Annotated in this window: 53 protein-coding genes (1 of these 53 running past the window's edge); 20 read left to right on the plus strand and 33 right to left on the minus strand. The window is 70.9% G+C overall.

Features of this window, described 5'->3' with window-relative positions; all coding sequences use genetic code 11:
• Positions 1–388: 388 nt before the first annotated feature.
• Positions 389–1,363 carry a tetratricopeptide repeat protein gene (locus IE242_RS01205; RefSeq protein ID WP_189854373.1) on the minus strand — a complete coding sequence of 325 codons (975 nt, stop codon included), beginning with the start codon at positions 1,361–1,363 and terminating at the stop codon, positions 389–391.
• Between the two features lie 270 nt (positions 1,364–1,633).
• On the opposite strand from IE242_RS01205, the gene IE242_RS01210 reads away from it, so the two are divergent.
• Positions 1,634–2,275, plus strand: a complete 642-nt coding sequence (locus IE242_RS01210; protein ID WP_189854375.1) for a TetR/AcrR family transcriptional regulator — start codon at positions 1,634–1,636, stop codon at positions 2,273–2,275.
• Here the strand turns inward: IE242_RS01210 and icmA are convergent.
• The 3 genes from icmA to IE242_RS01225 form a co-directional block, all read right to left on the minus strand.
• The gene (gene icmA, locus IE242_RS01215; protein ID WP_189854377.1) at positions 2,251–3,951 is read right to left on the minus strand and encodes a coenzyme B12-dependent isobutyryl-CoA mutase large subunit; all 1,701 of its coding nucleotides are present in this window, start codon (positions 3,949–3,951) and stop codon (positions 2,251–2,253) included. The genes IE242_RS01210 and icmA overlap by 25 nt on opposite strands.
• A 73-nt stretch (positions 3,952–4,024) precedes the next feature.
• Positions 4,025–4,363 carry a DUF3817 domain-containing protein gene (locus tag IE242_RS01220; protein WP_189854379.1) on the minus strand — a complete coding sequence of 113 codons (339 nt, stop codon included), beginning with the start codon at positions 4,361–4,363 and terminating at the stop codon, positions 4,025–4,027.
• A 66-nt stretch (positions 4,364–4,429) separates the two neighbouring features.
• The gene (locus IE242_RS01225) at positions 4,430–4,939 is read right to left on the minus strand and encodes a MarR family winged helix-turn-helix transcriptional regulator (protein ID WP_189854381.1); all 510 of its coding nucleotides are present in this window, start codon (positions 4,937–4,939) and stop codon (positions 4,430–4,432) included.
• Positions 4,940–5,187: 248 nt separating this feature from the next.
• On the opposite strand from IE242_RS01225, the gene IE242_RS01230 reads away from it, so the two are divergent.
• The gene (locus IE242_RS01230; protein WP_189854383.1) at positions 5,188–6,201 is read left to right on the plus strand and encodes a glycoside hydrolase family 6 protein; all 1,014 of its coding nucleotides are present in this window, start codon (positions 5,188–5,190) and stop codon (positions 6,199–6,201) included.
• 5 nt (positions 6,202–6,206) lie between these two features.
• Here the strand turns inward: IE242_RS01230 and glxA are convergent, their stop codons facing one another.
• The 4 genes from glxA to IE242_RS01250 all read right to left on the minus strand — a co-directional run bounded on the left by glxA (position 6,207) and on the right by IE242_RS01250 (position 11,209).
• On the minus strand, positions 6,207–8,177 hold the full coding sequence (glxA, locus tag IE242_RS01235) for a radical copper oxidase GlxA (protein WP_189854385.1): 1,971 nt from the start codon (positions 8,175–8,177) through the stop codon (positions 6,207–6,209).
• A 3-nt stretch (positions 8,178–8,180) separates the two neighbouring features.
• The gene (locus tag IE242_RS01240) at positions 8,181–10,133 is read right to left on the minus strand and encodes a glycosyltransferase family 2 protein (RefSeq protein WP_189854388.1); all 1,953 of its coding nucleotides are present in this window, start codon (positions 10,131–10,133) and stop codon (positions 8,181–8,183) included.
• Between the two features lie 441 nt (positions 10,134–10,574).
• On the minus strand, positions 10,575–10,868 hold the full coding sequence (locus IE242_RS01245) for an MTH1187 family thiamine-binding protein (protein ID WP_189854390.1): 294 nt from the start codon (positions 10,866–10,868) through the stop codon (positions 10,575–10,577).
• Positions 10,865–11,209, minus strand: a complete 345-nt coding sequence (locus tag IE242_RS01250) for a DUF3817 domain-containing protein (protein WP_189854391.1) — start codon at positions 11,207–11,209, stop codon at positions 10,865–10,867. The genes IE242_RS01245 and IE242_RS01250 overlap by 4 nt, the downstream gene beginning before the upstream one ends.
• A gap of 183 nt (positions 11,210–11,392) precedes the next feature.
• On the opposite strand from IE242_RS01250, the gene IE242_RS01255 reads away from it, so the two are divergent.
• The 4 genes from IE242_RS01255 (at position 11,393) to IE242_RS01270 (ending at position 14,040) form a co-directional block, all read left to right on the plus strand.
• Positions 11,393–12,025 carry an AIM24 family protein gene (locus IE242_RS01255; protein ID WP_189856274.1) on the plus strand — a complete coding sequence of 211 codons (633 nt, stop codon included), beginning with the start codon at positions 11,393–11,395 and terminating at the stop codon, positions 12,023–12,025.
• Between the two features lies 1 nt (position 12,026).
• The gene (locus IE242_RS01260; RefSeq protein ID WP_189854393.1) at positions 12,027–12,677 is read left to right on the plus strand and encodes an AIM24 family protein; all 651 of its coding nucleotides are present in this window, start codon (positions 12,027–12,029) and stop codon (positions 12,675–12,677) included.
• On the plus strand, positions 12,674–13,471 hold the full coding sequence (locus tag IE242_RS01265; RefSeq protein ID WP_189854395.1) for an AIM24 family protein: 798 nt from the start codon (positions 12,674–12,676) through the stop codon (positions 13,469–13,471). Before IE242_RS01260 ends, IE242_RS01265 begins: the two co-directional genes overlap by 4 nt.
• Before the next feature lie 92 nt (positions 13,472–13,563).
• Entirely contained in the window at positions 13,564–14,040 is a 477-nt protein-coding gene (locus tag IE242_RS01270; RefSeq protein ID WP_189854397.1) for a MarR family winged helix-turn-helix transcriptional regulator, read from the plus strand.
• A gap of 17 nt (positions 14,041–14,057) precedes the next feature.
• Here IE242_RS01270 and IE242_RS01275 read toward each other — a convergent pair whose 3' ends face one another.
• Entirely contained in the window at positions 14,058–15,482 is a 1,425-nt protein-coding gene (locus IE242_RS01275) for a sensor histidine kinase (protein WP_189854399.1), read from the minus strand.
• Complete coding sequence (locus IE242_RS01280) at positions 15,479–16,141, minus strand: response regulator transcription factor (RefSeq protein ID WP_189854401.1); 663 nt, start codon at positions 16,139–16,141, stop codon at positions 15,479–15,481. Before IE242_RS01280 ends, IE242_RS01275 begins: the two co-directional genes overlap by 4 nt.
• Before the next feature lie 146 nt (positions 16,142–16,287).
• Here IE242_RS01280 and IE242_RS01285 point away from each other — a divergent pair, with 146 nt between their 5' ends.
• The gene (locus IE242_RS01285; protein ID WP_189854404.1) at positions 16,288–16,962 is read left to right on the plus strand and encodes a PepSY domain-containing protein; all 675 of its coding nucleotides are present in this window, start codon (positions 16,288–16,290) and stop codon (positions 16,960–16,962) included.
• A 20-nt stretch (positions 16,963–16,982) separates the two neighbouring features.
• Here the strand turns inward: IE242_RS01285 and meaB are convergent, their stop codons facing one another.
• Together meaB and IE242_RS01295 are read right to left on the minus strand one after the other, a co-directional pair.
• Positions 16,983–17,939, minus strand: coding sequence for a methylmalonyl Co-A mutase-associated GTPase MeaB (gene meaB, locus IE242_RS01290; protein WP_189854406.1), 957 nt, complete (start codon positions 17,937–17,939; stop codon positions 16,983–16,985).
• 69 nt (positions 17,940–18,008) lie between these two features.
• Entirely contained in the window at positions 18,009–19,211 is a 1,203-nt protein-coding gene (locus IE242_RS01295) for an acetyl-CoA C-acetyltransferase (protein ID WP_189854408.1), read from the minus strand.
• A gap of 146 nt (positions 19,212–19,357) precedes the next feature.
• Between IE242_RS01295 and mce the strand changes: the two genes are divergently transcribed.
• The 7 genes from mce to IE242_RS01330 all read left to right on the plus strand — a co-directional run bounded on the left by mce (position 19,358) and on the right by IE242_RS01330 (position 29,569).
• Positions 19,358–19,798 (plus strand): methylmalonyl-CoA epimerase, encoded by a 441-nt coding sequence (gene mce / locus IE242_RS01300; protein ID WP_189854411.1) that lies wholly within the window; start codon positions 19,358–19,360, stop codon positions 19,796–19,798.
• A 240-nt stretch (positions 19,799–20,038) separates the two neighbouring features.
• Positions 20,039–23,917: a polarized growth protein Scy gene (gene scy, locus IE242_RS01305; protein WP_189854413.1), complete on the plus strand. Its 3,879-nt coding sequence runs from the start codon at positions 20,039–20,041 to the stop codon at positions 23,915–23,917.
• A gap of 349 nt (positions 23,918–24,266) precedes the next feature.
• Positions 24,267–25,205: a coiled-coil domain-containing protein gene (locus tag IE242_RS01310; RefSeq protein WP_189854415.1), complete on the plus strand. Its 939-nt coding sequence runs from the start codon at positions 24,267–24,269 to the stop codon at positions 25,203–25,205.
• 168 nt (positions 25,206–25,373) lie between these two features.
• Positions 25,374–26,339: an ATP-binding cassette domain-containing protein gene (locus IE242_RS01315; protein WP_189854417.1), complete on the plus strand. Its 966-nt coding sequence runs from the start codon at positions 25,374–25,376 to the stop codon at positions 26,337–26,339.
• 2 nt (positions 26,340–26,341) lie between these two features.
• The gene (locus IE242_RS01320; RefSeq protein WP_189854419.1) at positions 26,342–27,112 is read left to right on the plus strand and encodes an ABC transporter permease; all 771 of its coding nucleotides are present in this window, start codon (positions 26,342–26,344) and stop codon (positions 27,110–27,112) included.
• 298 nt (positions 27,113–27,410) lie between these two features.
• Positions 27,411–28,721, plus strand: coding sequence for an ABC transporter ATP-binding protein (locus IE242_RS01325; RefSeq protein WP_189854421.1), 1,311 nt, complete (start codon positions 27,411–27,413; stop codon positions 28,719–28,721).
• On the plus strand, positions 28,718–29,569 hold the full coding sequence (locus IE242_RS01330) for an ABC transporter permease (RefSeq protein WP_189854423.1): 852 nt from the start codon (positions 28,718–28,720) through the stop codon (positions 29,567–29,569). Before IE242_RS01325 ends, IE242_RS01330 begins: the two co-directional genes overlap by 4 nt.
• A gap of 25 nt (positions 29,570–29,594) precedes the next feature.
• On the opposite strand, the gene IE242_RS01335 is transcribed toward IE242_RS01330, so the two are convergent.
• On the minus strand, positions 29,595–29,927 hold the full coding sequence (locus tag IE242_RS01335; protein WP_189854425.1) for an Rv1322 family protein: 333 nt from the start codon (positions 29,925–29,927) through the stop codon (positions 29,595–29,597).
• 218 nt (positions 29,928–30,145) lie between these two features.
• On the opposite strand from IE242_RS01335, the gene IE242_RS01340 reads away from it, so the two are divergent.
• Positions 30,146–31,174: an LLM class flavin-dependent oxidoreductase gene (locus tag IE242_RS01340; RefSeq protein ID WP_189854427.1), complete on the plus strand. Its 1,029-nt coding sequence runs from the start codon at positions 30,146–30,148 to the stop codon at positions 31,172–31,174.
• A 202-nt stretch (positions 31,175–31,376) separates the two neighbouring features.
• Here IE242_RS01340 and IE242_RS01345 read toward each other — a convergent pair whose 3' ends face one another.
• Positions 31,377–31,769: an SCO5389 family protein gene (locus IE242_RS01345; RefSeq protein WP_189854429.1), complete on the minus strand. Its 393-nt coding sequence runs from the start codon at positions 31,767–31,769 to the stop codon at positions 31,377–31,379.
• Positions 31,770–32,079: 310 nt separating this feature from the next.
• Between IE242_RS01345 and nucS the strand changes: the two genes are divergently transcribed.
• Positions 32,080–32,751, plus strand: a complete 672-nt coding sequence (gene nucS / locus IE242_RS01350) for an endonuclease NucS (RefSeq protein ID WP_189854431.1) — start codon at positions 32,080–32,082, stop codon at positions 32,749–32,751.
• A 374-nt stretch (positions 32,752–33,125) separates the two neighbouring features.
• Here the strand turns inward: nucS and IE242_RS01355 are convergent, their stop codons facing one another.
• The 3 genes from IE242_RS01355 to IE242_RS01365 all read right to left on the minus strand — a co-directional run bounded on the left by IE242_RS01355 (position 33,126) and on the right by IE242_RS01365 (position 37,565).
• Complete coding sequence (locus IE242_RS01355) at positions 33,126–35,759, minus strand: ATP-binding protein (protein WP_189854433.1); 2,634 nt, start codon at positions 35,757–35,759, stop codon at positions 33,126–33,128.
• Between the two features lie 406 nt (positions 35,760–36,165).
• Positions 36,166–36,489, minus strand: a complete 324-nt coding sequence (locus tag IE242_RS01360; protein WP_030928603.1) for an STAS domain-containing protein — start codon at positions 36,487–36,489, stop codon at positions 36,166–36,168.
• Between the two features lie 227 nt (positions 36,490–36,716).
• Positions 36,717–37,565: a 3-hydroxyacyl-CoA dehydrogenase family protein gene (locus IE242_RS01365; RefSeq protein WP_189854435.1), complete on the minus strand. Its 849-nt coding sequence runs from the start codon at positions 37,563–37,565 to the stop codon at positions 36,717–36,719.
• Positions 37,566–37,893: 328 nt separating this feature from the next.
• Between IE242_RS01365 and IE242_RS01370 the strand changes: the two genes are divergently transcribed.
• Positions 37,894–38,466 (plus strand): cob(I)yrinic acid a,c-diamide adenosyltransferase, encoded by a 573-nt coding sequence (locus IE242_RS01370; RefSeq protein ID WP_189854438.1) that lies wholly within the window; start codon positions 37,894–37,896, stop codon positions 38,464–38,466.
• A 6-nt stretch (positions 38,467–38,472) separates the two neighbouring features.
• On the opposite strand, the gene IE242_RS01375 is transcribed toward IE242_RS01370, so the two are convergent.
• Positions 38,473–38,667: a DUF5708 family protein gene (locus IE242_RS01375; protein WP_189854440.1), complete on the minus strand. Its 195-nt coding sequence runs from the start codon at positions 38,665–38,667 to the stop codon at positions 38,473–38,475.
• Complete coding sequence (locus IE242_RS01380) at positions 38,664–39,245, minus strand: hypothetical protein (protein ID WP_189854442.1); 582 nt, start codon at positions 39,243–39,245, stop codon at positions 38,664–38,666. The genes IE242_RS01375 and IE242_RS01380 overlap by 4 nt, the downstream gene beginning before the upstream one ends.
• Before the next feature lie 152 nt (positions 39,246–39,397).
• Here IE242_RS01380 and IE242_RS01385 point away from each other — a divergent pair, with 152 nt between their 5' ends.
• The 3 genes from IE242_RS01385 to IE242_RS01395 all read left to right on the plus strand — a co-directional run bounded on the left by IE242_RS01385 (position 39,398) and on the right by IE242_RS01395 (position 43,223).
• Positions 39,398–40,603 (plus strand): sensor histidine kinase, encoded by a 1,206-nt coding sequence (locus IE242_RS01385; protein WP_189854444.1) that lies wholly within the window; start codon positions 39,398–39,400, stop codon positions 40,601–40,603.
• Positions 40,600–41,241, plus strand: a complete 642-nt coding sequence (locus IE242_RS01390) for a response regulator (RefSeq protein WP_189854446.1) — start codon at positions 40,600–40,602, stop codon at positions 41,239–41,241. The genes IE242_RS01385 and IE242_RS01390 overlap by 4 nt, the downstream gene beginning before the upstream one ends.
• A 152-nt stretch (positions 41,242–41,393) precedes the next feature.
• Entirely contained in the window at positions 41,394–43,223 is a 1,830-nt protein-coding gene (locus IE242_RS01395) for a glycoside hydrolase family 18 chitinase (protein ID WP_189854448.1), read from the plus strand.
• Positions 43,224–43,312: 89 nt separating this feature from the next.
• Here IE242_RS01395 and IE242_RS01400 read toward each other — a convergent pair whose 3' ends face one another.
• From IE242_RS01400 to IE242_RS01465, 14 genes are all read right to left on the minus strand, one after another.
• The gene (locus IE242_RS01400; protein ID WP_189854450.1) at positions 43,313–43,765 is read right to left on the minus strand and encodes a DUF2550 domain-containing protein; all 453 of its coding nucleotides are present in this window, start codon (positions 43,763–43,765) and stop codon (positions 43,313–43,315) included.
• Positions 43,766–43,926: 161 nt separating this feature from the next.
• Positions 43,927–44,301 (minus strand): F0F1 ATP synthase subunit epsilon, encoded by a 375-nt coding sequence (locus tag IE242_RS01405; RefSeq protein ID WP_189854452.1) that lies wholly within the window; start codon positions 44,299–44,301, stop codon positions 43,927–43,929.
• 232 nt (positions 44,302–44,533) lie between these two features.
• Positions 44,534–45,970 (minus strand): F0F1 ATP synthase subunit beta, encoded by a 1,437-nt coding sequence (gene atpD, locus IE242_RS01410; RefSeq protein ID WP_189854454.1) that lies wholly within the window; start codon positions 45,968–45,970, stop codon positions 44,534–44,536.
• Positions 45,970–46,887 carry a F0F1 ATP synthase subunit gamma gene (locus IE242_RS01415; protein WP_189854456.1) on the minus strand — a complete coding sequence of 306 codons (918 nt, stop codon included), beginning with the start codon at positions 46,885–46,887 and terminating at the stop codon, positions 45,970–45,972. The genes atpD and IE242_RS01415 overlap by 1 nt, the downstream gene beginning before the upstream one ends.
• 21 nt (positions 46,888–46,908) lie before the next feature.
• Positions 46,909–48,498: a F0F1 ATP synthase subunit alpha gene (gene atpA, locus IE242_RS01420; RefSeq protein ID WP_189854458.1), complete on the minus strand. Its 1,590-nt coding sequence runs from the start codon at positions 48,496–48,498 to the stop codon at positions 46,909–46,911.
• Positions 48,499–48,624: 126 nt separating this feature from the next.
• Positions 48,625–49,440, minus strand: a complete 816-nt coding sequence (locus IE242_RS01425) for a F0F1 ATP synthase subunit delta (RefSeq protein ID WP_189854460.1) — start codon at positions 49,438–49,440, stop codon at positions 48,625–48,627.
• Positions 49,437–49,985 (minus strand): F0F1 ATP synthase subunit B, encoded by a 549-nt coding sequence (locus tag IE242_RS01430; RefSeq protein ID WP_189854462.1) that lies wholly within the window; start codon positions 49,983–49,985, stop codon positions 49,437–49,439. Before IE242_RS01430 ends, IE242_RS01425 begins: the two co-directional genes overlap by 4 nt.
• A 40-nt stretch (positions 49,986–50,025) precedes the next feature.
• Complete coding sequence (gene atpE / locus IE242_RS01435; protein WP_143636214.1) at positions 50,026–50,259, minus strand: ATP synthase F0 subunit C; 234 nt, start codon at positions 50,257–50,259, stop codon at positions 50,026–50,028.
• A 75-nt stretch (positions 50,260–50,334) separates the two neighbouring features.
• A complete protein-coding gene (atpB, locus tag IE242_RS01440) occupies positions 50,335–51,153 on the minus strand; it encodes a F0F1 ATP synthase subunit A (RefSeq protein WP_506417241.1) in 819 nt (272 codons plus the stop codon).
• A 225-nt stretch (positions 51,154–51,378) separates the two neighbouring features.
• Positions 51,379–51,816 carry a Cg1360 family ATP-synthase-associated protein gene (locus IE242_RS01445; RefSeq protein ID WP_189854464.1) on the minus strand — a complete coding sequence of 146 codons (438 nt, stop codon included), beginning with the start codon at positions 51,814–51,816 and terminating at the stop codon, positions 51,379–51,381.
• Between the two features lie 299 nt (positions 51,817–52,115).
• Positions 52,116–53,483, minus strand: coding sequence for an MraY family glycosyltransferase (locus tag IE242_RS01450; protein WP_189854467.1), 1,368 nt, complete (start codon positions 53,481–53,483; stop codon positions 52,116–52,118).
• 129 nt (positions 53,484–53,612) lie between these two features.
• Positions 53,613–54,851 carry a serine hydroxymethyltransferase gene (gene glyA, locus IE242_RS01455; RefSeq protein ID WP_189854469.1) on the minus strand — a complete coding sequence of 413 codons (1,239 nt, stop codon included), beginning with the start codon at positions 54,849–54,851 and terminating at the stop codon, positions 53,613–53,615.
• 120 nt (positions 54,852–54,971) lie between these two features.
• Complete coding sequence (locus tag IE242_RS01460; RefSeq protein WP_189854471.1) at positions 54,972–55,643, minus strand: arsenate reductase/protein-tyrosine-phosphatase family protein; 672 nt, start codon at positions 55,641–55,643, stop codon at positions 54,972–54,974.
• Positions 55,640–56,276: the 3' portion of an L-threonylcarbamoyladenylate synthase gene (locus IE242_RS01465; RefSeq protein WP_189854473.1), read on the minus strand. The gene runs 11 nt beyond the window's last position; only the last 637 of its 648 coding nucleotides appear in the window; its start codon lies beyond the right edge, outside the window; the stop codon is at positions 55,640–55,642. The genes IE242_RS01460 and IE242_RS01465 overlap by 4 nt, the downstream gene beginning before the upstream one ends.

The raw sequence follows: 56,276 nt of genomic DNA on the forward strand, positions 1-56,276 counted from the left end.
CGCCGCCGGCGCCGCCTCTGCTCGGTGGGGAACCAGAAAACCCGTTGACCCGACTGGCTGAAGGGATACGGGAGGACTGACCGAGCGTGGCCGATCGTGGTGCATCTTCGCCGCCCCCGCAAGGGGGTTCGTTACTCGCTAGTAACGGCGAGATAACCGGAAGATGACCCTCCAGCACCGGCCGACGACCGTCGGTCGCACCAAGCGGGAAGCCAAAACGGTGCTTTACTGCACGAAACCTGACGGAACCACGGTTCCGACTTACTCCAAGTAACAGCGGCCGCGATTACCAAGATTTGGTAAAGCGCGGCCGCTTCGTCACTTTGTCGCCTTTTCTTTCACTCCGGCCCCCTGGACGCGACGCCCCGGAACCAGACCGCGGGACGGCTCAGAACAGCGCCCGCGCCAGCGCCCGCCGCGCCGCCGCCACCCGCGGATCCTCGGCGCCCACCACCTCGAACAGCTTCAGAAGCCGCAGCCGTACGGTGTCCCGGTCGTCCCCGGCGGTGCGCTGCACCGTCTCGATCAGCCGCCCGAACGCGTCCTCCACGTGCCCGCCCACGAGGTCGAGATCGGCGGCCGCGATCTGCGCCTCGACGTCGGTGGGGTTCTCGGCGGCGGCCTTGCGCACCTGCTGCGGGTCCGCGCTCTGCACCCGCTGGAGCAGCTCGGCCTGGGCGAGCCCCAGCTGCGCCTCCGTGTTGCCCGGGTCCTCGCTCAGCACGTTCCGGTACGCCTGGATCGCGCCGCCCATGTCACCCGCGTCCAGCGCCTGGACCGCGGCCTCCAGCAGGGCGTCGTACGGGCCGGCCGGGACCTGCGGGGCCACCGGCGCCTCGCCCGGCTGCGCGTCCGGGTCCACCGTCAGGCCGGTGAGGCCGAAGCGCTGCTCGGCGACCTGGATCAGCTGGTCGAGGGTGCCGCGGATCTGCGTCTCCGGGGCGGCGCCCTGGAAGAGGGGCAGCGCCTGGCCGGCGACGACGGCGAACACCGCGGGGATGCCCTGGACGCCGAACTGCTGCATCAGCATCTGGTTGGCGTCGACGTCGATCTTGGCGAGGACGAAGCGGCCGTTGTACTCGACGGCGAGCCGCTCCAGGACCGGGCTGAGCTGCTTGCAGGGCTGACACCACTCGGCCCAGAAGTCGATGACGACGGGCACCTCGGTGGAGCGTTGCAGGACGTCCCGCTCGAACGCGGCCTCGTCTACGTCGATCACCAGGTCGGCCGGGGAGACCGCCCCGCCCCCACCCTGCCGGGCCGCTTCGGCGCGTGCCTGCTCCGCCTTCTCCTTGGCCTCCTGGGCCGCCTTCACCGCGGCGAGGTCGACGACTCCGCTCATGGACATGTTCCGTGGCTGCATGCGCCTATCCTCCCCCCTCGACGCGCGCTTGTGAAAAGCGTGACGGAAGCCCGTCGATCCGTGTGGCGAAAGCCCGCCCAGAGCCCGTCGATCCGCGTCATGTGCGGCGCCGGATCCCCACCCGGCGCCCGTGGTTGTCGCTCAAGCTTTCGCTTTCGCTACGGGTCGTAGCGTAACTGTCCGGACGAGCCGCGGGGAAGCGCCCCCAGGTGATCTCCCTCACTGATATAGGTGAACGACAGTTCATGTATTGACGGTTATGGTCGTCGGATGCAGAGCCGCACACCCGCCCCCCGCGCCACAGGCCGTCCGCGCAGCGCCGCCGCGGACGCGGCGATCCTGGCGGCGACGCGCGCGGCGCTGGTCGAACTGGGCTGGTCGCGGCTGACGCTCAGCGACGTGGCGTTCCGGGCGGGCGTGGCCAAGACGACGCTGTACCGCCGCTGGGCGGGCAAGAACGAACTGGTCGTGGACGCGGTGGCGGAGCTCTTCGACGAGCTCGAGCTCCCCGACCGGGGCAGCCTGGCCGCCGACGTCGAGGGCGTGGTGCTCCAGTTCGCGGCGATCCTGGATCGCCCGGAGGCCAGGAGCGGGCTGATGGGGGCGGTCGCCGAGGCCGCCCGCGACGACGTTCTGCGCGAGCGCATCCGCGCCTCGATCGTCGAGCGGCAGAAGCGCCTGGTGGTCGAGGGGCGCGCCCGCGCGCAGGAGCGCGGCGAGCTGCCGTACGAGGAGGACCCCCGGACGGCGGCGCGCACCGTGGACCTGATCTTCGATCTGGTGGCGGGCGCGGTGGTGCACCGCGCCCTGGTGAGCTCGGAGCCGGTCGACGCCGACTGGGCCGTCTCCCTCACCCAGGTCCTGCTGTTGGGAATCGCGGGGGCCGCTCAGAACCCCGCGGGCTCCGTGTAGACCCCCCACTCCTCTCGCAGCGCCTCGCAGATCTCCCCCAGCGTGGCCTCCGCCCGTACGGCGTCCAGCATCGGCTCGATCGTGTTCGAACCGTCCCGCGCGGCCGCGAGCATCGCCTCCAGGGCGGTCCGCACGGCCGCGTCGTCCCGCCGCGCCTTCCGCTCGGCCAGCACCCGCACCTGCTCCCGCTCCACCTCGTGGCTGACCCGCAGGATCTCCAGATCCCCGGTGACCGACCCGTGGTGGACGTTCACCCCGACGACCCTCTTGTCGCCCTTCTCCAGGGACTGCTGATAGCGGAAAGCCGACTCGGCTATCTCGCCGGTGAACCAGCCGTCCTCTATCCCGCGCAGGATGCCGGAGGTGATGGGCCCGATGGGGTGCCGCCCGTCCGGGTGCGCCCGCAGCCCTCGCTCCTTGATCTGCTCGAAGATCTTCTCCGCGTCCGCCTCGATCCGGTCCGTCAGCTGCTCGACGAACCACGAACCGCCCAGCGGATCGGCCACATTGGCGACCCCGGTCTCCTCCATCAGCACCTGCTGGGTGCGGAGCGCGATCTCCGCGGCCTGCTCGCTCGGCAGCGCGAGGGTCTCGTCCAGGGCATTGGTGTGCAGGGAGTTCGTGCCGCCCAGTACGGCCGCGAGGGCCTCCACCGCCGTACGCACCACGTTGTTGTACGGCTGCTGCGCGGTCAGCGAGACACCCGCGGTCTGCGTGTGGAAACGCAGCCACTGCGCCTTGTCCGTGCGCGCCCCGTACACGTCCCGCATCCACCGCGCCCAGATCCTGCGCGCCGCCCGGAACTTGGCGATCTCCTCGAAGAAGTCCACGTGCGCGTCGAAGAAGAAGGACAGGCCGGGCGCGAAGACGTCCACGTCCAAGCCGCGGCTCAGCCCCAGCTCCACGTACCCGAACCCGTCCGCCAGCGTGTACGCCAGCTCCTGCGCGGCCGTCGCCCCGGCCTCGCGGATGTGGTAGCCGGAGACGGAGAGGGGCTTGTAGGCGGGGATGCCGGCGGCGCAGTGCTCCATCAGGTCGCCGATGAGGCGCAGGTGCGGCTCTGGCTGGAAGAGCCACTCCTTCTGGGCGATGTACTCCTTGAAAATGTCCGTCTGGAGGGTGCCGTTGAGGACGGACGGGTCCACGCCCTGCCGCTCGGCCGCCACCAGGTACATGCAGAAGACGGGGACGGCCGGCCCGCTGATCGTCATGGAGGTCGTGACGTCGCCCAGCGGGATGTCCTTGAACAGGACCTCCATGTCGGCCGCCGAGTCGATCGCCACCCCGCAGTGCCCGACCTCGCCGAGGGAGCGCGGGTCGTCGGAGTCGCGGCCCATGAGCGTCGGCATGTCGAACGCCACGGACAGGCCGCCGCCGCCCGCCTCGAGGATCATCTTGTACCGCTCGTTGGTCTGCTCGGCGTTGCCGAACCCGGCGAACTGGCGGATGGTCCAGGTCCGGCCCCGGTAGCCCGTCGGATACAGGCCGCGGGTGAAGGGGTACTCCCCCGGCCAGCCGATCCGCTCGAAGCCCTCGTAGGCGTCCCCGGGGCGGGGACCGTACACCGGCTCCACGGGGTCACCGGAGAGCGTCGTGAAGTCGGCCTCCCGCTTGCGGGAGGCGTCGTAGCGGGCCTGCCAGCGTCGGCGGCCCTCCTCGATGGCGTCAGCGTCCATACCTTCAAATTTACTAGGACGTCCTAGTAAAAGTCGATGGGCAACCGCCGCGAAGAACTCACGGCGGTGGCGGTTACGCCTTGGCGGCCACGGGCGAGCCGTCCGCGACCTCGACTTCGAGCTCGCGGCTGATCCTGCGCTCGACAAAGAACGCGGCCGTGGGGATCGTGCCCGCCAGCAGTACCCAGAGCTGCTTGGCGACCGGCCACTTCGCCTTGGAGCCCAGGTCGAAGGCGAAGACGAGATAGACGACGTACAGCCAGCCGTGCGCGATGCTGACGACACGGGTGAAGTCCGTGGCCGCGTCGATGTCCAGCAGGTACTTGCCGATCATGCCGAGGGTCAGCAGCACCAGCAGCACACCGGTGACGTACGCCATGACGCGGTAGCGGGTCAGCACGCTCTTCTTCATGGGTACGAGCGTAACCGCCGATATCACGCGATCTTCGCGCACCCCCGGCCCCGTCAACCGGACGCCCTACTCCTCCGCGAAGTCCCCCGCCGCCACCCGCAGCGGCCGGAGCATCGCGAAGATCTCCCGGCACTCCTCCGCGTCGTACGCGCCGAGCCCGAAGTCCATCGCCATCAGCTCCCGGGTGGCCGCCTCGCACACCTCGCGGCCCTTGTCGGTGATGGAGGCGAGCGTGCCGCGGCCGTCGTTGGGGTTGGGCCGCTTGTCGACGAGCCCGGACCTGACCAGGCGGTCCACGGTGTTCGTGACCGACGTGGGGTGCACCATGAGCCGCTCGCCGATCTTGGACATCGGCAGCTCGCCCGCCTTGGAGAAGGTGAGCAGCACCAGCGCCTCGTAACGCGCGAAGGTCAGTCCGTACGGTTTGACGACCGCGTCGACCTCGGCGAGCAGGATCTGCTGCGCCCGCATGATCGAGGTGATCGCCGACATGGACGGGACACTTCCCCAGCGCTGCTTCCAGTGCTCGTCGGCGCGGGCGATGGGATCGAAGGTGAGAGAGAGCGGCTTCGGCACGGCAACGACCCTACCGGCCGGTCATATGGTGGTCAGCCCTGTCTCGCTTTTCGGTCTCGAAGGTGTCGGACAACGGCCGCCCGAGGGGTCTTGCGGGCTCCGGACATCGGGTGAAGGGGCATGCCGACCGGCGGACACCCGCGGTGTCGTACGCGGGTGGGTCCGGCACCCCGTGCCACGATGACGACCGCTCGTCACCGGCCGTCACCCACTCGCCACCATCCCGCCCCGGGAACCGAGGGAGCACCATGACCCGGCTGATCCGTACCTTCGCGGCGCTGGCGCTGCTCGGACTCGCGGCGGGCTGCTCGTCCGGGCCCGGCGAGGCGCCTCCGGCCGGCGGCACCACCGAGCGGCCCGTACGGAGGGCCACTCCTGGGAGCGGGTCCCCGTTCTGGGTCGACCCGGCGAGTCCGGCGGCCCGGCAGATCCGTGAGTGGCGGCAGCAGGGCCGGACGGCGGACGCCGAGCTGCTGCGCCGGATCGCCGACCAGCCGGCCGCGCTCTGGCCCGCCGGCGACCACCCGGAACCGACGATCGGCGCGGCCACGCGGGCGGCGGCGCAGGAGGGCCGTACGGCGGTCTTCGTCGCGTACAACATCCCGCACCGCGACTGCGGCCAGCACTCGGCGGGCGGGGCGACCGACGCCGCCGCCTACCGTGACTGGATCGGCAGGTTCGCCGGCGCGATCGGCGACAGCGAGGCGATCGTCGTCCTGGAGCCGGACGCGGTGGCCCACATCGTGGACGGCTGCACCCCGCCCGCTTACCACGCGGAGCGCGAGCGGCTGCTGAGCGAGGCGATCGCCACGCTGAAGCGGCAGCCGCGCACCAAGGTGTACCTGGACGCGGGCAACCCGGACTGGATCGAGGAGCCGTGGAAGCTGGTCGAGCCGCTGAAGCGGGCCGGCATCGTCGCGGCGGACGGCTTCTCCCTCAACGTCTCCAACTTCCAGACGGACGCCGCCACCAAGACGTACGGCCTCAGCCTCTCCCGGCAGCTCGGCGGCCGGCACTTCGTCATCGACAGCAGCCGCAACGGCAACGGGCCGCTCGGCGGCGACCACGGCGAGGCCTGGTGCAACCCGCCCGGCCGGGCCCTCGGCACCCGCCCGACGACCGACACGGGCGAATCCGTGCTCGACGCCTATCTGTGGATCAAGCGGCCCGGTGAGTCGGACGGCCCGTGCCGCGGCGGCCCGGCGGCCGGGCAGTGGTGGCCGGACTACGCGCTGGGGCTCGCGCGAAACTCCCGGGCGTAGCTCGGTCACCTGATCCGGATCCACTTGGCCTCCGACGGCGTTCCCCGCGCGTCCGTCACGAAGAGCATGTACCAGCCGGGCGGGACCAGGGTCCTGTCCCGCGGCACCTCGACCGTGATCGCGTCACGCGTTCTGGTGAGGCCGAGGGCGATGGACCGCTGTTCCACGTCCGTGGAGTGCGTCACCGCGCTCGGGCGCATCAGCCGGGCCCGCGCCACCCGCTCCGGGCGGTCGGTGGTGAAGGTGGCGCGGCCCTTGCGGTCGGTCTCCCGGGGGCCGTCGCCGAGGACGGGGCGCCGCGCGCCGTCGCGGTGCAGGGCGGGCGGGGTGTAGATCTCCATGCGCTGCTCGAAGTGGCCGAGCTTGGTGTTCTGCCGGTCGTCGAAGAGCGGGTCGGAACCGAAGGTGGCGACACGGCCGTCGGGCAGGAGCAGCGCCTCGGAGTGGTAGTTGCGGCCGACCCGGGGGGCGGCGGCCGCCCGGAAGGCGTTCGTCCGCGGGTCGTAGAACTGGGCCTTGAGGATGTTGCTGGCGCTGCGGCCGCGGTAGTCGCGGGAGCCGTTGCTGGTGAACACCGTGTCGTCCGGCATGATCACGCTGTTCAGGTAGCGGGTGCCCTGGGGCAGGTCGGGACCGTCCGCGAACGCGGGGGCCTCCTTCTTCAGGTCGACGACCGCCGTGCGCGGAGTCGACTTCTTCGACTCGCCGACGCCTCCGCCGCCGAGGATCATCACCTTCTGGTCCTGGGCGGGCGGCAGCAGCAGGGAGGCGGATGTCTCCGTCTGGTCGAGGTCCCGCAGGCCCGGGACCTTCGTGAACGTGTTGCTCCTCAGGTCCCACAGGCCCGGTTCACGGCCCTGGTCGGCGGGGCCGTATCCCGCGTTGGAGGCCGGGTAGAAGAGCTTGCCGCCCTTGGTGAGGAAGAGGGCGGGGTAGGTCGGGAAGTACCGCTTGGGGCCGGGCTTCCACTTCTTGGTCCGCGGGTCGTAGATCTCGTTGTCGCCCGGGTCCACGACGCCGACGTCGTCGAGCCCCGAGACGGCGAGGACGCGTCCGTCCTCCAGCCCGACCAGCGTGGGGTACCAGCGGGCCTTGTCCATCGGATCGACGGGGATGTACCTCTCCGCCTCCGGATCGAACTCGTACGCGGCCTTGACCCCCTGGAAGTCCTGTTTCTCCAGGGTGATCTTCTCGGCCAGGCCGTAGGTGTTGTCGGCGTCCTTGCCCGTCAGACCGACGATCTCGTACTGCGCCTGCCCGGTGACGACCGGGCCGCGTCCCTCGTCGACGGCCTCGACGAAGACGCGGGCCTCGCCGGCGACGGTCTTCGTCCGCGCCGGCCGCGCGGCGCCCGCCCGGTCGTACGTGACGGGGCCGGAGGTCTGCTGTGCCTTCGGCACGGTCACGTCGAACCGGCTGACGTACTCGGTGCCCGAGGGCGAGCGGAAACGGGTCCCCTTCTTCAGGGTCACCGCCTTGCCGGGGTTCTCGTTCTTCACCCGCATGCCGCCGCCGGCCCGCTCCACCTCGCCGTCGAGCAGCTCGTACCGGGCCGTGCCGCCCGCCACCAGGAGCCTGCCGTCGGGGAGCTGGGCGTGTCCGGCGCAGAAGAAGTCCTCCGGGGTCGGAACCTTCTTGAAGGTGCCGGCCTCCGGGTCCCACAGGACGGTGTCGAAGGAGCCCGCGTCGAATTTCTTCTGCTCGTTGCCCGAGCCCGCGATGATCAGCACCTTGCCGGTGTGCAGCAGGGCGGCGTGAATGGCGTTCGTGCGGTACTTCTCAGGGATGTCGACCTGTGTCCAGGAGCCGTACTTCGCCTGGTAGCCAGGCTGCGCGAGCTTCCACTCGTAGTACTTCTGCTCCGCGAAGCCGAGCGCGGCCGGGGCGTTGAGGCCGGCGAGCAGGGCGACGCCGCCGATGCCCAGCACGGTCTTCTTGGTCTTCTGCCTGGTCTTCTGCGCGGGTCGGTACGTCATGGACTAGTTGCCTCCTGTCGTGGTGCTGGAGACGGTGGTGCCGGTGATCGTGGTCGTGGCCGAGGCCGTGGTGGCCGTGGACGCCGTGGAAGCCGTGACGGCAGTGGTGGGAGACGTGACGGGGGTGGTGCGTGCCGTGACGGGGGTGGCCGATGCCGTCACGGGGGTGGGTGAGCATGTGGTGGTCGCGGGTGAGGGGGCGATGCTCGTGGCATGGGCGGCGCGTGCGGGGGCGGGTGCGGGGGCGGGTGCGGAAGACCGTTTCTGCCGGCGCTCGCGCCGGGTCGTGACGGCCCACACCACCACCGGCGCCAGGGAGATCGCCGTCGCGAGGACCGCCCAGGTGCGCATCGCCACATGGCTGTGGCCCAGGACGAACGACGCGATCAGTGAGGACACGAGGACCGCCGCCCAGAACAGGTGGATACGGAACGTCAGCAGCCGGTCCGGGCTCGCGTCGCCGCCCTTCGGGGTGACCACGAAACGGCAGGGCCGGCGGACGAGGGCGGCGCCGAGGGACTTGAGGTAGACGGGCGCGGAGAGCGCGGACATCGCCATGCCGGCGAGGCCGCCGGAGCCCTCCGGTTCGTGCGGGGAGACGTTGTGCCGGCGGTTCCAGAGGTAGAGGCCGACCTGGAGGGCGGCCGCGTCGCTGTACAGCATCAGCCAGACGGACGCGGCCACCTGGGTGCCGGAGGCGCCGAACCACAGGAACAGGACGCAGCTGAGGATGCCCAGGAACCAGTTGACGGCCGTCATCGGGTAGTAGACGAGCATCAGGGTGTACGAGAACAGCCGCCCCGGGGGCATGGTGAAGGGCGCCTTCCAGTACTGCCGGAAGAGGGTCTCGTACGTGCCCCGCGACCAGCGCGTCTGCTGGGTGAAGAAGTCCGTCCAGGAGGCGGGGCCCTCGCCGACGGCCAGCACGTCCGGGGTGTAGACGGACCGCCAGTGCCCGCCCGTCCGCGGATTGCGGTGCCGGTGCAGTTCGAAGCCGGTGGCCATGTCCTCGGTGATGGACTCCTGGAGGCCGCGGATCTGCTTGACGGCGGCGATGCGGACGACGTTGTTGGTGCCGACGAACATGGGGGCGCGGTAGCGGTTGCCCGCGCGCTGGATGAGGGCGTGGAAGAGGAACTGCTGGGACTCCGCGGCCTTGGTGACGGGGGCGGTGTAGTTGCCGTACACCTGCGGGCCGACGACGAACGCGACGTCCGGGTCGCGGAAGTAGCCCATCATCCGCTCCAGGAAGGCGGGGAGCGGGACGTGGTCGGTGTCGACGGAGGCGAAGAAGTCGTAGTCGTCGCCGTGCATCGCGATCCACGCGTTGTAGTTGCCGTGCTTGGTGCGGGCCTTGTGGACGCCCTTGGCGCGGTTCCACTCCGGGACGCCGTGCCGGGTGAAGTGCCGGACGCCGAGTTCCACGCAGAGGGCCTTCGCCCGGTCGTCGTCGCCCTCGTCGAGCAGCCAGACGTCGAGCACGCCGCCGGGGCCGGTGTGGCGGACGCGGACGGCGCCCTCCAGGGTGGCGCGGACCATGGAGAGGGGTTCCTTGCCCGGGACGTACGTGGTGAGGAAGGCGACGCGGGAGCCGGGGCGGGGGACGACGGGGACGGGGTCGCGGGCGACCATCGTGGCGTGGGCGATGGAGACGACGTTCACGAGCATGAAGAGCTCGATGAGCGCGATGGAGACGAGCATGGCGGCGTCGAGGCCGACGAGCCAGGCGTCGCCGCCCTCGCGTTCGACCCAGTGGGCCGGCCAGACGAGGTAGACGAGGAGGGCGCCGGTGAGGAGCGGGGCGAGGGTCATGAGCAGGACCGCGCGTATTCGGTGCGGCTCGCCCGAGAGGAGCTTGGTGTACTGCACCCGGTACGCCGACCCCGACGGTCCCGGCTCCGTGAGGGGTCCGGCGAGTCGGCTGTGGGTGTCGTAGTCGTAGCCCTCCGGCCGCACAGCGCCCTCCAGTGATCGATCGGAAGTGAACGAACGAGGCGTTGTGTCCACGAAAGTGGACGAATGGGGGCGTGTCGAACTGGGGAGGTCCGATGAGGTGGGAGTTGCCTGCTTCCCGCGGTGGTTCGCGGGTCGCCGCGCCTGCGGGTTCGTCGCGGGTCGCCGCGCCTGCGGGTTCGTCGCGGGTCGCCGCGCCTGCGGGTTCGTCGTGGCTTGGGCGCCTGCGGGTTCGTCGTGGGTCGGGGACGCGCCGGGGGTGTCCGTGCTCGGTCCGGCGGGTTCCGTGTCGCTTCGGGAGGGCGGCCGGTGGTGGACCGCCGGCCGCTGCGCGCGGACACCCCGACACGCCCCCTTCCCGCCGTACGCGGCCGCCGGGTCCGGGGGCGGTACGCAGAAGACCCCGGCCCTGGGTGCGGGGCCGGGGTCTTCGTGCGGTGCGGGTCAGGCCGACAGGTGGCGTTCCACCGTCTCGACCTTGGCCGTGAGGGCGTCGGTGACGCCGGGGCGGATGTCCGCCTTGAGGACCAGGGAGACACGGGGGGCACGTGCCTCGACGGCGGCCACGGCGCGTTTGACGACGTCCATGACCTCGTCCCACTCGCCCTCGACGGACGTGAACATCGCGTCGGTACGGTTCGGCAGTCCGGACTCGCGGACGACCCGGACCGCGTCGGCGACGTACTCCCCCACGTCCTCGCCGACGCCGAGGGGTGTCACGGAGAAGGCGACGATCATGCGTTGACGATCCCTTCCTGGCGGGCGCGGGAGGCGATCACGGCGTTCTCGGCCTCACGCTTGAGCTTGCGGTCGGCGAAGAAGCCGCCGGTCGGGAGGACGGAGAGGACGAAGTAGAGCGCCGCCGTACCGAAGGACCACTTGGCGCGGTTCCAGGCGTCGGCCCAGAAGATCACGTACAGCACGAAGAGGATGCCGTGGATCATGCCCATGACCGGCACCGCGTTGAAGTCCGTGGTCCGCTTCAGCACCGAGCAGACCAGCAGCAGGAGGAAGGAGACGGCCTCGGGTGCGGAGACGAGGCGCAGACGGCGGAGGGCGGAGGCGGTCTTCATGTCCACGGGTCACCTTCGGTGGGAGAGTCGTCGATCCTTGTGAACGCAAGCACAAGCGTGCCCATTGTGGCATCCGGGAGCGGGGTGCGGGTGGGAGGGGGTACGCGTCTCAGGGGTGCGTCGGGGGCGGGATCCCCCTTCGGGACCTGTCGCCGGCCATGGAGCTGCGGCTAACGTCACAACGTGGCGATGTTCCGACTCCAAGGCAGCAAGGTGCTCGCCGTCGACATGACCGGGGACGCCGTGAAGGCGAAGAACGGGTCGATGGTCGCGTACGACGGGCAGATGGCCTTCAAGAAGCTCAGCGGTGGCGGGGAGGGCATCCGGGGCATGGTGACCCGGCGGCTCACCGGCGAGCAGATGACGATGATGGAGGTGAAGGGGCACGGGACCTGCTGGTTCGCGGACCGGGCCTCGGAGATCAACCTGGTGAACCTCCAGGGGGACAAGCTGTACGTCGAGTCGAGCAATCTGCTCGCGACGGACGCGGGGCTCCGGACGGGCACGTCCTTCACCGGGGTGCGCGGCGCCTCGCAGGGCAACGGGCTGTTCACGACGACGGTGGAGGGTCATGGGCAGGCGGCTCTGCTGTCGGACGGGCCGGCCGTGGTGCTGCGGGTGAGCGCGCAGTTTCCGCTGGTGGTGGACCCGGGGGCGTACATCGCGCACCAGGGGAACGTGCGGCAGTCCTTCCAGTCGGGCGTGACCTTCCGCACCTTCATGGGCGAGGGCGGCGGCGAGGCCTTCCAGATCCGGTTCGAGGGGGACGGGCTCGTGTACGTGCAGCCGAGCGAGCGGAACACGATCGCGGGGGATGTGTGACATGCCCTTCCGTAAGATCAACTCCAGGATGATCGAGGCCGTGATCGCTCCCGGGCAGCGGTTGTTCAGCCAGCGGGGCGCCATGCTCGCCTACCGGGGAGACGTGTCCTTCACGCCCAACATGCAGGGCGGGCAGGGCGGGATCACCTCGATGATCGGGCGGCGGGTGGCCGGGGAGGCCACGCCGCTGATGACCGTGGAGGGGAACGGGACCGTGCTGTTCGGGCACGGTGGTCACCATGTGCAGGTGATCGAGCTGGCGGGCGACACGCTGTACGTCGAGGCGGACCGGCTGCTGGCCTTCGACGGGACGTTGCAGCAGGGCACGATGTTCATGGGGTCGCAGGGCGGCGTCATGGGCATGGTGCGGGGCCAGGTGACCGGGCAGGGGCTGTTCACGACCACGCTCAAGGGCCACGGGTCGGTCGCCGTCATGGCGCACGGCGGGGTCATCGAGGTGCCCATCACCCCGCAGCGGCCCGTCCACGTCGATCCGCAGGCGTACGTGGCGCACCACGGCGACGTGCGCAACAAGCTGTCCACCGCGCTCGGCTGGCGCGACATGGTGGGCCGCGGCTCGGGCGAGGCGTTCCAGCTGGAGCTGAGCGGCAGCGGTGCGGTGTACGTCCAGGCGTCGGAGGAGAAGCTGTGACCACCTACCCGGGCGCGGGGCCCGTGATCCACGATCCGGCGACGCTGCCGAGCGACGACAACGTCAACGCGTACACCTTCTGCGTGGAGCTCAAGGGGAGCGAGTGGTTCCTGCAGAAGGGAAAGATGATCGCCTACTACGGGTCGATGACGTTCGAGGGCATCGGACACGGGCGTCTCGACCGTCTCGTGCGTACTTCCTTTCATTCGCCATTGCATGCGAGCGACTGGGTCGTGGCATCCGGCTCGGGCAAGATGCTCCTCGCCGACCGGGCCTTCGACGTGAATTCCTATGACCTGGACGACGGCAATCTGACCATTCGCTCGGGCAATCTCCTCGCTTTTCAGCCAAGTCTCGCGCTCAAGCAGTCGATCGTTCCGGGGTTCCTCACGCTGATCGGAACCGGGAAGTTCGTGGCGGCCTCGAACGGGCCTGTCGTGTTCATGGAACCGCCGATTCGGGTGGACCCGCAGGCACTGGTCGGCTGGGCCGACTGCCCCTCCCCGTGCCACCACTACGACCACGGCTACATGACGGGCCTGATGGGCGGTCTACGTGCGATGACGGGTATCGGCGGGGCCTCCGGCGAGGAGCACCAGTTCGAGTTCGTGGGGGCGGGCACCGTGCTGCTCCAGTCCTCGGAGACCCTCATGGAGGAGCAGGCCACGGGAGCCGTGCCGGGCGAGCCCGGCGTACCGGGTTCGGGGGCGACCACAGGTCACTCCGGACCGCAAGGCGGCACACCGCGCCTTCCCGGACAGCTGGGAGACCTCCAGCGTCGCTTCGGGCTGTGAGCGGTAGTCTGCGGAGTGTGACCTCGAACGCGTGCACAGGGTCACACCACCCTCACTAGTTCGCCTTTCAACATTTTAGGTAGACTTCATTCATGGAGACCGAGACGGCCACCCGCTGGCTGACCGATGCGGAGCAGGGCGCCTGGCGCACCCACCTGGAGGTCAACAGGCTGTTGTCCTACCAGCTCGAAAGGGATCTGCAGCCGTTCGGCCTGACAATGAACGACTACGAGATCCTGGTGAACCTCTCGGAGTCGGAGGGCGTCCGGATGCGGATGAGCGACCTCGCGGCCGCCACCCTCCAGTCCAAGAGCCGCTTGTCGCACCAGATCACCCGTATGGAGAACGCGAACCTGGTGCGGCGCGAGAACTGCGAGTCGGACCGCCGGGGGCTGTACGCGGTGCTGACCGAGCACGGCGAGGAGACGATGAGGAAGGTGGCGCCGCACCACGTGGGGTCCGTGCGCCGGCACTTCATCGACCTGCTGTCGCCCGAGGCGCTGGAGCAGCTCCACAAGTCCCTCACCCCGATCGCCGAGCATCTGCGCGGCCACCGGGGCAAGCCGTAGCGCCGGACGTACGGGCTTCAGCCCGGCGGCCGGCGCAGGGGCAACCGCAGCACGAACAGCGCGCCGCCACGCGGCGCCTGACGCACCGTGAGGGTGCCTCCGTGCCCCGCGGCGACGTCACGGGCGATGGCGAGGCCCAGTCCGGCCCCGCCGTCGTCCCTGCTGCGTGCCTCGTCGAGCCGTACGAACCGCTCGAAGATGCGCTCCCGCTGGTCCTCCGGGACGCCCGCCCCGTCGTCGGCCACCTCCAGCACCGCCCACTCCCCCTCGGCCCGCAGGGTCACGTCGATGCGCTCGCGCGCGTGCCGGCGCGCGTTGTCCAGCAGATTGGCGAGTACACGCGCCAGCTGACCGCGTGATCCGGCCACCTCCACGGACGTCACGCCGTCGAGACGCACCCCCTGCCGCCCGTCGGCCTCCTCCCGCACCAGTTCCCCCAGATCGAACCGGGCGTCCTGGGGCCGCTCCCCCGCGTCCAGCCGCGCGAGCAGCAGCAGATCGGCGGCGAGCCGCTGCAGCCGTACGGTGTCCTCGACGGCGCCCTCCACGTCGAGCAGCTCCGGGTGGGCGGCGCCGACCTCGAGCTGGGTGCGCAGCGACGCGATCGGGCTGCGCAGCTCGTGCGAGGCGTCGGCGACGAACCGCCGCTGACGCTCCACGGACGCCTCCAGCGCGGCGAGGGTCTCGTTGGTGGTGCTGGCCAGCCGGGCGATCTCGTCGTGCGTGCCGGGCTCGGGCACGCGCCGGGAGAGGTCCTCGGAGGCCGTGATGGCGGCCATCTCGGCGCGGATGCCCTCCACGGGCCGGAGCGCGCGCCGGGTCACGACGTACGTCGCGCCACCCACCGTGAGCAACAGCACCGGCAGCCCGATCAGCATGGCCGTCAGGGCGGTGCCGACGGCGTCCTGTTCGGCGGAGAGGGGCGCCCCCGCGTACACGGTCAGCGTGACGTCGTGGGGTGTGGTCACGTCCACCACGGCGAACTGGTAGTCCTCGGTGTCGCCGTCGACCGTCGCGGCGCCCTGGAGATGCTGTACGTCGCCGGAGATCTCACCGGCGCCGGGCAGGTCCTCGTCGTCGCCGTCGTCCTCGTCGTGGCCGTCACCGGTGGCCGGGCTCTCGCCGGGCCGCACCGGGTCCGCGCCCGCCACGTCGACGCGCTCGACGTCGTCCTCGGCCGCGACGATCCGCCCCTGCCGGTCCACGACCAGGACGGGGTTCTCGTCGCCGTCGGGCAGGTCCAGCCGGTCGTAGGCGAGGCCGGCCGCCAGGTCCGCGGCCACCTTGCGGGCCGCGCTGTCGGCCTGGGCGTCGGCCTGGTGGACGAGGTTGGTCCGCAGCGAGATCAGGACGGCGGCACCGGCGGCGACCAGGGCGATCGCGACGACCAGGGTCGCGGCGAGCGTGGCCCGGGCCCGTACGGACCCCAGCAGGCGCCTCATCCCGCCTCCAGCCGGTAGCCGGCCCCGCGCACGGTCTTGATCAGGTGCGCGCCCAGCTTGCGCCGCAGGGTGCTGACGTAGACCTCCACGATGTTCGGGTCGCCCTCGTACGCGAAGTCCCACACGTGCTCCAGGATGTCGCTCTTGGAGACGACCTCGCCGGCGCGCACGACGAGCTGCTCCAGCACCGAGAACTCCTTGGCGGTCAGGGTGATCTCCCGCTCCGTGAGGAAGACCCGCCGGGCGGCGGTGTCCACCTTGAGGTCGCCGACGACCCGTACCGGCGAGGCGCCCGCCGTGCCCCGACGCCGGAGCAGCGCCTTCACCCGGGCGACGAGCACCACGTACGAGAAGGGCTTGGTCAGATAGTCGTCGGCGCCCGTGTCGAGCCCCTCGGCCTCGTCGTACTCGCCGTCCTTGGCGGTCAGCATGAGGATCGGCACGTCGTGTCCGGCGGCGCGCAGGGCGGCGCACACGCGGTAGCCGTTCATGCCGGGCAGCATGATGTCGAGGATCACCAGGTCGTACACGCCCTCGCCGGCCCGGTGCAGCCCCTCCAGGCCGTCGTGGACGACGTCCACGGCGTAGCCCTCGGCCGTCAGGCCCTTGGCGAGCGACAGGGCGAGCCGCTTCTCATCCTCGACGATCAACAGGCGCATGCGACCAGCGTCCCAAACGGAAGCTGAAGAAGGCTTCAGGGGCCTTCAGGCTGGCTTCAGTGTGGCTCCGGGAGATTGGTTTCTGTCGAAAGCGAGCGCAGTCGGTCGCAATCGGTTGTATCTACCTGTATCCGGGAGGAACCATCATGAAGCGCAACATCGTCCTCGCCACCTTGGCGGCCGCGGCCCTGATCGGCGGCGGCACCGCGACAGCCTTCGCGGTCACGGGTGACGACGAGGGACCCGCGCAGCGGTCGAGCGTGCAGGTGAAGGACGACGAGCAGAGCGAGACCGACGACCGTGACGACGACGCGGCCGAGGCCGGCCTGGCGAAGGTGACGGCGGCCGACGCGATCGACGCCGCGCTGCAGCACACCTCCGGCACGGCGGTCGGCGCCGAGCTGGACAGCGAGGGCAGCGACCTCGTGTGGGAGGTGGACGTCCTGTCCTCCGGCACGACCTGGCACAGCGTCCTGGTCGACCCGGGCACCGGCAAGGTCCTCGACTCCCACGCCGAGGAGGAGGACGCCGACGACACCGACGAGGCCCGCGCCGCGCTGAAGGGCACGTCCGTCACGGCCGCCGAGGCCGCGCGGGCCGCCGCCGAGAAGGGCACGGTCACCTCCGTCGACCTCGACGACGACGATCGCGGCAACGCGTGGAACGTCGACACCACGGGCGCCGACGGCGCGGAGAGCGAGTGGCACGTCGACCTGAAGACGCAGAAGGTCACGGCGGACGACTCGGACGACGACACCGACGACCACGCGGACGACGCCGCCGACTCCGACGACGCCGCCGACTCCGACTCTGACGACTGACCTGACGTACGGGCCGCCCGTCAGCCTTCCGTCAGCCCCGCCACCAGCTCGTCCGCCGCCCGGTACGGGTCCAGCTCGCCCGTCACGATGCGCTCGGCCAGGGCGGACAGCCGGCGGTCGCCGCGCAGGTCGCCGATCCGCTCGCGCAGTGCCGTGACGGCGATCGTCTCGACCTCACGGGCGGCGCGCGCGAGGCGCCGCTCGGCCAGCACGCCGCGCTCCTCCATCCACGCCCGGTGCTTCTCCAGGGCCTCGACCACCTCGTCGACGCCCTCGCCCCGGGCTGCGACCGTCTTGACGATCGGGGGCCGCCAGTCGCCGGGACCGCGGGCCTCGCCGAGGCCCAGCATGTGGTTCAGCTCACGGGCTGTCGCGTCGGCGCCGTCGCGGTCGGCCTTGTTGACGACGTACACGTCGCCGATCTCCAGGATCCCGGCCTTGGCGGCCTGGATGCCGTCGCCCATGCCGGGGGCGAGGAGCACCACCGAGGTGTCGGCCTGGGAGGCGATCTCCACCTCCGACTGACCCACGCCGACCGTCTCGACCAGCACCACGTCGCAGCCGGCGGCGTCCAGGACTCGGATCGCCTGCGGGGCCGCCCAGGCCAGCCCGCCGAGGTGACCGCGCGTCGCCATGGAGCGGATGTACACGCCGGGGTCGGAGGCGTGCTCGGACATCCGCACCCGGTCACCGAGCAGCGCGCCGCCGGAGAACGGCGAGGACGGGTCGACGGCCAGCACGCCGACCCGCTTCCCCTGCCTGCGGTACGCCGTCACGAGCGCGGAGGTGGACGTGGACTTCCCCACGCCCGGGGAGCCGGTCAGCCCCACCACGTACGCGTTGCCCGTGAGCGGCGCCAAGGCCGCCATGACCTCCCTGAGCTGCGGGGACGCCCCCTCCACCAGGGAGATCAGCCGGGCCACGGCCCGCGGCCGGCCTTCCCTGGCCTGGGCGACCAGCGAGGAGACGTCCTGCATCACAGCTCCGTTCCGAGTGGGGCGTACGACCACGAGAGGCGACGACGAGAGGTACGGCGACGAGGGGGCTCAGGCCTTCGCCACCCGCACGATCAGCGCGTCGCCCTGCCCGCCGCCGCCGCACAGCGCCGCCGCGCCCACACCACCGCCGCGCCGCTTCAGCTCCAGCGCCAGGTGCAGGACGATACGGGCACCGGACATCCCGATCGGGTGACCCAGGGCAATCGCGCCGCCGTTGACATTCACCTTTTCCGTGGACACCCCGAGGTCCTTCATTGACTGCACCGAGACCGCGGCGAAGGCCTCGTTGATCTCGATCAGGTCGAGGTCCGAGACCTGCAGGCCCTCCTTCTTCAGGGCGTGCTGGATCGCGTTCGACGGCTGCGACTGCAAAGAGTTGTCCGGCCCGGCCACGTTCCCGTGCGCGCCGATCTCCGCGATCCAGTCCAGGCCCAGCTCCTCCGCCTTGGCCTTGCTCATCACGACGACGGCCGCCGCGCCGTCCGAGATCTGCGAGGCCGAGCCCGCGGTGATCGTGCCGTCCTTCGCGAACGCGGGGCGCAGCTTGGCGAGGGACTCCACCGTGGTCTCGCCGCGGATGCCCTCGTCCTTGCTGAAGACGACGGGCTCGCCCTTGCGCTGCGGGATCTCGACGGGCGTGATCTCCGCCTCGAAGATGCCGTTCTTCTGGGCGGCCGCGGCGCGCTGGTGCGACAGGGCGGCGATCTCGTCCTGCGCCTCCCGGCCGATGCCCAGCCGGGTGTTGTGCTTCTCGGTGGACTCGCCCATGGCGACGTTCTCGAAGGAGTCGGTCAGCCCGTCGTACGCCATCGCGTCGAGCATCTGGACCGCGCCGTACTTGAAGCCCTCGCGGGACTTCGGCAGCAGGTGGGGGGCGTTGGTCATGGACTCCTGGCCGCCCGCGACGACGATGTCGAACTCGCCCGCGCGGATCAGCTGGTCGGCGAGCGCGATGGCGTCGAGTCCCGACAGACACACCTTGTTGATGGTCAGCGCGGGCACGTTCATCGGGATGCCCGCCTTGACCGCGGCCTGCCGCGCCGGGATCTGCCCCGCCCCGGCCTGCAGCACCTGCCCCATGATCACGTACTGCACCTGGTCGCCGCCGATCCCCGCACGGTCGAGGGCGGCCTTGATCGCGAAGCCGCCGAGGTCGGCTCCGGAGAAGGACTTGAGCGAACCCAGCAGCCGTCCCATGGGCGTACGGGCGCCCGCGACGATCACCGAGGTGTTGCCGTTCGTACCGGTCATGAGGTGCGATCCCCTTCCAGCCTGCGCGGCCGAGGAGTGAACGAGGGTTTACCCGAATGTACTGAGCGGTAAGCCGGTCGTCACCGGCCGGTGAGTGTGATCGCGCGCACGTTGCGTAACCATCCCGGGAGCGCTGCACTAACAGCATGCTGACGCGAATCGACCACATCGGGATCGCCTGCTTCGACCTCGCCAAGACCGTCGAGTTCTACCGGGCGACGTACGGCTTCGAGGTGTTCCACACCGAGGTCAACGAGGAGCAGGGCGTACGCGAGGCCATGCTCAAGATCAACTCCACCGATGACGGCGGCGCCTCCTACCTCCAGCTCCTGGAGCCGGTCCGCGAGGACTCCACCGTCGCGAAGTGGCTGGCCAAGAACGGCGAGGGGGTGCACCACATCGCCTTCGGCACGGCGGACGTCGACGCCGAGTCCGCGGACATCCGCGGCAAGGGCGTCCGCGTGCTGTACGACGAGCCGCGGCGCGGCTCCATGGGGTCGCGGATCACCTTTCTGCACCCCAAGGATTGTCATGGCGTTCTGACAGAACTGGTCACATCGGCGACAGTTGAGTCACCTGAGCACTGACCGCCGTACATATGGGCCGGTAGGGTTGGGGACGGCCGTCGCCCTGTTCGGTGACGGCCGGGTTCCCGCCGCCTTGTGGCGACGGGATCCGAGGGCCGGGGTCCAGGTTTCGGGGGACGAGGGCGAGGGCGTGAGCCCGTTACGCCGTTGATCTGACACCATTCCCCGGGGGCCCCGTTCGACGAATGGACGGAGCTCGTACCAAGAAGCTTGCGACCAGGGGACGGATGGGACCGCGCAGTGCGGGGCTACGAACGCCAGGAGCGAGAGCCGGCGGCTGACGTCGACCACCTCTCTCGGTTCGAGGCCGAGATGGATCGGCTGAAGACCGAGCGGGAGAAGGCGATCCAGCACGCCGAGGACCTCGGCTACCAGGTCGAGGTGCTGCGCGCCAAGCTGCACGAGGCGCGCCGCTCCCTCATGTCCCGGCCCGCCTACGACGGCGGCGATCTCGGCTACCAGGCCGAGCAGATGCTGCGCCAGGCGCAGGTGCAGGCCGACCAGCTGCGCGCCGAGGCCGAGCGCGAGCTCAGCCAGGCCCGCGCGCAGACGCAGCGCATCCTCCAGGAGCACGCCGAGCAGGCCGCCCGGCTCCAGGCCGAGCTGCACCAGGAGGCGGTCACCCGCCGCCAGCAGCTCGACCAGGAGCTCGCCGAGCGCCGGCAGACCGTCGAGTCGCACGTCAACGAGAACGTCGCCTGGGCCGAGCAGCTGCGCGCCCGCACCGAGCAGCAGGCCCGCCGGCTCCTCGACGAGTCCCGTGCCGAGGCCGAGCAGGCGCTGGCCGCCGCCCGCGCGGAGGCCGAGCGGGTCGCCGCCGAGGCCCGCCAGCGGATGCAGGGCGAGGCGGAGGCCGCCCGCGCGGAGGCCGACCAGCTCCTGCGCCGGGCCCGCGCGGACGCCGAACGGCTGCTGAACGCCGCCTCCGCGCAGGCCCAGGAGGCCACCGAGCACGCCGAGCAGCTGCGCTCCGCCTCCGCGAGCGAGTCGGACACCGCCCGCCGCCAGGCCGGCGAGCTGAGCCGCGCCGCCGAGCAGCGCATGGCGGAGGCCGAGACGGCGCTGCGCGAGGCCCGCTCCGAGGCCGACAAGGTGGTCGCCGAGGCCAAGGAGGCCGCGGCCAAGGCCCTGGCGAGTGCCGAGTCGACGAACGAGCAGCGCACCCGCACCGCCAAGGAGCAGGTCGCCCGGCTGGTCGGCGAGGCCACCAAGGAGGCCGAGGCGACCAAGGCGGACGCCGAGCAGCTCGTCGCGGACGCCAGAGCCGAGGCCGAGAAGATCGTCGCCGAGGCCGCCGAGAAGGCCCGCTCGATCACCGCCGAGGAGACCGCCTCCCAGCTGTCGAAGGCGGCGAGAACCGCCGAGGACGTCCTCAACAAGGCGTCGGAGGACGCCAAGAAGACCACGAAGGCCGCCGCCGAGGAGGCCGAGCGCATCCGCACGGAGGCGGAGGCCGAGGCGGACCGGCTGCGGGCCGAGGCGCACGACATCGCCGAGCAGCTCAAGGGCGCGGCGAAGGACGACACCAAGGAGTACCGCGCCAAGACGGTCGAGCTTCAGGAGGAGGCGCGCCGGCTGCGCGGCGAGGCCGAGCAGCTGCGGTCCGAGGCGGTCGCCGAGGGCGAGCGCATCCGCTCCGAGGCGCGGCGCGAGGCCGTCCAGCAGATCGAGGAGGCGGCGAAGACCGCCGAGGAGCTGCTCGCCAAGGCCAAGGCGGACGCGGACGAGATGCGCGGCACGGCCACGGCGGACAGCGAGAAGGTCCGCACCGAGGCCATCGAGCGGGCCACGACGCTGCGCCGCCAGGCCGAGGAGACCCTGGAGCGCACCCGCGAGGAGGCCGAGCGGCACCGCGCGGAGGCCGAGGAGCGGTCCGAGGCCGTGAAGGCCGAGGCCGAGCGGGCGGCCCGCGAGCTGCGTGAGGAGACCGAGCGCGCTGTCGCGGCCCGCCAGGCGGAGGCCGAGACGGAGCTGACCCGGCTGCAGACCGAGGCGGAGTCCCGGCTGGCCTCGGCCGAGCAGGCGCTCACCGACGCCCGCGCGGAGGCCGAGCGCATCCGCCGCGAGGCGGGTGAGGAGAGCGACCGGCTGCGCTCCGAGGCCGCCGAGCGGAGCCGTACGCTCCAGGCGCAGGCCGAGGCGGAGGCCCAGCGGCTGCGCGACGAGGCCGCCTCCGACGCGTCCGCCTCGCGGGCCGAGGGCGAGGCCGTCGCCGTACGGCTGCGCACGGAGGCCGCCACCGAGGCGGAGCGGCTGAGGTCCGAGGCGCAGGAGACCGCCGACCGGGTACGGGCCGAGGCCCAGGCCGCGGCCGAGCGGCTGGCGGCCGAGAGCGCCGAGACGCTGGCCGCCGCGCAGGAGGAGGCCGCCCGGCGCCGCCGCGAGGCCGAGGAACTCCTCGGATCCGCACGGCAGGAGGCCGACCAGGAGCGCGAGCGGGCCCGCGAGCAGAGCGAGGAGCTGCTGGCCTCGGCGCGCAAGCGCGTGGAGGAGGCCGAGGCCGAGGCGACACGGCTGGTCGAGGAGGCCGACCGGCGGGCCACCGAGATGGTGTCGGCCGCCGAACAGCACGCCCAGCAGGTGCGCGACTCCGTGGCCGGGCTGCACGAGCAGGCCCAGGAGGAGATCACGGGCCTGCGCAGCGCCGCCGAGCACGCGGCCGAGCGCACGCGCACCGAGGCGCAGGACGAGGCCGACCGGGTCCGCTCCGACGCCTACGCGGAGCGGGAGCGGGCCGGCGAGGACGCTGCCCGGGTCCGGCGCGAGGCGGCCGAGGAGGCGGAGGCCGCCAAGTCCCTGGCCGAGCGCACCGTTTCGGAGGCGCTCACCGAGGCCGAGCGGATGCGCTCGGAGGCCGCGGAGGAGGCCCAGCGCGTTCGTACCGAGGCGTCCGAGCACGCCCAGCGGGTCCGTACCGAGGCCTCGGACACCATCGCGAAGGCCGAGCAGGACGCCACGCGCACCCGGGCGGAGGCCCGCGAGGACGCGAACCGCATCCGCTCGGACGCGGCCGCGCAGGCCGACACGCTCATCACGGAGGCGGCCGCCGAGGCGGAGCGCCTCACCACCGAGACGGCGGCGGAGACCGAGCGGGTACGTGCCGAGTCGACGGCGAAGGCCGAGCGGCTGATCGCGGACGCGACCGGCGACGCCGAGCGGCTGCGGGCCGAGGCGTCGGAGGCGGTGGCCTCGGCGCAGCAGCACGCGGAGCGGACGCGTGACGAGGCCGGGCGGATCAAGGTGGAGGCCGAGGCCGAGGCGGAGCGGATCACCGCGGCCGCGCGCGAGGAGGCCGAGCGGACGCTGGACGAGGCGCGCAAGGACGCCAACAAGCGGCGCTCCGAGGCCGCCGAGCAGGTCGACAAGCTCATCACGGAGACCGCGGGCGAGGCCGACAAGCTGATCTCGGAGGCGCAGGCGACCGCGCTGAAGACGACCGCGGACGCCGAGGCGCAGGCCGACACGATGGTCGGCGCCGCCCGCAAGGAGGCCGACCGGCTGGTCAAGGAAGCGACCGTGGAGGGCAACTCCCGGGTGGAGAAGGCCCGTGCGGACGCGGACGAGCTGCTGGTCGGGGCGCGCCGGGACGCGACCGCGATCCGGGAGCGCGCCGAGGAGCTGCGCGACCGCATCACGACCGAGATCGAGGAGCTGCACGAGCGGGCCCGCCGCGAGTCGGCCGAGACGATGAAGGCGGCGGGCGACCGGTGCGACGCCCTCATCAAGGCCGCCGAGGAGCAGCTGGCGAAGGCCCAGGCCAAGGCGAAGGAGATCGTCTCCGAGGCCAACTCCGAGGCGGGCAAGGTGCGGATCGCCGCCGTCAAGAAGGCCGAGGCGCTGCTCAAGGAGGCCGAGCAGAAGAAGTCCACGCTCGTCCGCGAGGCCGAGGAGCTCAAGGCGGAGGCGATCCGCGAGGCGAAGCGCACCGTCGAGGAGGGCAAGCGCGAGCTGGAGATCCTGGTCCGGCGCCGTGAGGACATCAACGCGGAGATCTCGCGTGTCCAGGACGTCCTGGAGGCGCTGGAGTCCTTCGAGGCCCCGTCGGGCAGCAAGGACGGTGTTAAGGCCGGCGCCGCCGCAGGTGTCACCCGTTCGGGTGGCAAGGCATCAGACGCCTAACGAGGTGAGGATGAGGCGGGTACGGTCCCGCCTCATTCGCCCCGACTTTCGGATGCACGGTGTCAAGGTTTCGTGACCTGAGGTAACTTGGGCCATCGGCCGCAGTGGCAGGAGTACACGCGGGTGGCTCGGGAGGGCCCTGATCTCCCCGGTGCCGCCCGGACGGGAGGCGCCGCGTCGCATTCACCGGGAATTTCAACACATACACCCCCCGGCAAGTCCTTCCCTCGGCCGACCACCCAAAAGGGGTGTCATTCTCCAGATCAAACGCGCATCTGCTCGATGACACGCCGCTTTGCCCCCTAGGATTCCCCTTATCACCTCACCGGTCTCTTTCGACAGGAACCCCATGAGCGACACTTCCCCCTACGGCTTCGAGCTTGTGCGGCGTGGGTACGACCGCGCTCAGGTGGACGAACGCATTTCGAAGCTCGTCTCCGACCGTGACAGTGCTCTGGCCCGTATCACTGCTCTGGAAAAGCGCATCGAGGAGTTGCACCTCGAAACGCAGAACGCCCAGGCCGCGGTCAGTGACGCCGAGCCGTCGTACGCGGGTCTCGGCGCGCGCGTCGAGAAGATCCTCCGTCTCGCCGAGGAAGAGGCGAAGGACCTGCGTGAGGAGGCCCGCCGCGCCGCCGAACAGCACCGCGAGCTGGCCGAGTCCGCCGCCCAGCAGGTGCGCAACGACGCAGAATCGTTCGCCGCCGAGCGCAAGTCGGCGGCCGAGGACGAGGGCGTCCGGATCGTCGAGAAGGCCAAGACCGACGCGTCGCAGCTGCGCGCCGAGGCGCAGAAGGACGCGCAGTCCAAGCGCGAGGAGGCGGACGCCCTCTTCGAGGAGACCCGCGCCAAGGCCGCGCAGGCCGCCGCCGACTTCGAGACCAACCTGGCCAAGCGCCGCGAGCAGTCCGAGCGCGACCTGGCCTCCCGTCAGGCCAAGGCCGAGAAGCGCCTGGCCGAGATCGAGCACCGCGCCGAGCAGCTCCGGCTGGAGGCCGAGAAGCTGCGCACCGACGCCGAGCGCCGCGCCCGCCAGACGGTGGAGACCGCGCAGCGCCAGGCCGAGGACATCGTGGCCGACGCCAACGCCAAGGCCGACCGCATCCGTTCGGAGTCCGAGCGCGAGCTGGCCGCCCTCACCAACCGCCGCGACTCGATCAACGCCCAGCTCACGAACGTCCGCGAGATGCTCGCGACGCTCACCGGTGCCGCGGTCGCCGCGGCCGGCACGCCGTCGACGGATGACGAGCCGATCTCCCGGGGAGTTCCGGCGCAGCAGTCCCGGTGACAGCAGCAGTACCGGTGACAAGGGTCCGAGCACAGCGGGTCCGAGCACAGCAGTTCCGGTGACAGCCGGGCCGGTCGACCGGGTCCGGTAACGCCTGAGGGTTTCCCCGTGCGAAGCCCCCTGCCGCTGAGGTGGCAGGGGGCTTCGTCCCGTTCTAGCGTGAGTTCCATGATCGAGCTCGAGGGGCTGACCAAGCGGTACGGCGAGAAGGTGGCGGTCAACCACCTCACCTTCGCCGTCCGGCCGGGCCTCGTGACGGGGTTCCTGGGGCCGAACGGCGCCGGGAAGTCGACCACCATGCGGATGATCCTCGGTCTCGACCGGCCCACCGCGGGCGATGTCCGTATCGACGGCAGGCACTACGACCGGCTCAAGGACCCGATGAAGTACATCGGCGCCCTGCTGGACGCGAAGGCCGTGCACGGCGGGCGGAGCGCGTACCACCATCTGCTGTGCCTCGCCCAGGCCAACGGCATCCCGACGAGCCGGGTGCACGAGGTCCTCGGCACGGTGGGGCTCACGGCGGTCGCCCGCAAGAAGGCCAAGAACTTCTCGCTCGGCATGGGCCAGCGGCTCGGCATCGCGGGCGCGCTGCTCGGCGATCCGCGCATCCTGATGTTCGACGAGCCGGTCAACGGGCTCGACCCGGAGGGCATCCACTGGATCCGCACGCTGATGCAGAACCTGGCCGCGCAGGGCCGTACGGTCTTCGTGTCCTCGCATCTGATGAGCGAGATGGCGCTGACCGCGGAGCACCTCGTCGTCATCGGGCAGGGGCGGCTGCTCGCCGACACCTCCATGGCGGACTTCATCCGCCGCAACTCCCGGTCATATGTGCGTTTGCGTACGCCGCAACGCGAGCAGTTGCTCGACCTGCTGCACCGGGAGGGGATCACGCCCGTCGAGGCGGGCGACGGGGCGCTGGAGGTGGACGACGCACGGTCGGAGCACCTCGGTGAGCTGGCCGCCCGGCACGGGATCGTGCTGCACGAGCTGAGTCCCCGGCAGGCCTCGCTGGAGGAGGCGTTCATGCGGCTGACGGCCGAGTCGGTGGAGTACCACGCGCACACCGGCTCGGCACAAGCGCCCCAGCCGTCCCGTCCGTGGGGAGCCGACTGGAAGAAGGGGTCCTGACCATGGCGGCAGCGCAGGTCGTCCGCTCCGAGTGGACCAAGATCCGGTCGGTGGCCTCCACGGTGTGGACGCTGTCGCTCGCCGTGGTCGTCACCCTCGCCCTCGGCATGCTGATCTCCGCGCTGTCGAACCGGGAGTTCGACCGGCTGGGCCCCGAGGACCGGTTCACCTTCGACCCGACGCTCATCAGCTTCGCCGGGATGAGCCTGGGTCAGCTCGCGATGATCGTGTTCGGGGTGCTCGTGGTGTCGAACGAGTACAGCACCGGGATGATCCGCACCTCGTTGGCCGCCGTTCCGCAGCGCGGCACCTTCCTCTTCAGCAAGATCGCGGTGGCGACGCTGCTCGCGCTGCTCGTGTCGCTCGCCACCGCCTTCGCCACGTTCTTCCTGGGGCAGGCGATGCTCGACGAGCACGGCACGTCGATCGGCGAGCCCGGAGTGCTGCGCGCGGTCGTCGGCGGCGGGCTCTACATGACGCTCATCGCGGTGTTCTCGATGGGCGTCGCGACGATGCTGCGCTCGCCGATGCTGTCGCTCGGCATCCTGATGCCGTTCTTCTTCCTGATCTCCAGCGTCCTGGGCAATGTGCCGGCGACGGAGAAGATCGGCCGCTTCCTGCCGGACCAGGCCGGCCGGAAGATCATGGAGGTGGTCCCGGCGGCCGGCGACGACACCCCGTACGGGCCGTGGGGCGGGCTGGGCATCATGGCGCTCTGGGTCGTCGCGGCGCTCGTGGGCGGGTATGTGCTGCTGCGGCGGCGCGACGCCTAGGCGCTCCGCCGGACGGCCGGTTTCCCGGCTGCGGGTCCGTCGTGGCCGGTCGCGCAGTTCCCCGCGCCCCTTCGGGGCGCGGCCCGTTTCCGTCGGGTCCGGCTCCCGCAAGGCGGTGATCCGGCCGGGGAACCGGCGGTACACGCGCGACCAGGCAAGACGTGTCCCTGCCAAGGCGGTGGCGATGACCTGGGATGTTCTGCTTCGCCTTGATGGGAACCGTCAGCACCTGGATATCCTCCTAACCCTTACGGGGGCGTGCGCCCCGACGTCCTGAAGTTTTCGATGGGTGCGGAGCATGATCGAGGCAGTCGGCCTGACGAAGCGCTACGGCGCCAAGACGGCCGTGTACAACCTTTCCTTCCAGGTCCGGCCGGGCACCGTCACTGGCTTCCTCGGGCCCAACGGCTCGGGCAAGTCGACGACCATGCGCATGATCCTCGGCCTCGACAACCCGACGTCGGGCCATGTGACGATCGGCGGCCACCCGTACCGGAAGCTGCCGAACGCGCCCCGCCAGGTGGGTGCCCTGCTGGACGCCAAGGCCGTGCACGGAGGCCGCAGCGCACGCAGCCATCTGCTGTGCCTGGCGCAGCTGTCGGGCATCCCCGCGCGGCGCGTGGACGAGGTGCTCGGCGTCGTCGGCCTCCAGGACGTGGCCCGCAAGCGGTCCAAGGGCTTCTCGCTCGGCATGGGCCAGCGGCTCGGCATCGCCGCGGCGCTGCTCGGCGACCCCCAGGTGCTGCTCTTCGACGAGCCGGTCAACGGCCTCGACCCGGAGGGCATCCTCTGGGTGCGCAACCTGATGAAGTCCCTCGCCGCCGAGGGCCGCACCGTGTTCGTGTCGTCCCATCTGATGAGCGAGATGGCGCTGACCGCGGATCACCTCATCGTGATCGGGCGCGGCCAGCTGCTCGCCGACATGAGCGTCAAGGACTTCATCTCGGCGAACTCGGCCGACTTCGCCCGGGTGCGCACCCCCGACACCGAGCAGCGCGAGAAGCTGACGGCCGCGCTGTCCGAGGCGGGCGGACAGGTGCTGCCCGAGCCGGACGGCGCGCTCCGGATCACCGGGCTGCCGCTGCCGCGGATCAGCGACCTCGCGCACGACGCCGACGTACGGCTGTGGGAGCTGTCGCCGCACCAGGCCTCCCTGGAGGAGGCGTACATGCGGATGACGCAGGCCGCCGTCGACTACCGCTCGACGATCGACCAGAAGGAAGGGCTCATGCAGCCCCTGCCGCCCGGCACGCAGCCCCCGATGCCGGTGCCCGGGCAGGGACAGCCGGGCTGGTACGCCCCGCCGCCGCCCCAGCAGGGCGGTCAGCCCTTCGCCATGCCGCAGCTGCCGCAGCCGGGACCGTACGGTGCGCCGGGCGGCCCCGCCGCCCCGGCACCCGGGCAGCCCAACCCGTACGCCGGCCAGGCACCGGCCACGCCGCCGGCCCAAACGCCCGCGCAGCCCGCCGTCGCGCCGGCGGCCCCGCAGCCTCCCGCGCAGCCCGCCGACCGGGCGCCCGCCGAGTCCGCCGCGCCGGCGGCCGAACCCGCGGCCGAGCAGCCCGCGCCCGCCGACGCCGACCCGACCAAGCCCGAGGACGCCCGATGAGCACGCCCCAGCCCCCCACGACCCAGCCACCCGCGCCCCAGCAGCCCGCGCCGCACTGGCAGGCGGCGCCCGGCCCGTCGTACACCTCGCCCATCCCCGTCGTGCGCACCCACCTCGGCCACGCGCTCGCCTCCGAGTGGACGAAGATCCGGTCGGTGCGCTCGACGATGTGGACGCTCGGCATCTTCCTGCTCCTGGTGATCGGTATCGGGTTCCTGGTCGCCGCGCAGACGTCCGACAGCGACTTCGCCGACGTCCCGTACACCGTCCCCGCCTTCTTCGGCCTGATCCTCGGGCAGATCTGCCTGATCACGCTGGGCGTGCTGGTGATCGCCTCGGAGTACGGCACGGGGATGATCCGTACGACGTTCACGGCCTCGCCGCAGCGCCACCGGGTGCTCGCCGCCAAGCTGATGGTCTTCTTCGCGGTGGCCTTCGTGGTGTCGGCCTTCGCGATCGGGCTGGTCGGGCTGTTCACCGCGAGCCTGCACTCCGAGCCGTCCAGCACCCCGTGGGCCGGCACGGTCGTCATGGGCGCCCTGTACGTCTCGCTGCTCGGCGTCCTCGCGCTCGCGGTGGGCTCGATGCTGCGGCACTCGGCGGGTGCGATCACCGCGATGCTCGGCCTGGTGCTGGTGCCCGCGATCCTGCCCGCGTTCCTGATGCTCTCCGAGAGCATGCGCACGGTCGGCGAGAAGATGATGGAGTACAACGCCCCCAACTCGCTCGCCGCGATCTTCGGAATGGACACCGAGAACGGCGGCGCCGCCCAGCTCGGCCTGCTCGCCGGCCTCACGGCCGCGGCGATCGCCGGCGCGTTCGTCCTGCTGGACCGCAGGGACGTGTGACGGCCGCGGAGAGCCGCGAAGAGGGCTAGAAACGCGGGGCGTTACGGGACCGCTGCACCTGCGAGGTGCGGCGGTCCCGCGCGTTCCAGCAGGCCTTGTGCCAGTGGCGGCGGTCGTCGACGCCCGCGTGCTCGGGCCAGGCGACCACATGCGGCACACCTGAGGGGATCATCTGGTCACAGCCCGGGCAGCGGTACGTCTTGCCCGCGGCGCTGGCGCCCGCGACATGCCGCACGCTCCACTCCTCGCCCCGCCAGCTCTCGGTGGACTGCCAGCCTCCGTAGCGGTCGGCGGGGTCCTCGTCGGCGCTCCGGCCGGACGAGCCGGCACCCTTGGGTCGGTTGCGACGCGGGGACACAGGACACCTCACGGGGCAGTACAGGCAGCACGAATCCCATCCAGCCTACGCGGGCGGCGCGGGCACGGGCGCGCCCCCGAACCGGTACCTGTCCCTTTCCGGCGGTCACATTCAGCAGACAATCCGCAAATCCCGCCGCTGCCCGTGTCTTGGGCACGTGTCAGGCGGTTATGCCAGTGGGGGAGCTCCGCGTCGGGGCCGAGAAAGCAGGAAATGGCATGCGTGTTGGAAGTTTTGTACTGGCGGCCCAGTTTCCCGGACAGGGCCAGGGGGAGGCACTGCACCGCGCCGTGCGGACGGGGGAGGCCGCCGAAGAAGCGGGCCTGGACTCGGTATGGCTGGCCGAGCACCACTTCGTGCCCTACGGGACGTGCCCCTCGGCGATCACCCTCGCCGCGTTATTGCTGGGACGCACCCGGCGGATCCGGGTCGGTACGGCGGTCAGTGTGCTGTCCACCGCTCACCCCGTGGCCCTCGGTGAGCAGGCGGCGCTGCTGCACGTGACGTCGGGCGGCCGGTTCTCGCTGGGTGTGGGCCGCGGCGGGCCCTGGGTGGACCTGGCGGTCTTCGGGACGGGGATCGAGGCGTACGAGAACGGGTTCCCGGAATCACTCGATCTGCTGGTGCGCTGGCTGCGCGAACCATCGGTCGGAGCTTCGGGGGAACGATTCAGCTTCCCCGAGGTCCCAGTGGTCCCCAGGCCCTCGGAGGTCCTCGAGGACGGACCGGGCCCGGAGGTCGTCGTCGCCTGCACCTCCCCGCCGAGCGTCCGGCTCGCGGCCGAGCGCGGACTGCCCATGCTGCTCGGGATGCACGTCGGGGACGAGGAGAAGGCCGAGATGGTCGCGCTGTGGCGGCGGCACGCGCGCGCGGCGGGCCGTTCGCCGGACGCGATCGCCGCGGCCGGCCATGTGTCCGCCGGGGTCTGCCAGATCGCGGACCGGCGGACGGACGCGGTCGAGGTGCTCACCAAGGCGATGCCGGGCTGGCTGCGGCAGGGGCTCGCCGCCCACCGGACGGTGGACGGCCGCCACCGTGCGATGCGGGATCCGATGGCGTACACCGAACTGCTCTGCGGACTGCACCCGGTGGGGACGGCGCGGCTGTGCGCCGACCGGCTGGCGGCGACCTCCGAGCGGACGGGCATCACGCGGTTCGCCCTGCTCGTCGAGGGCTCGGGCGACCTCGCGACCACCGAGGAGAACGTACGGCGGCTCGGCGCCGAGGTACTCCCCCAGGTGCGATGAGCGGCCGGGCCACGGCCCGGCCGCCCGGATGCGGCTGAGCCGCGGACGGTGCGGTGGGGTCCTGGCCGGCCCGGAACCGGTGTCGCCGGTGCCGCCGGGCCGTGGACCCGTGGCCGCGGTCGCACGACCGCGGCCGACGTGGAGCTTGCCGCCCCTGTACATAACACCTCCCGCGTACGAGGCGGCAAGCTGCGCGGGCTGCTCAGCAGTCCCGGAGTTCCGGTGACTGGTTCAGCAGCTGGTTGCGGACCGAGGTGAAGCGGGCGAGCGTCTCGTCCACTGCGGGGTCCAGCGGGAAGACGGCCACCCGGTGGCAGTTCTGGAAGGCCAGCCGCACACCGAAGTGCCGCTGCAGCGCGCCGCGTATCGCGTCACTCGCGAGCGCACGCAGCAGCTGGCCACGTGCCTGCTCGTCCGGCGGCGGCGTCTGGTTGTCGGCGAAGTCTCCGCCGTCCACCTTCAGCTGGGCCACCAGGGAGCTGATCATCTCCCATGCAAAGGGCAGGGAGGTCCGGACGCAGTCGACGAAAGCGGCTTCGTCGACCTCGCCTCGCTCGGCCTGTTCGAGTAGGGCCGGTGAGACGTCGAGCGACATGGGTTCTCCTCTCGCACCCCCGCGGGAGCGGGGGTTGACGGACAAGGCGGGAGCCCGCGATGCGACCACTCTGCGTACATGCATCGCGACCACCTGTTTCCACCGTAAGCATCGCGGGGAGGCGACACCAGAAGAGAAGGGCTCAGATAGTCACAATCAGCCATTAATGATCTAAGTTGCCTACGGCACGTGACAATTGCCAGGCACATGCGCCGCGCGGAACGTCGCATACCGCTCCGGGGGGCGCACGCGTCGGCGGTGAGGTGGGCGAATCGCGTCCGCCGAGGGGTGTCGAGTAGCGTTTCCGACCATGCGTCTCGTCATTGCCCGGTGCTCCGTCGATTACGCCGGCCGGCTCACCGCCCACCTGCCCTCGGCCCCCCGTCTGATCCTGGTGAAGGCGGACGGCAGTGTGTCGATCCACGCCGACGACCGGGCCTACAAGCCCCTGAACTGGATGTCGCCGCCCTGCACGCTGAAGGAGGGCACCGGGGACGAGGAAGGCGTCTGGACGGTCGTCAACAAGGCCGGCGAGAAGCTGATCATCACGATGGAGGAGATCCTCCACGACTCCTCGCACGAGCTCGGTGTCGATCCCGGCCTGATCAAGGACGGTGTGGAGGCGCATCTGCAGGAGCTGCTCGCCGACCGCATCGAGACCCTCGGCGAGGGCTACACGCTCATCCGCCGCGAGTACATGACGGCCATCGGCCCCGTCGACATCCTGTGCCGCGACGCCGAGGGGCAGACCGTGGCCGTCGAGATCAAGCGGCGCGGGGAGATTGACGGAGTCGAACAACTGACCCGTTACCTAGACCTGCTGAACCGGGACCCCCACCTCGCGCCGGTCCGCGGCATCTTCGCGGCCCAGGAGATCAAGCCCCAGGCCCGCGTCCTCGCCACGGACCGCGGCATCGGGTGCCAGACCCTCGACTACGACGCGCTGCGAGGCATCGAGGACGACAAACTTCGCTTGTTCTGAGCGGTACGTTTACGGCCGAGGGCCGGGTCCGTGATATCGGCCCCGGCCCTCGGCTTCACTCCCGCCGCCCCGGTACGGAACGAACCGTCACCGCACGCGCACCCGTCAGACGCTCACCGCATCCCCGGCCGAACCGGCACCGCGCCGCTCCGCGGAGCACTGGCCGGGCCACTGGTGGGCACCGCGGTCCCCCGGTGACGAGGCCATGAGCACCGCGGCCCACCGGGGAGGAGTCCGCCGGCGGCCGGACCACCGGCCAGGACCGACGGCCGGACCACCGGCCACAACCGAGGGCCGGATCCCCGACCTCAGGACCCGGCCCTCAGTTTCGCTCCCGTCACTCCCGTACGAGACCGTCACCGCACGCACACCCGTCAGACGCTCACCGCATCCCCGGCCGAACCGGCACCGCCGCTCTGCGGAGCACTGGCCGAGCCGCTGGTGGGCACCGGGTCGCCGGCGGTCGGGCTGCCGGCCGAGGCGGTCGTCTGCGAGGGAGGCGAGTCGTCCGGCTCCGGTTCGTCGGGCTCGGTGGTCGGATCCGTGGGACCCGTGGGGTCCGTGGGTTCCGACGGACCCGTCGAGGGGACGTCGGGCGACTCCGAACCCGGGTCGGTCTCCGGCGGCGGCGACGGCTTGCCGGGCGCGGACGGCGACTTCGAGGGCGTCCTCGACGGGGGCTTCGCCGGGTCGTCCGGCCGCTGCGTACCGCTCGGCTCGTCCGACGGTTCGGCGCTGTCGGCCGGGGTCGGGTCGTCCGACGTGCCGTAGGTGCCGTCCGGTCCCGGGTTCGTGGGCGTGCTCATGATGCGCGGCTCGTCGTTCCCGCCCTCCTTCACGCGGTCCGCGCCCAGGCCGCCGTCGTCGGCCCCCTGGCTGGCCGACGGATCGACCCCGACCTGCTCGGAGGGGACGCCGCCACCGCCGTCGGAGGTGGCGCCCAGCGTCACCACGGTGCCGAGCACGGCGGCGAGCAGCGCGCCCGCACCGGCCGCCACCAGGTTGCGCCGGGTGCCGCTGACCAGCCGGCCCTTGATGCCGCCCTTGGCCGTGGCGGCGCCGACGCGGTTCGTGACCACCGTGGAGGCGGTGTCGTCCGCCGCGGGCCGGGGCCCGGTGTACGCCGCGGCGAGGCCGGCCGGGACACCACCGGCGGGACCGGCGGAGACACCCCCGACGGGAACGCCACCGGCCGGGACACCGCCGGGCGGCGACGCCGACTCCTCGTGCCGGGCGTCCGGCACCTCCTCCCCCGCCGCCGTGCGGCCGCCGGGCGGGGTGGCCCCGGAGCGATCGGCGACCAGGGCGAGGGCGCGGCGGCCGGCGACCGTGCCGCGCTTGTCGGCGAGGGCGCCGCGCAGCCCGATGGACGCCTCCAGTTCGGCGCGGGACCGCTCCAGCTGCCCGGTGCAGAGCGCGAGTATGCCCAGCTCATGGTGGAAGTAGGCCTGCTCGCCGACCTCACCGGCGAGCCGGGACGCCTCGGCGCCGGACCGCAGCGCCCGCTCCCAGGCGCCCCAGTCCAGCCCCGCGGCGAACGCGGGCGCGGCCTGCCGGGCGAGCCGCACGGCAGCGCTCTCCTCGCCCTCGCCGGGAGGCGTCGTCAGCGGTACCAGCAGGGTCAGCGCGGCCAGGATCGCGTCCGCCTCGGCCGAGACCCGCTCGGGTGTGACCGAGGGGTGCCCGGCCCACCAGGAGTAGTGCTGGGCGGCGGTGACGGCGCGCTCGTCGGCGCCCTCGCCGTACCCGGCGTCCTCCAGCTGCAGCTGCACTCCGGCCGCGAGCCGGTAGCGGGCGCCGACCGGGGTGACCAGTGCGCTGTTCACGAGTTCGGCGAGTGCCGCGTCCGCGTGGGTGTCCCCCACCAGCGCGGGCAGATGCGCCTGGTGCGGCACCTCCCCGCCGAGCGCCACCGCGAACCTCAGCGTCTCGCGCGCCGACTCGCTCAGCCGGGACGCGAGCAGCGCGGCGGGCGCGGCGGCCTCGGCGAGCGACGGCAGGGGCATGTCCCCGGCGTCCCCGCCGTGGAAGTGCCCCGGCTCGGACGACTGCCCAGCGGCCGGGGCCTCCGCGAAGACACCGGCGTCGTCGAAGGCGTCCGCCTCGGCGCGCAGCCGGTCCCGCTGCCGCAGCAGCGCTCCGGCCTGCATGAACCTGAGCGGCAGGCCCTCGGACTCGAACCAGAGGTCACCCGCCCAGTTGGCCTCGTCCTCGGTGAGGACCCGGCCGATGGCACGCTCCAGCAGCTTCACACCGCCGTCGCGGTCGAGTCCGCCGAGGAAGACCTCTTCGAGGGGGGAGTCGCCGGTCGGCGCGGGCACCTCGGGCGTGGCGGCGATCAGGAACGCGCACTCGGGGGTCGCGTCGAGCAGTTCGTCGAGCGCGCTGCCGCCGAACTCCACGTCGTCCAGGACGACGACCGCGCCGATCTCGCGGACGTGCTCCCGGAGTTCGTCCTCCGCGAGCCGGTGGAGCGGGGCCTTGTGGACGGCGGCGAAGAGGTCGTACAGCAGGTCCGTGGCGGTGCGCCGGTGGCCGGTCAGGCGGACGACGCCGTCGGGGGCGAGGTCCGCGCAGTCCTCGGCCACCAGGTCGAGCAGCGCGGTGCGGCCGGAACCCGAGGGGCCGGTGAGACGGACGGAGCGGCCGCGCGCGAGGAGCCGTACGAGCCGCTCGCGTTCCTCCTCCCGCTGGAGCAGCGGCAGCCGGGGCCGGGAGGGCCCGGCCGGGACGGGCGGACGCGCGGCGCGGTCGGCCTCGGCACGCTCGTCGGCCGGGTACTTCTCGGGCCGGCCGGGACGTTCCCCGGGCGGGCAGTTCTCGATCTCGCTGCCGTCGACGGGGTTCACGGTGAGCAGGAAGTCGCCCGTGACGACCTGGACGGTACGGGCGAGGGCCGGAGCATGCTGGCCGAAATCCGGTGTCAGCGCGTCACGTGGCGGGCGCGCGCGAGGCGCTGGGCCGCCGTCGTGGCCGTACTCTTCCGGTTCCCGGTTCATCGGGTCCATAGGTTTCGCCCCCCAAAGCGTCGTGTGCTTCCTCAGCCCCTCCCGGCCGTGCCGCACACCACGCTGTCGCTTCTGGTCCGGTGCCCACTCGAGGGTGGTCGGGCAGCGGGCAGCCGAACCCTAAACCTTGGGTCAGTATCCCTGACCAGCCGGGGTACCGCGCCGCCCGAGACGTCACAGTCTCATGAGGATTGCGTGCGTGGTGCGTTCGTTTCCCGCTCATCCGGGTGTCCCGTGTCCGCGCTGTCACACGTAACCCGTACGTGCCGTTATGGACGCCTGTTCACTCGCCGGTCGTCCGGCGCGCGGCGTACCGATTCACCCGGCCGTGGCCGGTCGTCACATGCGGTCGTGCACACGCGGCGGTCACACGCGGTCATCACACGGCGGTGGTCACGCGTGATGGTCACACGCGAGGCAGTGACTCCACCCCGATGCCGCCCTCGATGGCCAGGATCCGGTGCAGCCGGGTGGCCACCAGCAGGCGCTGCATCTGCGGCGGTACGTCCCGCAGCACCAGCCGCCGTCCGCACCGCCCCGCCCGCCGGTGGACGCCCATGATGACGCCGAGTCCGGTGGCGTCCCAGGAATCCAGCTCTGACAGATCGAGCACCAGGTCGCCGACTCCGTCGTCGACGGCCGAGTGCAGGACCGTACGGGCGTCCGCCGCGCTGCGTACGTCGAGGCGGCCCCCGACGACCAGCTCGGCGTGGTCGCCCCTGATGTACATATGCGCTCCCCGCGAGTGGGTCTCGTACGCCGGTCGTCGCCGGATCACGCCGGTCGTGCCCGGCTCGCGCCGGTCGTGGTCCGGTCACGCCGGCGTTGTCCGGTGATGCAACCTCTGACGGCACAGGAACCCCAGAGGTTGCCTTCTGTAAGCGAACCGATACCGAATTCACCTCAACGCGTGACGCCGGATGAGGTTTGTGCGGTTCGCATGGCATCGGTGCCGGGTCAGTGCTTGTAGAAGCCCTGCCCGCTCTTGCGGCCGAAGTCACCGGCGTCCACCATCCGGCGCATCAGCTCCGGCGGGGCGAACTTCTCGTCCTGCGACTCGGTGTAGATGTTGCTGGTGGCGTGCAGCAGGATGTCGATGCCGGTGAGGTCGGCGGTGGCCAGGGGGCCCATGGCGTGCCCGAAGCCCAGCTTGCAGGCGAGGTCGATGTCCTCGGCACTGGCCACGCCCGACTCGTAGAGCTTGGCGGCCTCCACGACGAGGGCGGAGATGAGCCGGGTGGTGACGAAGCCGGCCACGTCGCGGTTGACGACGATGCAGGTCTTACCGACGGACTCGGCGAACTCCCGTGCGATGGCGAGAGTTTCGTCGCTGGTCTTGTACCCACGGACGAGTTCGCAGAGCTGCATCATGGGCACCGGCGAGAAGAAGTGCGTGCCCACGACCCGCTCCGGCCGCCCGGTGACCGCCGCGATCTTGGTGATCGGGATGGCGGAGGTGTTGGAGGCGAGCACGGTCTCGTCCCGGACGAGCTTGTCGAGCGCCCGGAAGATCTCGTGCTTGACCTCCAGCTTCTCGAAGACGGCCTCGACCACGACGTCCGCGTCGGCGACGGCGTCGAGGTCGGTCGTCGGGGTGATCCGCGCGAGGGCCGCCGCCGCGTCCACCTCCGCGAGCTTCCCCTTGGCGACGAACTTGTCGTACGACGCCTTGATGCCGTCGGTGCCACGCGTCAGCGCCTCGTCGGTGACGTCGCGCAGGACGACGTCCCAGCCCGCCTGGGCGGAGACCTGGGCGATTCCGGATCCCATGAGACCGGCTCCGATGACGGCGAGCTTCCGTGCCACTGTGCGACTCCCCTGGTACGCGCTGTCGGCCTCGTGCCGACGTTCTGCCTTCGTCATGTCTCTTCGGCGGACATTAGCGCTCGTGCGGGGCTGTGTGACCCGTAAGTAATGCGCGTCACGTCTCACATGACGGACATCACACCGGCGGGAGTGACCGGGTCCCTCGTACGGCCCAGTTGAGTGCCCCCGGCCCCAACAGCCCCTTGCCCCCGCCGAGGTCCGCGGGGCATCCACCGCCGCCCGGAGCGCGGCGGACCCGCGCGGCGGACGCACGCGGCGGCCGGCCCACGGGGCTTTCGCCCGGCCGGGAGGTAACTACGCTGGCCGCATGGTCAATCTGACGCGCATCTACACGAGGACCGGCGACAAGGGCACCACGAACCTCGGTGACATGAGCCGGGTGCCCAAGACCGATCCGCGGATCACCGCGTACGCCGACGCCAACGAGGCCAACGCGGTCATCGGCACGGCGATCGCGCTCGGCGGCCTCGACGAGGAGGTCGTGGAGGTCCTCACCCGGGTGCAGAACGACCTGTTCGACGTCGGGGCCGATCTGTCGACGCCCGTCGTGGAGAACCCGGAGTTCCCGCCGCTGCGCGTCGAGCAGTTCTACGTCGACAAGCTGGAGGCGGACTGCGACCGCTTCAACGAGCGGCTGGAGAAGCTGCGCTCCTTCATCCTCCCCGGCGGCACCCCCGGCGCGGCCCTGCTGCACCAGGCGTGCACGGTCGTCCGCCGTGCGGAGCGGTCGACGTGGGCGGCGCTGGAGGTGCACGGGGACACCATGAACCCCCTGACCGCCACCTACCTCAACCGGCTGTCGGACCTGCTGTTCATCCTGGCCCGCACGGCCAACAAGGAAGTCGGCGACGTGCTGTGGGTGCCGGGCGGGGAGCGCTGAGGTCCGCTACCGGCGCGCGGACAACGCTCGTGACCGGTACAGGCCCGTTGCGAGCAGCACGCCCCCGACGCACATCATCACCACGCCCACCTTCGCCGACGTGACCACCGGAATCTCCACGTCTCCGGTGAACAGCCACAGGACCAGACCGGTCACGAAGGTGACCGCTCCCTCCAGCAGGTCCCTGGTCGCCCGGCTCATCGGCGCACCCGCTCCTTGGAAGTGATCGGTTGCTCCCGCGCTCCCTCCGGGGCCTTCTTCGGGAACACCAGGTACGCAAGGGCGACCAGGCCGTGGATGCCGGCGGTCCGGAGCGCCGCCCACTGGAAGGCTCGCAGGGACGAGACGTCACCCTCGTCGCCGACGTACCAGACCGCGCCCTCGAGCAGCGCGCACGCCACGGCCGCCGCCAGGACCGTACGCAGCCACAGGCGTCCCTCGTGCCGGGCCCGGGGCATGCCGTAGCGCGGGGGTTTCGGCGGAGGCGGGGCTCCGCCCAGGCGGTGGGCGGCGTGACCGTCGAGCCAGCGGATCGTGTAGTGGCCGTACGCGACCGTGAAGCCGATGTACAGCGCCGCCAGGCCGTGCTCCCAGCCCGGCTCGGCACCGTTCTTCAGGTCGATCGCCGTCACCACGAACAGCACCAGCTCGAGGATCGGCTCGCACAGCAGCAGGGCCACGCTCGTACGGTGCCACCTCAGCAGATAGCGGACGGCCAGCCCGGCGGCCAGCAGTACCCAGAAGCCGACCTCGCAGACGACGATCAGCGTGACGATCACGGCTCGCTCCTCTCGGTCACCCTTCCAGGCTGCCGTTCCGCAGCGCCGGGATCGTCGTCGGCGGTGACGAACTCGCGGTACATCGAAAGATGCAGTCCCGGACCGTCCCCGGGGATCAGGCGGAGGCCGGACGGGCCGTGTTGGATGGGAGCATGGCCATGTCCCTCCCCCGCCCGCACCGCTTCGACGTGTACGTCGCGCTGGCCGGGCTGCTCGGCGGGGTCCTGCTGTGGGCCATCGGCCTGGGCGTCCGGCCCGCGGACGAGCCGATCGTGCTGTGGCCGGGCCGCTGGCCCCTCCTGGTGCCGCTCGCCGTGATGGCCGGCTGCGAGCTGCTGCGCCGGACCGCCCCGCGCACGGCCCTGCTCACCGGCACCGCCTCGCTGACCGTGGACACGCTCACGCAGGGCAGCCTGGTCACCGTCGTGATGTTCACCGACATCGTGTACGCGGCCGTCCTGTACGGGCCGCCGGGCTCGGCCCGCCGCATCCCGTGGATCACCGGACTGCTCACGGTGGCGGCGACGGTGGTGCCGTTCGCGTTCTGGCGGGTGCCGGAGGCACTGCTGATCGGTGTGATGGTCGGCATCGTGTCGTTCGCCCCGGCCTCCACCGGCCTGATCGTGCGCAACCACCGCAACGCCGCCGACGCCGCCCGCCTGCGCGCCGAGCAGACCGCCCTGCTCGCCGAGCGGGACCGCGTCGAGGCGGTCACCGCCGAACGCGCCCGGATGGCCCGCGAGCTGCACGACATGGTGGCCAACCACCTGTCCGCGATCGCCATCCACGCAACGGCCGCCCTCTCCCTCGACGACCCGGAGACATCCCGTCAGGCCCTCGGCGTCATCCGGGAGAACAGCGTCGAAGGGCTCGCCGAGATGCGCCGCCTCATCGGCATCCTGCGGGACGACAGCGGTGACCTGGAGCCTGCCGCCTCGCCCACCCTGGACGGGCTGGGCGCGCTCGTCGAGGGCGCCCGCACCAACGGCCTCGACGTCACGCTCGACGCCTCCCCGGGCGACCCGCTGCCCGCCCCGGTGGAGCTGGCCGCGTACCGGATCGTGCAGGAGTCCCTCACCAACGCCCTCAAGCACGCCTGTCCAGGACGGGTCACGGTGTCGCTGGCCCGCCGGGACGGCTGCCTCGACATCGCCGTGACCAGCCCGTACGGCGACCGCGACGGCCCTCGCGCCCCCGGCTCGGGCGCCGGACTCGTCGGGATGCGGGAGCGGACCGCCCTGCTGGACGGCACCTTCGAGGCCGGCCCCGAGAGCTCCCCCGACGACCGCGCGGCCAAGGTCTGGGCCGTCCGCGCCACCCTGCCCACCACCTCGCACCCGCAAGGAGAAGCCGAATGATCCGCGTGCTCGTCGCCGAGGACCAGTCCGCCGTACGTGCCGGGCTCGTGCTCATCCTGCGCAGCGCGCCCGACATCGAGGTGGTCGGCGAGGCCGCCGACGGCGAGCGGGCCGTGGCCCTGGCCCGTGAGCTCCGGCCGGACGTCGTCCTGATGGACATACAGATGCCGCGCCTGGACGGGGTGTCCGCGACCCGGCAGGTCGTCGCCGAGCAGCTGGCCGACGTCCTGGTGCTGACCACCTTCGACCTGGACGAGTACGTCTTCGGTGCGCTGCGGGCGGGCGCCTCCGGCTTCCTGCTCAAGAACACGGACGCGAAGGACCTGATCACGGCGGTGCGCACGGTCGCGGGCGGTGAGGGGCTGATCGCCCCGGCCGTCACCCGGCGGCTGATCACCGAGTTCGCCGCGAAGCCCGTACGGGAGCCGGCCCCCGATCCGTCCGTGCTCGACGCCCTCACCCGGCGCGAACGCGAGGTGCTGTCCTGTCTCGGCGAGGGCCTGTCGAACGCGGAGATCGCGACCCGGCTGGACATGGCGGAGGCCACGGTGAAAACGCATGTCAGCCGGTTGCTCGGCAAGCTGGAGCTGCGCAGCCGGGTGCAGGCGGCCGTGCTGGCTCAGGAGTTGGGGATCTGAGCGAGAGGACGGCGACGGGGCCGGGCGACGCGGGGTGCGGTCCGGAGAGTAGTGGTCCAGACCTATTGACCGGTGGTACAGACCTTTCTATTCTCGCGGCACCGTGGGCATGAGGCTCAGTCATGCCCCCACCCCTGAAGAGGAGGCGCAGCATGCGCTTCAGACACAGAGCCGCGGCAGGCTTCGCGACCCTGTTGCTCCCGCTGGCCGGCCTGGTCGGCCTCGCCGCTCCCGCCCACGCCGCCACCGAGGCGACGGCCACCTACTCGAAGCCCCAGGACTGGGGCTCCGGCTTCGAGGGCAAGTGGACGGTGAAGAACACCGGCACCACCGCCATCAGCTCCTGGACCCTCCAGTGGGACTTCCCCACCGGTACGAAGGTCACCTCGGCCTGGGACGCCGACGTCACCAACTCCGGCAACACCTGGACCGCGAAGAACAAGTCCTGGAGCGGCAGCCTCGCCCCCGGCGCCTCGGTCTCCTTCGGCTTCAACGGCACCGGCTCCGGCTCCCCGTCCAACTGCACCCTCAACGGCGCCAGCTGCGACGGCGGCCCCTCGGTCCCCGGTGACAGCGCACCCTCCGCTCCCGGCACCCCGACCGCCTCGGGCATCACCGACACCTCGGTGAAGCTCTCCTGGTCCGCCGCCACCGACGACAAGGGCGTCAAGAACTACGACGTCCTGCGCGGCGGCACCAAGGTCGCCACCGTCACGACGACCTCGTACACGGACACCGGCCTCACCGCGGGCACCGACTACTCGTACTCCGTGCAGGCCCGCGACACCGCCGACCAGACCGGCCCGGTCAGCGGCGCGGTCGCGGTGCGCACCACCGGCGGCGACACCGGTCCGGGCCCCCAGCCGGGTGAGAAGGTCAACCTCGGCTACTTCACCGAGTGGGGCGTCTACGGCCGGAACTACCACGTCAAGAACCTGGTGACCTCGGGCTCCGCCTCGAAGATCACGCACATCAACTACGCGTTCGGCAACGTGAAGAACGGCCAGTGCACGGTCGACGACACCTTCGCCGCGTACGACAAGGCCTACACCGCCGACCAGTCCGTCAGCGGCACCGCCGACACCTGGGACCAGCCGCTGCGCGGCAACTTCAACCAGCTCCGCCAGCTCAAGGCGAAGTACCCGCACATCAAGGTGCTGTACTCGTTCGGCGGCTGGACGTACTCCGGCGGCTTCGGCCAGGCCGCGCAGAACGCCGCCGCGTTCGCCAAGTCCTGCAAGGCCGTGGTGGAGGACCCGCGCTGGGCCGATGTCTTCGACGGCATCGACATCGACTGGGAGTACCCGAACGCCTGCGGTCTGACCTGTGACACCTCGGGCGCGGCCGCGTTCAAGAACCTGTCGCAGGCCCTGCGCACCGAGTTCGGCAAGGACTACCTGATCACCGCGGCCATCACCGCCGACGCCTCCTCCGGCGGCAAGATCGACGCGGCCGACTACGGCGGCGCCGCCCAGTACCTCGACTGGTACAACGTGATGACGTACGACTACTTCGGCGCCTGGGACGCCAAGGGCCCGACGGCCCCGCACTCCCCGCTGACCTCGTACTCCGGCATCCCGAACGCCGCCTTCAACTCCGCCGACGCGATCGCCAAGCTGAAGGCCAAGGGCGTCCCCGCCGCGAAGCTGCTGCTCGGCATCGGCTTCTACGGCCGCGGCTGGACCGGCGTCACCCAGTCCGCCCCCGGCGGCACGGCGACCGGTGCGGCCCCCGGCACGTACGAGGCGGGCATCGAGGACTACAAGGTGCTCAAGAACTCCTGCCCGGCCACCGGCACCGTCGCGGGCACGGCGTACGCGCACTGCGGCACCCAGTGGTGGTCGTACGACACCCCGTCGACCATCGCCGGCAAGATGAGCTGGGCCAAGAACCAGGGCCTCGGCGGCGCGTTCTTCTGGGAGTTCAGCGGCGACACGGCCAACGGCGAGCTGGTCACCGCGATCAGCAACGGCCTGAAGTGACCCGCCCGATCAGCCCAACGGAGTAACGAAGAACCTCACGCGACATTGACGCTCCCTCGGACCTCCGGTCCGGGGGAGCGTCGACGTGACTACGCCACATTCACTCGCTGGCCAGGCGGCGCGGCCTCGAGCCACGCCAGGAACCCGGTCAGCGCGTCCTCGCTCATGGCCAGCTCCAGCCTGGTGCCGCGGTGCTGGCAGGCGAGGACCACGGCGTCGGAGAGCAGTGCGAGCTCCTCCTCGCCCTCGGGCGTACGGCGCCCGGCCACCTCGATCGACGAGCGCTCCAGGATGCGGCGGGGGCGCGGGGCGTACGAGAAGACGCGGAACCATTCGATGCGGTCGCCGTTGTAGCGGGCGACGCCGTAGCTCCAGCCCTTGCCGTTCTCCTCGCCCTTCCCGGGTTTCTCCGGGGCGTCCCAGCGCAGGCTGCAGTCGAAGGTGCCGCCGGAGCGCTGGATCAGCCGGCGCCGAAGACCGAAGACGAGGAGTCCCACCGCCACGAGCATGACCAGTCCGAACCCAGTCAGAAGGAGGACCATCTTCATCGACCTCCTCGTCTCCTCGGTAACGGAACGTAAAAAACACCCACATCTGCCTCAGCCGCGGCTGGGTCCGGATCGCTCCGGTCCCAGCCGCGGCTGAGTCACAGCATCACATGGCGCTCCCCCAGTACCTTAAGGCTCTGGGAGACGCCCCCACGTCAGCGCGCCGCCGCCGCGCGTAGGCGAACGTCCGCGCGGCGCTCGGCGGCGGCGTCGCCCTCCGCCTTCGCGCGCTCCAGTTCCCGCTCCGTGCGCTGGACGTCGATCTCGTCCGACAGCTCGGCGATCTCGGCCAGCAGCGACAGCTTGTTGTCCGCGAACGAGACGAAACCGCCGTGCACCGCGGCGACGACCGTCCCCCCGTCGCTCGTACGGATGGTCACCGGGCCCGACTCCAGCACACCGAGCAGCGGCTGGTGACCGGGCATGACGCCGATGTCGCCGGACGTGGTGCGCGCGACGACCAGGGTGGCCTCGCCGGACCAGACCTCTCGGTCGGCCGCGACCAGCGCGACGTGCAGCTCAGCAGCCAAGGTGGCTCCTCGGGTCACCACCCGGCGGTTCTGCCGGGTGTTGGGTCACAAGTCTAATAGGGCTCCGCGCGCCGAAGTACGCGGGCCCGCCCCGGTCTTGGCAGACCGGGGAAATCGGGGATTGCCCCCGGAAATTGCACCGGACGGCGTACGGAGGGGGACGGGTCGCACCTCAAGAGGTACGGTCCGTCCCCCTCACGCACACATCACACCGTGCTCAGCAGCGCCGGCGTCAGGAGACGCCGAGCTCCTTCGCGTTCTTCTTCAGGTCCTCGATGCCACCGCACATGAAGAACGCCTGCTCCGGGAAGTGGTCGTACTCGCCGTCGATGATCGAGTTGAACGCGGCGATCGACTCGTCCAGCGGGACGTCCGACCCGTCGACGCCGGTGAACTGCTTGGCGACGTGGGTGTTCTGGGACAGGAAGCGCTCCACGCGACGGGCACGGTGGACGACGAGCTTGTCCTCCTCGCCGAGCTCGTCGATACCGAGGATCGCGATGATGTCCTGCAGGTCCTTGTACTTCTGCAGGATGTTCTTCACGCGCATCGCGGCGTTGTAGTGGTCCGCCGCGATGTACCGCGGGTCGAGGATGCGGGACGTCGAGTCCAGCGGGTCCACGGCCGGGTAGATGCCCTTCTCCGAGATCGGACGGGACAGCACCGTCGTCGCGTCGAGGTGGGCGAAGGTGGTGGCCGGGGCCGGGTCGGTCAGGTCGTCCGCGGGGACGTAGATCGCCTGCATCGAGGTGATCGAGTGACCACGGGTCGAGGTGATGCGCTCCTGGAGGAGACCCATCTCGTCGGCCAGGTTCGGCTGGTAGCCCACCGCGGAGGGCATACGGCCGAGCAGGGTCGACACCTCGGAACCGGCCTGGGTGAAGCGGAAGATGTTGTCGATGAAGAACAGCACGTCCTGCTTCTGCACATCGCGGAAGTACTCCGCCATGGTCAGACCGGCCAGGGCCACGCGCAGACGGGTGCCCGGGGGCTCGTCCATCTGGCCGAAGACCAGCGCGGTCTTGTCGATGACGCCCGACTCGCTCATCTCGTCGATGAGGTCGTTGCCCTCACGGGTGCGCTCACCGACACCGGCGAACACCGACACACCGTCGTGGTTGTTGGCGACGCGGTAGATCATCTCCTGGATGAGCACCGTCTTGCCGACGCCGGCGCCGCCGAACAGACCGATCTTGCCGCCCTTGACGTACGGGGTCAGCAGGTCGATGACCTTGACGCCGGTCTCGAACATCTCGGTCTTCGACTCGAGCTCGTCGAAGTTCGGGGCCTTGCGGTGGATCGGCCAGCGCTCACCGTCGTAGGACTCGTCGACGTTCAGCACCTCGCCGAGGGTGTTGAACACCTTGCCCTTGGTGAAGTCGCCGACCGGCACCGAGATGGCGGAGCCCGTGTCGGTCACCGGGGCCTGGCGGACCAGACCGTCGGTGGGCTGCATGGAGATGGTGCGGACCAGGCCGTCACCCAGGTGCTGGGCGACCTCCAGGGTCAGCGTCTTCAGCTCGCCCGCGTTGGCCGGGTCGGAGACCTGGACGTGCAGGGCGTTGTAGATGTCGGGCATCGCGTCGACGGGGAACTCCACGTCGACGACCGGGCCGATGACCCGGGCGACGCGGCCCGTGGCAACGGCCGTCTCAACTGTCGTCGTCATTACTTGTCACTCCCCGCGGTCGCGTCGGCGAGGGCTGCGGAGCCACCGACGATCTCGCTGATTTCCTGGGTGATTTCGGCCTGGCGGGCCGCGTTGGCAAGACGGGAGAGCGTGTTGATCAGCTCGCCCGCGTTGTCGGTGGCCGACTTCATCGCGCGGCGCGTGGCGGCGTGCTTGGAAGCGGCCGACTGCAGCAGCGCGTTGTAGATACGGCTCTCGACGTAGCGCGGCAGCAGGGCGTCGAGGACGTCCTCCGCCGACGGCTCGAAGTCGAACAGCGGAAGGATCTCGCCCTTCGTCGCCGTCTCCTCCGCGACCTCGTCGAGGCTGAGCGGCAGCAGCCGGGCCTCGACCGCGTTCTGCGTCATCATCGAGACGAACTCGGTGTAGACGATGTGGAGCTCGTCCACGCCGCCGTCCGCCGTCTCCTTCTCGATGGCCTCGATCAGGGGCGCCGCGACCTTCTTGGCGTCCCCGTACGCGGGCTCGTCGGTGAAGCCGCTCCACTGCTCCGCGATCTTGCGCTCGCGGAAGTTGTAGTGGGCCACACCGCGCCGGCCGACGATGTACGTGTCGACCTGCTTGCCCTCGCGCTCCAGCCGCTCGGTGAGCTGCTCCGCGGCCTTGATGGCGTTGGAGTTGAACGCACCGGCGAGACCACGGTCACTCGTCAGCAGCAGGACCGCCGCCCGGGTGACCGTCTCGGCCTGGGTGGTCAGCGGGTGCTTGGTGTTCGACCCGGTGCCGACCGCCGTGACCGCGCGGGTCAGTTCCTGCGCGTACGGCGTGGAGGCCGCCACCTTGCGCTGCGCCTTGACGACGCGCGAGGCGGCGATCATCTCCATCGCCTTGGTGATCTTCTTGGTCGCGGTGACGGATCGGATGCGACGCTTGTAGACCCGGAGCTGGGCTCCCATGAGTCAGGTCCCTTCCTTACGTCACTTGGCGGCGGACGGAGCGTCCTCGCCGAGCAGCTTGCCGTCGGAGGTCTCGAACTGCTTCTTGAACTCCGCGATCGCGTCGGCGACGGCCGTCAGGGTGTCGTCCGACATCTTGCCGCCCTCCTTGATGGAGGTCATGAGGCCCTGCTCCTTGCGGTGCAGGAACTCCAGGAGCTCCGACTCGAAGCGGCGGATGTCGGCGACCGGGACGTCGTCCATCTTGCCGGTGGTGCCGGCCCACACGGAGACGACCTGGTCCTCGGTGGCCATCGGCTGGTACTGGTCCTGCTTCAGCAGCTCGACCATGCGCTGACCGCGCTCCAGCTGGGACTTCGACGCGGCGTCCAGGTCGGAACCGAAGGCGGCGAACGCCTCCAGCTCACGGAACTGGGCGAGGTCCACGCGAAGACGGCCGGAGACCTGCTTCATCGCCTTGTGCTGCGCGGAACCACCGACTCGGGAGACGGAGATACCGACGTTCAGCGCGGGACGCTGACCGGCGTTGAACAGGTCCGACTCCAGGAAGCACTGGCCGTCGGTGATGGAGATGACGTTGGTCGGGATGAACGCCGAGACGTCGTTGGCCTTCGTCTCGACGATCGGCAGACCGGTCATCGAGCCCTTGCCCATGTCGTCCGAGAGCTTCGCGCAGCGCTCGAGCAGACGGGAGTGCAGGTAGAAGACGTCACCCGGGTAGGCCTCACGGCCCGGCGGGCGGCGCAGCAGCAGCGACACGGCGCGGTAGGCGTCGGCCTGCTTCGAGAGGTCGTCGAAGATGATGAGGACGTGCTTGCCCTCGTACATCCAGTGCTGGCCGATGGCCGAGCCGGTGTACGGCGCCAGGTACTTGAAGCCGGCCGGGTCGGACGCCGGGGCGGCGACGATGGTCGTGTACTCCAGCGCGCCGTTCTCCTCCAGCGCGCGGCGGACCGACGCGATGGTGGAGCCCTTCTGGCCGATGGCGACGTAGATGCAGCGGACCTGCTTGTTCACGTCGCCCGAGCGCCAGTTGTCGCGCTGGTTGATGATCGTGTCGACGGCCAGGGCGGTCTTGCCGGTCTGGCGGTCACCGATGATCAGCTGGCGCTGGCCGCGGCCGATCGGGGTCATGGCGTCGACGGCCTTGTAGCCGGTCTCCATCGGCTCGTGCACCGACTTGCGCTGCATGACCGTGGGGGCCTGCAGCTCGAGGGCGCGGCGGCCGACGGTGTCGATCTCGCCGAGGCCGTCGATCGGGTTGCCGAGCGGGTCGACGACACGGCCGAGGTAGCCGTCGCCGACGGCGACCGACAGGACCTCGCCGGTGCGGGTGACCGGCTGGCCCTCCTCGACGCCGCTGAACTCACCGAGGACGATGGCGCCGATCTCGCGCTCTTCCAGGTTCAGCGCCAGGCCGAGGGTGCCGTCCTCGAACTTCAGCAGTTCGTTGGCCATGGCCGAGGGGAGTCCCTCGACCCTCGCGACGCCGTCGCCGGCCGTGGTGACCGTGCCGACCTCCTCGCGCGAGGCCGCGTCCGGCTTGTACGACTGGACGAAGTTCTCCAGCGCGTCCCGGATCTCCTCCGGCCGGATCGTGAGCTCCGCCATCTGGGTTCCCTGCTCTCCTTGTTGGGCCCGAAGTTTCACTTAGGGGGGATGGGGACTCCCCCCTTAAGGAGGTGAATCCTCTGCACGGCCCAACGCGGGCCGTAGTACTACGTATGCGGTTTGCTGCTAGCTCGCCAGGCGGCGGGCGGCGTCCTCGAGGCGGTCCGCGAGGGAGCCGTTGATGACCTCGTCACCGACCTGCACCCGGATGCCGCCGACGACCTCGGGGTCCACGTCGAGGTTGAGGTGCATCGCGCGGCCGTAGAGCTTCGCCAGGGCGGCGCCGAGGCGCTGCCGCTGTGTGTCGCTCAGCGGGACCGCCGACGTGACGACGGCGACCATGCGGTTCCGGCGCTCGGCGGCGAGCTTGGAGAGGGACTCGAGTCCCGATTCCAGGCTACGTCCCCGGGGTGCGGTCACAAGGCGCGTCACCAGACGCTCGGTCGTGGCGTTCGCACGGCCGCCGAGCAGGCTGCGCAGCAGCTCCGTCTTGGCGGTGCCGCTCGCGGAGCGGTTGGTCAGCGCGGCCCGCAGCTCCGTGTTGGAGGAGATGATCCGGCCGAACCGGAACAGCTCGTCCTCCACGTCGTCGAGCGCGTTCGCCCGCTGGGCCGCCGTGAAGTCGGCCGTGTCGGCCAGCTCCTCCAGGGCGTCCACCAGGTCGCGCGGCTGCGACCAGCGGCTGCGCACCATGCCGGTCACCAGGTCGGCGGCGGGGCCGCTGACCTGTCCGCCGAGCAGGCGCTGGGCCAGTTCGGCCTTGGCCTCACCGGCCTGCGCCGGGTCGGTGAGGACCCGACGCAAGCTGACCTCGCGGTCGAGCAGCGCGGTGACGGCGGCCAGCTCGTCGGCGAGCGCGGCGGCGTCGACCGAGGTGCTGTCGGTCAGCGCGTCCAGGCGCTCACGTGCGGCCGTCAGGGCCTCGCGGCTCGCTCCGTTCATCGCGTGGCCTCGGCCTTCTCCTCGAGCTCGTCGAGGAAGCGGTCGATCACACGGCTCTGCCGGGCGTGGTCCTCGAGGGACTCACCGACGAGCTTGCCGGCCAGGTCGGTGGCGAGCTTGCCGACGTCCTGCCGGAGCGAGGAAGCCGCGGCCTTGCGGTCGGCCTCGATCTGGGCGTGACCGGCGGCGACGATCTCCTCGCGCTGCCGCTGGCCTTCCGCACGCATCTCGGCGATGAGCTGGGCACCCTGCTCCTGCGCCTCCTGGCGCAGACGCGCGGCCTCGTGCCGGGCCTCGGCGAGCTGAGCCTTGTACTGCTCGAGCACGCTCTGGGCCTCGACCTTCATGGCGTCGGCCTCTTCGATACCGCCTTCGATCGCCGCGCGGCGCTCGTCCAGAACCTTGTTGATGTTCGGGAGGAGCTTCTTCCAGAAGACGAAGAAGACGATGGCGAAGGCGACAGCGCCGACGAGCAGCTCGGGGCCCGGCGGGATGAGCGGGTTCTGCTCTTCCTCGGCCGCCAGCTGAACCAGGTTGGCGATCACATCAGTGCCTTCCGTTGAAAGGTTTGCTCGTCAGGGTTCGTCAGTTGTAGACGAACGGCATGACGATGCCGATGAGGGCGAGCGCCTCACAGAAGGCGAAGCCGAGGATCTGGTTGGCACGGATCAGACCTGCGGCCTCGGGCTGGCGGGCCAGAGCCTGGGTACCGTTGCCGAAGATGATGCCGACGCCGACGCCCGGGCCGATGGCGGCGAGGCCGTAGCCGATGGAACCGATGTTGCCTTCGACGGCGGCGAGGGTCTCAAGGGCAGCCATGCTGATTCTTCCTTCTCTTTCATGGACCGGCGGGGGTTGGCCACCGGACGTTCTGGGGGCTTGGGGCGGCGCGGCTCAGTGGTGCTCGGCGAGAGCGCCCTGGATGTACGAGCAGGCGAGCAGCACGAAGACGTACGCCTGGACGGCCTGCACGAAAAGCTCGAAGAGGATCATGACGATGGTCATGATGAAGGAGACGCCGGCCGCCGGGATCATGTAGCTGTTCAGCAGGTACCACGAGGCGACGGTGAACATGACCAGCATCAGGTGGCCGGCGAACATGTTGGCGAACAGTCGGACCGCGTGGGTGAAGGGGCGGACCAGCAGGTTCGAGAAGAACTCGATGACCACCACGAGCGGCAGCACCGCGCCCAGCGACTTGTCGTAGCCGGTGACGTTCTTGAAGAAGCCGACGAAGCCGTGTCGCTTGAAGGTCAGCCCGACCCAGACGACCCAGACGATGGCCGCGAGGACCGCCGGGTAGGCGATGATCGACGACACCGGGAACTGGGCCAGCGGGATCACGGACCAGATGTTCATGATCCAGATGAAGAAGAAGAGCGAGACCATCAGGGGGACGTACTTCTCGCCCTCCTTCTTGCCGAGGGTCTCGTAGACGATGCTGCGGCGGACGAAGTCGTAACCGGCCTCGGCGACCATCTGCAGCTTGCCGGGGACCACCTTGGCCTTGCCGAAGGCGGCGTAGAAGAAGGTGATGACCAGCAGGGTGGTGATGAGCGCGAGCAGCATCACCTTGTTGAACTCGAAGCCGCCGACCGTGGCGATCGGCTTGAAGAGGAACGAGTGCAGGCCCGGAGCCGGGAAGCCACAGCCGTTGTCGGACAGGATGCGGCAATCCCAGTCGAAGGCGAGCTGGGTCATGTCAGCACTCACCGCGGGCTCCTTCGGCGTGACGCATAGGTTCGGCAACCTCGTTGTGTCGGCGCGGCGCGCAGCCGCGGGTCGGCACCGGACTGGTGTTTCGGATGTGGTGGCGGCCGGGGGGCTTCGAGCCTCGCGATCGAGCAGGCGTCAGCTCAGATGCCCGCGCCCGCGATGCCGCAGTTGGCACCGGACGATAGCAGGACTTCTGACACGCACTTATCCCGGCCCTACCTCTCACGACGAGTGCCCCGACTTTTCGGGCTTGCCGCCCGTGGAGGAATCGGGTTCGACGTAGAGGATCTTGGCCTTCATATGGGCACGCGTCTGAGCGGCGATCCACGCGAGAGTGGTGGCGACGAGCGTGATCGCGAAGACCTTGGGATGGAACAGCGTGGTGTCCTTGAACACGCTCAGGAAGACGAACAGCAGCAGGATCTGTGCCGCGTAGAGCATCAGCCCCATCATCTGGAACAGATGCGGAAGCGATTTGGCAGTGCGCTGCAGGACATAGAGCCCGATCCCCATGAAGAGGATCGTGACCACCGCCGCCACGATGGCACCGATCACCCCCTTGCCGCCCGCGACCACACCACCGACAACGGCGGCGATCGCGCCGACGGCAGCCGTGGGCACGGCAGCCTGAAGCAGGATCCGGACGTCGTTGGACGGCATGGCGGCAACTCCGCTTTTTCACAGGGGGCAGGGTGTCGTCATGGACGAGCGTAGTCCCGGGCGAGAGAGATTCCCCTCCGGCTCTGGACCGTCTCACTGCGGTCCTTCGGCTCCATCCCGGGGTCTCGTGAACCGTATCACAAACTATTTGATGAGGTCTTTACCTGGCTGGTGTGCCCGGCGTCACACATGAGAGTGACCCTGCACGTCTGCGCTGAAACGGCGCCCACTTGTCTGGTATTGGGGCACTTTGCGCTCCCCGCGCCGGGTCAAGCATTAGTCAGATTCTTACCTTGGCGTCATCGCGACGACCCCGCCTTGCGCCGGTCCAGGGCCCGAGAACGGCCCCCCACGGCGGTCGCGCCATTGACGCGCGAGACGCCCGCGGCGACCGGGGTACGCGTCTCCGGCTGCCGCGGCTCGTCGTCCGCCGCACCCATCCCGTACGCCGCGGACGACGCGCCCGGAGCCGACAGGAGGTCGGTCTCCTCGCCGCGACGGCGCCGGCGGCGGTACCGCGGCGGCACGAACCGCTCGGCCCAGCGCGGGGCCCGCGGCGTGAAGCGGGGCAGCAGGAGCAGCACCAGGCCCACCGCGCTGAGCGCGACGACGCCGAGCACGATCCACATGGACGCCGAGTGCACCGAGTACGCGAGCGCGCCGAAGCCGATCAGCGCCGACCAGAAGTACATGATCAGCACGGCCCGGCTGTGCGAGTGCCCGATCTCCAGCAGGCGGTGGTGCAGGTGGCCCCGGTCGGCGGCGAACGGGGACTGGCCGCGCCAGGTGCGCCGGACGATCGCGAGGATCAGGTCGGCCGCGGGGATCGCGATGATCGTCAGCGGCATCAGCAGCGGGATGTAGACGGGCACCATCTGGTGCACGGCTTCCTTCTCGGACCCGGCGAACAGGCTCATCGCGTCGGGGTCGATCTGCCCGGTCACGGAGATCGCGCCCGCCGCCAGCACCAGGCCGATCAGCATCGACCCGGAGTCGCCCATGAAGATGCGGGCGGGATGCATGTTGTGCGGCAGGAAGCCCAGGCACATGCCCATCAGGACGGCGGCGAAGAGGGTGGCCGGGGCCGCGGCCTCGATGCTGTGGCCGTACCACATGCGGTAGGCGTACATGAAGAACGCCGCGGCCGCGATGCACACCATGCCGGCGGCCAGGCCGTCGAGGCCGTCCACGAAGTTGACCGCGTTGATCGTGATGACGACGAGCGCCACCGTCAGCAGGGTGCCCTGCCACTGGGTCACCGCGACGTTGCCGACGCCCGGGATGGGCAGCCACAGGATCGTCAGGCCCTGCATGACCATGACGCCCGCGGCGATCATCTGGCCGCCGAGCTTGATCAGCGCGTCGATCTCGAACTTGTCGTCCAGCACGCCGATGAGCCAGATCAGCGCGGCCCCGGAGAGCAGGGCGCGCGGCTCGTTGCTCTCGTACACCTCGCTGAGGTTGGTCAGGTGGTCGGCGACCAGCAGGCCCGCGCACAGACCGAAGAACATCGCGATGCCGCCGAGCCGCGGCGTCGGTTCCCGGTGGACGTCGCGCGCACGGATCTCCGGCATCGCGCCTGCCACGATCGCGAACTTTCGTACCGGCCCTGTCAGCAGATACGTCACCGCGGCCGTGATGCAGAGCGTCAGCAGGTATTCACGCACGGGCTTCCCCACAGGTCTCGCTGGCCTTATCAGTCCCACACCCTAGCGAGGCACGCATATGGTTGGGGACTTCCGGGTAGCGACGATGGTTGCACGCGTAGCTGTAACTGGTGGTGCGTCTACCCTGGCTCAGCAGGGATACGGCGGAAATCTTCCGGCCAGTTCCCGCACTTCCTCACGCACCGTACCGGCGTCCGTACGCTCGCTGAGCACCGCCGCGAACAGGGCCGCGACCCGCACCATCTCCACCTCCTTCATGCCCTGGGTGGTCAATGCCGCCGTACCCAGTCTCAGCCCGCGGGCGTCGCCGTGAGGCAGGACACAGGTGTCGAGGACCATCCCGGCGGCGGCCAGGCGCCCCCGTGCGGCCCGTCCCTCGACGCCGAGCGGCGTGGGGTCGACGACCACCAGATGGGTGTCGGTGCCGCCGGTGGTGACCGTGAGTCCGGCGGCGGCCAGCTCGCCGGCGAGCATCCGGGCGTTGGCGACGACCTGCTGGGCGTACGTTCTGAAGCCCGGTGTCGCCGCCTCGCCGAACGCCACGGCCTTGGCGGCGATGGTGTGCATCTGCGCGCCGCCCTGGGTGAACGGGAAGACCGCGCGGTCGACGCGCTCGGCCAGCTCGCCGCCGCACAGGATCATCCCGCCGCGGGGTCCGCGCAGCACCTTGTGCGTGGTGGCGCAGACGACGTCGGCGTACGGCACCGGGGAGGGCGCCGCTCCCCCGGCGACGAGGCCCATGGGATGGGCGGCGTCGGCGATCAGATACGCCCCCACCTCGTCGGCGACGGAACGGAAGAAGGCGTAGTCGATGTGGCGCGGATAGGCGATGGACCCGCACACGATCGCCTTCGGGCGGTGGGTACGGGCCAGGGTGCGCACCTGCTCGTGGTCGATGAGCCCCGAGTCCGCCTCGACCCCGTAGCCGACGAAGTCGAACCAGCGCCCGGAGAAGTTCGCGGGCGAACCGTGGGTGAGGTGCCCGCCGAACGGCAGGCCCATGGCCAGCACGGTGTCACCGGGCCGCAGCAGCGCCGCGTACGCGGCGAGCACCGCCGAGGAACCCGAGTGCGACTGCACATTGGCGTGCTCGGCGCCGAAGAGCCGCCGGGCCCGGTCGACGGCGAGGGACTCGGCCACGTCCACGAACTCGCATCCGCCGTGGTACCGGGCGCCCGGATAACCCTCGGCGTACTTGTTGGCGAACGGCGAGCCCAGTGCGGCGAGCACGGCCGGGGAGGTGAAGTTCTCGGCGGCGATGAGCTGGAGCGTCGTCGACTGCCGGGCCAGCTCCCCGAGCAGGACCTCGGCGAGCTCGGGATCCTGGCGGCACAGGAGGTCCGCTTCGAGGGTGGATGTGACCGACATGGTGGGCTCCGGGCGTCGGCGGGGGCGCTACGACCAATGTAGGACCGTGGCCCGTGGCCCGCCCGGTGATCGGGCCCGCCCGGTGGTGGGGCGCTCCCCGGCCGCCGGTTCCGCCCGTGGTCAGGTGCGCGCGGGCACGCCCGTCAGCGCCGTCACGACGGGATCCAGCGCCTGGTGTATCTCGTCGCCGATCGACCGGAAGAACGGCAGGGGCGCCCCGTACGGGTCGTACACCTCGTCGGCGTCCGCCGTCGGTGCCAGCAGCCAGCCGCGGAGCGCCGCCGCGGCGCGCACCAGCGCCCGCGCGCGCATGACCAGGCCGTCCTCCAGCGGGGGCAGCGTCGCCGGGTCGATGGCGTTCACCAGGCGGGTGAACTCCTTGAGGGTGAAGGTACGCAGACCCGCCGAGTGCCCCATGGAGATGACCTGGGCCCGGTGGTCGCGGGTGGCGGTGAGGACCAGGTCGGCCATGATGACGTGCTCGTCCAGCAGCTCGCGGCCCACGAAGCCGGAGGAGTCCGCGCCGAAGTCCGCGAGGACCGCCTCGGCGTTCTCCTCCATGGGGGCGCCCTCATGGCCCCAGGTGCCGGCGCTCTCGACGATGAGGCCGCCGCCCAGGATGCCGAGCCGCTCCGCCACGAAATGGCGGGTCAGCCGCTCGGTTATGGGCGAGCGGCACACATTGCCGGTGCTGACGTGGAGTATGCGGAAGGTGTCACGCGGAAAGCCGAAGGTGGTCGTCTCTTCCCCGATGCCGCCTATGCCACGCCCCGTCGCTCCAGGGCCTGTCAATTCGCCACCTCGAGGTCGGGCACCACCTTGCGGAGCTCGTCCGCGTCGAGCGCGCCCGCGCGCAGCAGTACCGGCACCTTGCCCGTGACGTCGACGATGGACGACGGCACGATGCCGGGCGTCGGCCCGCCGTCCAGGTAGACGGAGACGGAGTCGCCGAGCATGTTCTGCGCGGCGTCGCAGTCCTCGGGGGCGGGGTGGCCCGTGAGGTTGGCGGACGACACCGCCATGGGGCCGACCTCGGTCAGCAGCTCGATCGCGACCGGGTGCAGCGGCATGCGCACCGCGACCGTGCCGCGGGTGTCGCCGAGGTCCCACTGGAGCGACGGCTGGTGCCTGGCGACGAGGGTCAGCGCGCCCGGCCAGAAGGCGTCGACGAGCTCCCAGGCCTGCTCGGAGAAGTCCGTGACGAGGCCGTGCAGGGTGTTCGGGGAGCCGATCAGCACGGGCGAGGGCATGTTGCGGCCCCGTCCCTTGGCCTCCAGCAGGTCGCCCACGGCCTCCGAGCTGAACGCGTCCGCGCCGATGCCGTACACGGTGTCGGTGGGCAGCACCACCAGCTCGCCGCGGCGGACGGCGGACGCGGCCTCGCGCAGACCGGTCGCGCGGTCGGTGGCGTCGTTGGTGTCGTAG

Origin of the sequence: Streptomyces poonensis, from assembly GCF_014650915.1 — a bacterium.
GTDB classification, from domain to species: Bacteria; Actinomycetota; Actinomycetes; order Streptomycetales; family Streptomycetaceae; genus Streptomyces; species Streptomyces poonensis.

Excerpts from the sequence above, each read along its gene's own strand:
- IE242_RS01205 (WP_189854373.1), bottom strand. The coding sequence starts at position 1,363 with ATGCAGCCACGGAACATGTCCATGAGCGGAGTCGTCGACCTCGCCGCG.
- IE242_RS01210 (WP_189854375.1), top strand. The coding sequence starts at position 1,634 with ATGCAGAGCCGCACACCCGCCCCCCGCGCCACAGGCCGTCCGCGCAGC.
- icmA (WP_189854377.1), bottom strand. The coding sequence starts at position 3,951 with ATGGACGCTGACGCCATCGAGGAGGGCCGCCGACGCTGGCAGGCCCGC.
- IE242_RS01220 (WP_189854379.1), bottom strand. The coding sequence starts at position 4,363 with ATGAAGAAGAGCGTGCTGACCCGCTACCGCGTCATGGCGTACGTCACC.
- IE242_RS01230 (WP_189854383.1), top strand. The coding sequence starts at position 5,188 with ATGACCCGGCTGATCCGTACCTTCGCGGCGCTGGCGCTGCTCGGACTC.
- glxA (WP_189854385.1), bottom strand. The coding sequence starts at position 8,177 with ATGACGTACCGACCCGCGCAGAAGACCAGGCAGAAGACCAAGAAGACC.
- IE242_RS01245 (WP_189854390.1), bottom strand. The coding sequence starts at position 10,868 with ATGATCGTCGCCTTCTCCGTGACACCCCTCGGCGTCGGCGAGGACGTG.
- IE242_RS01255 (WP_189856274.1), top strand. The coding sequence starts at position 11,393 with ATGTTCCGACTCCAAGGCAGCAAGGTGCTCGCCGTCGACATGACCGGG.
- IE242_RS01260 (WP_189854393.1), top strand. The coding sequence starts at position 12,027 with ATGCCCTTCCGTAAGATCAACTCCAGGATGATCGAGGCCGTGATCGCT.
- IE242_RS01270 (WP_189854397.1), top strand. The coding sequence starts at position 13,564 with ATGGAGACCGAGACGGCCACCCGCTGGCTGACCGATGCGGAGCAGGGC.
- IE242_RS01275 (WP_189854399.1), bottom strand. The coding sequence starts at position 15,482 with ATGAGGCGCCTGCTGGGGTCCGTACGGGCCCGGGCCACGCTCGCCGCG.
- IE242_RS01280 (WP_189854401.1), bottom strand. The coding sequence starts at position 16,141 with ATGCGCCTGTTGATCGTCGAGGATGAGAAGCGGCTCGCCCTGTCGCTC.
- IE242_RS01285 (WP_189854404.1), top strand. The coding sequence starts at position 16,288 with ATGAAGCGCAACATCGTCCTCGCCACCTTGGCGGCCGCGGCCCTGATC.
- meaB (WP_189854406.1), bottom strand. The coding sequence starts at position 17,939 with ATGCAGGACGTCTCCTCGCTGGTCGCCCAGGCCAGGGAAGGCCGGCCG.
- IE242_RS01295 (WP_189854408.1), bottom strand. The coding sequence starts at position 19,211 with ATGACCGGTACGAACGGCAACACCTCGGTGATCGTCGCGGGCGCCCGT.
- mce (WP_189854411.1), top strand. The coding sequence starts at position 19,358 with ATGCTGACGCGAATCGACCACATCGGGATCGCCTGCTTCGACCTCGCC.
- IE242_RS01310 (WP_189854415.1), top strand. The coding sequence starts at position 24,267 with ATGAGCGACACTTCCCCCTACGGCTTCGAGCTTGTGCGGCGTGGGTAC.
- IE242_RS01315 (WP_189854417.1), top strand. The coding sequence starts at position 25,374 with ATGATCGAGCTCGAGGGGCTGACCAAGCGGTACGGCGAGAAGGTGGCG.
- IE242_RS01320 (WP_189854419.1), top strand. The coding sequence starts at position 26,342 with ATGGCGGCAGCGCAGGTCGTCCGCTCCGAGTGGACCAAGATCCGGTCG.
- IE242_RS01325 (WP_189854421.1), top strand. The coding sequence starts at position 27,411 with ATGATCGAGGCAGTCGGCCTGACGAAGCGCTACGGCGCCAAGACGGCC.
- IE242_RS01330 (WP_189854423.1), top strand. The coding sequence starts at position 28,718 with ATGAGCACGCCCCAGCCCCCCACGACCCAGCCACCCGCGCCCCAGCAG.
- IE242_RS01340 (WP_189854427.1), top strand. The coding sequence starts at position 30,146 with ATGCGTGTTGGAAGTTTTGTACTGGCGGCCCAGTTTCCCGGACAGGGC.
- IE242_RS01345 (WP_189854429.1), bottom strand. The coding sequence starts at position 31,769 with ATGTCGCTCGACGTCTCACCGGCCCTACTCGAACAGGCCGAGCGAGGC.
- nucS (WP_189854431.1), top strand. The coding sequence starts at position 32,080 with ATGCGTCTCGTCATTGCCCGGTGCTCCGTCGATTACGCCGGCCGGCTC.
- IE242_RS01355 (WP_189854433.1), bottom strand. The coding sequence starts at position 35,759 with ATGGACCCGATGAACCGGGAACCGGAAGAGTACGGCCACGACGGCGGC.
- IE242_RS01360 (WP_030928603.1), bottom strand. The coding sequence starts at position 36,489 with ATGTACATCAGGGGCGACCACGCCGAGCTGGTCGTCGGGGGCCGCCTC.
- IE242_RS01370 (WP_189854438.1), top strand. The coding sequence starts at position 37,894 with ATGGTCAATCTGACGCGCATCTACACGAGGACCGGCGACAAGGGCACC.
- IE242_RS01375 (WP_189854440.1), bottom strand. The coding sequence starts at position 38,667 with ATGAGCCGGGCGACCAGGGACCTGCTGGAGGGAGCGGTCACCTTCGTG.
- IE242_RS01385 (WP_189854444.1), top strand. The coding sequence starts at position 39,398 with ATGGCCATGTCCCTCCCCCGCCCGCACCGCTTCGACGTGTACGTCGCG.
- IE242_RS01390 (WP_189854446.1), top strand. The coding sequence starts at position 40,600 with ATGATCCGCGTGCTCGTCGCCGAGGACCAGTCCGCCGTACGTGCCGGG.
- IE242_RS01395 (WP_189854448.1), top strand. The coding sequence starts at position 41,394 with ATGCGCTTCAGACACAGAGCCGCGGCAGGCTTCGCGACCCTGTTGCTC.
- IE242_RS01400 (WP_189854450.1), bottom strand. The coding sequence starts at position 43,765 with ATGGTCCTCCTTCTGACTGGGTTCGGACTGGTCATGCTCGTGGCGGTG.
- atpD (WP_189854454.1), bottom strand. The coding sequence starts at position 45,970 with ATGACGACGACAGTTGAGACGGCCGTTGCCACGGGCCGCGTCGCCCGG.
- IE242_RS01415 (WP_189854456.1), bottom strand. The coding sequence starts at position 46,887 with ATGGGAGCCCAGCTCCGGGTCTACAAGCGTCGCATCCGATCCGTCACC.
- atpA (WP_189854458.1), bottom strand. The coding sequence starts at position 48,498 with ATGGCGGAGCTCACGATCCGGCCGGAGGAGATCCGGGACGCGCTGGAG.
- IE242_RS01425 (WP_189854460.1), bottom strand. The coding sequence starts at position 49,440 with ATGAACGGAGCGAGCCGCGAGGCCCTGACGGCCGCACGTGAGCGCCTG.
- atpE (WP_143636214.1), bottom strand. The coding sequence starts at position 50,259 with ATGGCTGCCCTTGAGACCCTCGCCGCCGTCGAAGGCAACATCGGTTCC.
- IE242_RS01445 (WP_189854464.1), bottom strand. The coding sequence starts at position 51,816 with ATGCCGTCCAACGACGTCCGGATCCTGCTTCAGGCTGCCGTGCCCACG.
- glyA (WP_189854469.1), bottom strand. The coding sequence starts at position 54,851 with ATGTCGGTCACATCCACCCTCGAAGCGGACCTCCTGTGCCGCCAGGAT.